49 protein-coding genes and 2 pseudogenes (1 of these 51 running past the window's edge) are annotated in these 57,671 nt (G+C 46.7%); 30 read left to right on the plus strand and 21 right to left on the minus strand.

The features are described 5' to 3' along the window. Positions 1-977 (plus strand): T9SS type A sorting domain-containing protein (locus BMW93_RS24820; RefSeq protein WP_090382735.1); only part of this gene is annotated, 977 nt, incomplete at its 5' end. Positions 978-1,167: 190 nt separating this feature from the next. Here BMW93_RS24820 and BMW93_RS24825 read toward each other — a convergent pair. Beyond that, positions 1,168-1,836, minus strand: a complete 669-nt coding sequence (locus BMW93_RS24825) for a response regulator transcription factor (protein WP_090382737.1) — start codon at positions 1,834-1,836, stop codon at positions 1,168-1,170. 222 nt (positions 1,837-2,058) lie between these two features. On the opposite strand from BMW93_RS24825, the gene BMW93_RS24830 reads away from it, so the two are divergent. Further along, on the plus strand, positions 2,059-2,745 hold the full coding sequence (locus BMW93_RS24830) for a response regulator transcription factor (protein WP_090382739.1): 687 nt from the start codon (positions 2,059-2,061) through the stop codon (positions 2,743-2,745). 104 nt (positions 2,746-2,849) lie between these two features. Here the strand turns inward: BMW93_RS24830 and BMW93_RS24835 are convergent, their stop codons facing one another. Continuing rightward, the gene (locus BMW93_RS24835) at positions 2,850-4,346 is read right to left on the minus strand and encodes a capsule assembly Wzi family protein (RefSeq protein ID WP_090382742.1); all 1,497 of its coding nucleotides are present in this window, start codon (positions 4,344-4,346) and stop codon (positions 2,850-2,852) included. Positions 4,347-5,137: 791 nt separating this feature from the next. Between BMW93_RS24835 and BMW93_RS36325 the strand changes: the two genes are divergently transcribed. The 4 genes and pseudogenes from BMW93_RS36325 (at position 5,138) to BMW93_RS24850 (ending at position 9,957) form a co-directional block, all read left to right on the plus strand. Next, on the plus strand, positions 5,138-5,455 hold the full coding sequence (locus BMW93_RS36325) for a WxcM-like domain-containing protein (RefSeq protein ID WP_177194190.1): 318 nt from the start codon (positions 5,138-5,140) through the stop codon (positions 5,453-5,455). Positions 5,456-5,468: 13 nt separating this feature from the next. After that, positions 5,469-6,662, plus strand: a complete 1,194-nt coding sequence (locus BMW93_RS24845; protein ID WP_090382746.1) for a hypothetical protein — start codon at positions 5,469-5,471, stop codon at positions 6,660-6,662. A 187-nt stretch (positions 6,663-6,849) separates the two neighbouring features. Further along, positions 6,850-6,975, plus strand: a pseudogene (locus BMW93_RS36330) (two-component regulator propeller domain-containing protein); the annotation flags it as partial. Positions 6,976-7,116: 141 nt separating this feature from the next. Continuing rightward, complete coding sequence (locus BMW93_RS24850) at positions 7,117-9,957, plus strand: ATP-binding protein (RefSeq protein ID WP_229240785.1); 2,841 nt, start codon at positions 7,117-7,119, stop codon at positions 9,955-9,957. Between the two features lie 11 nt (positions 9,958-9,968). Here the strand turns inward: BMW93_RS24850 and BMW93_RS24855 are convergent, their stop codons facing one another. The 10 genes and pseudogenes from BMW93_RS24855 to BMW93_RS24905 form a co-directional block, all read right to left on the minus strand. Beyond that, positions 9,969-11,393, minus strand: a complete 1,425-nt coding sequence (locus tag BMW93_RS24855) for a sialate O-acetylesterase (RefSeq protein ID WP_090382752.1) — start codon at positions 11,391-11,393, stop codon at positions 9,969-9,971. Between the two features lie 147 nt (positions 11,394-11,540). Next, positions 11,541-11,720 (minus strand): hypothetical protein, encoded by a 180-nt coding sequence (locus BMW93_RS35275; RefSeq protein ID WP_143061720.1) that lies wholly within the window; start codon positions 11,718-11,720, stop codon positions 11,541-11,543. 52 nt (positions 11,721-11,772) lie between these two features. Beyond that, positions 11,773-11,979 carry a hypothetical protein gene (locus BMW93_RS24860; RefSeq protein WP_090382754.1) on the minus strand — a complete coding sequence of 69 codons (207 nt, stop codon included), beginning with the start codon at positions 11,977-11,979 and terminating at the stop codon, positions 11,773-11,775. A gap of 64 nt (positions 11,980-12,043) precedes the next feature. Next, positions 12,044-12,301 (minus strand): annotated as a pseudogene (locus BMW93_RS24865) (helix-turn-helix domain-containing protein); the annotation flags it as partial. A 118-nt stretch (positions 12,302-12,419) separates the two neighbouring features. Beyond that, a complete protein-coding gene (locus tag BMW93_RS24870; RefSeq protein ID WP_090382757.1) occupies positions 12,420-12,929 on the minus strand; it encodes an SgcJ/EcaC family oxidoreductase in 510 nt (169 codons plus the stop codon). A 229-nt stretch (positions 12,930-13,158) separates the two neighbouring features. After that, complete coding sequence (locus BMW93_RS24875; protein WP_090382759.1) at positions 13,159-13,839, minus strand: VOC family protein; 681 nt, start codon at positions 13,837-13,839, stop codon at positions 13,159-13,161. 951 nt (positions 13,840-14,790) lie between these two features. After that, on the minus strand, positions 14,791-15,789 hold the full coding sequence (locus tag BMW93_RS24885) for a transposase (RefSeq protein ID WP_090382764.1): 999 nt from the start codon (positions 15,787-15,789) through the stop codon (positions 14,791-14,793). Between the two features lie 235 nt (positions 15,790-16,024). After that, positions 16,025-18,016, minus strand: coding sequence for a conjugal transfer protein MobC (gene mobC, locus BMW93_RS24895; RefSeq protein ID WP_090382768.1), 1,992 nt, complete (start codon positions 18,014-18,016; stop codon positions 16,025-16,027). Between the two features lie 25 nt (positions 18,017-18,041). Beyond that, positions 18,042-19,307, minus strand: coding sequence for a relaxase/mobilization nuclease domain-containing protein (locus tag BMW93_RS24900; RefSeq protein WP_090382771.1), 1,266 nt, complete (start codon positions 19,305-19,307; stop codon positions 18,042-18,044). Continuing rightward, entirely contained in the window at positions 19,295-19,684 is a 390-nt protein-coding gene (locus BMW93_RS24905; protein WP_090382773.1) for a hypothetical protein, read from the minus strand. The genes BMW93_RS24900 and BMW93_RS24905 overlap by 13 nt, the downstream gene beginning before the upstream one ends. Before the next feature lie 384 nt (positions 19,685-20,068). Here BMW93_RS24905 and BMW93_RS24910 point away from each other — a divergent pair, with 384 nt between their 5' ends. Next, positions 20,069-20,353: a hypothetical protein gene (locus BMW93_RS24910; RefSeq protein WP_143061721.1), complete on the plus strand. Its 285-nt coding sequence runs from the start codon at positions 20,069-20,071 to the stop codon at positions 20,351-20,353. A gap of 79 nt (positions 20,354-20,432) precedes the next feature. Here BMW93_RS24910 and BMW93_RS24915 read toward each other — a convergent pair whose 3' ends face one another. Then, positions 20,433-20,903: a RadC family protein gene (locus BMW93_RS24915; protein WP_090383285.1), complete on the minus strand. Its 471-nt coding sequence runs from the start codon at positions 20,901-20,903 to the stop codon at positions 20,433-20,435. Between the two features lie 291 nt (positions 20,904-21,194). Next, entirely contained in the window at positions 21,195-22,262 is a 1,068-nt protein-coding gene (locus tag BMW93_RS24920; protein ID WP_090382779.1) for a DUF932 domain-containing protein, read from the minus strand. Between the two features lie 392 nt (positions 22,263-22,654). Between BMW93_RS24920 and BMW93_RS24930 the strand changes: the two genes are divergently transcribed. From BMW93_RS24930 to BMW93_RS24965, 8 genes are all read left to right on the plus strand, one after another. Further along, positions 22,655-25,723, plus strand: coding sequence for a lantibiotic dehydratase (locus BMW93_RS24930; protein WP_090382784.1), 3,069 nt, complete (start codon positions 22,655-22,657; stop codon positions 25,721-25,723). A gap of 76 nt (positions 25,724-25,799) precedes the next feature. After that, a complete protein-coding gene (locus BMW93_RS24935) occupies positions 25,800-26,600 on the plus strand; it encodes a LytTR family DNA-binding domain-containing protein (protein WP_090382787.1) in 801 nt (266 codons plus the stop codon). Beyond that, positions 26,545-27,723, plus strand: coding sequence for a sensor histidine kinase (locus BMW93_RS24940; RefSeq protein ID WP_090382791.1), 1,179 nt, complete (start codon positions 26,545-26,547; stop codon positions 27,721-27,723). Before BMW93_RS24935 ends, BMW93_RS24940 begins: the two co-directional genes overlap by 56 nt. Before the next feature lie 109 nt (positions 27,724-27,832). After that, complete coding sequence (locus BMW93_RS35565) at positions 27,833-27,970, plus strand: hypothetical protein (RefSeq protein ID WP_177194191.1); 138 nt, start codon at positions 27,833-27,835, stop codon at positions 27,968-27,970. Positions 27,971-28,028: 58 nt separating this feature from the next. Continuing rightward, the gene (locus tag BMW93_RS24945) at positions 28,029-29,225 is read left to right on the plus strand and encodes a hypothetical protein (RefSeq protein WP_090382795.1); all 1,197 of its coding nucleotides are present in this window, start codon (positions 28,029-28,031) and stop codon (positions 29,223-29,225) included. 2 nt (positions 29,226-29,227) lie between these two features. Next, positions 29,228-29,794, plus strand: a complete 567-nt coding sequence (locus tag BMW93_RS24950; protein ID WP_090382797.1) for a Crp/Fnr family transcriptional regulator — start codon at positions 29,228-29,230, stop codon at positions 29,792-29,794. Between the two features lie 203 nt (positions 29,795-29,997). Continuing rightward, on the plus strand, positions 29,998-30,546 hold the full coding sequence (locus BMW93_RS24955) for a DUF6934 family protein (protein WP_090382800.1): 549 nt from the start codon (positions 29,998-30,000) through the stop codon (positions 30,544-30,546). A gap of 778 nt (positions 30,547-31,324) precedes the next feature. After that, positions 31,325-31,591 (plus strand): DUF6520 family protein, encoded by a 267-nt coding sequence (locus tag BMW93_RS24965; RefSeq protein WP_090382804.1) that lies wholly within the window; start codon positions 31,325-31,327, stop codon positions 31,589-31,591. A 370-nt stretch (positions 31,592-31,961) separates the two neighbouring features. On the opposite strand, the gene BMW93_RS24970 is transcribed toward BMW93_RS24965, so the two are convergent. Genes BMW93_RS24970 through BMW93_RS24980 form a run of 3 tightly spaced genes read right to left on the minus strand, consistent with a single transcriptional unit; the run spans position 31,962 to position 38,101 of the window. Continuing rightward, positions 31,962-33,404: a TlpA disulfide reductase family protein gene (locus BMW93_RS24970; RefSeq protein ID WP_177194192.1), complete on the minus strand. Its 1,443-nt coding sequence runs from the start codon at positions 33,402-33,404 to the stop codon at positions 31,962-31,964. Positions 33,405-33,421: 17 nt separating this feature from the next. Next, the gene (locus tag BMW93_RS24975; RefSeq protein ID WP_090382809.1) at positions 33,422-34,810 is read right to left on the minus strand and encodes a RagB/SusD family nutrient uptake outer membrane protein; all 1,389 of its coding nucleotides are present in this window, start codon (positions 34,808-34,810) and stop codon (positions 33,422-33,424) included. Between the two features lie 12 nt (positions 34,811-34,822). Next, positions 34,823-38,101 (minus strand): SusC/RagA family TonB-linked outer membrane protein, encoded by a 3,279-nt coding sequence (locus BMW93_RS24980; RefSeq protein WP_090382811.1) that lies wholly within the window; start codon positions 38,099-38,101, stop codon positions 34,823-34,825. 489 nt (positions 38,102-38,590) lie between these two features. Here BMW93_RS24980 and BMW93_RS36335 point away from each other — a divergent pair, with 489 nt between their 5' ends. Together BMW93_RS36335 and BMW93_RS24990 are read left to right on the plus strand one after the other, a co-directional pair. Beyond that, positions 38,591-38,824, plus strand: coding sequence for a helix-turn-helix transcriptional regulator (locus BMW93_RS36335; RefSeq protein WP_090382813.1), 234 nt, complete (start codon positions 38,591-38,593; stop codon positions 38,822-38,824). 111 nt (positions 38,825-38,935) lie between these two features. Continuing rightward, positions 38,936-39,871 (plus strand): hypothetical protein, encoded by a 936-nt coding sequence (locus BMW93_RS24990; RefSeq protein WP_090382816.1) that lies wholly within the window; start codon positions 38,936-38,938, stop codon positions 39,869-39,871. 78 nt (positions 39,872-39,949) lie between these two features. Here BMW93_RS24990 and BMW93_RS24995 read toward each other — a convergent pair whose 3' ends face one another. After that, entirely contained in the window at positions 39,950-40,738 is a 789-nt protein-coding gene (locus BMW93_RS24995; RefSeq protein WP_090382818.1) for a DUF6602 domain-containing protein, read from the minus strand. 338 nt (positions 40,739-41,076) lie between these two features. Between BMW93_RS24995 and BMW93_RS25000 the strand changes: the two genes are divergently transcribed. The 13 genes from BMW93_RS25000 to BMW93_RS25060 all read left to right on the plus strand — a co-directional run bounded on the left by BMW93_RS25000 (position 41,077) and on the right by BMW93_RS25060 (position 51,897). After that, complete coding sequence (locus BMW93_RS25000) at positions 41,077-41,586, plus strand: hypothetical protein (RefSeq protein WP_090382820.1); 510 nt, start codon at positions 41,077-41,079, stop codon at positions 41,584-41,586. A gap of 95 nt (positions 41,587-41,681) precedes the next feature. Then, entirely contained in the window at positions 41,682-42,005 is a 324-nt protein-coding gene (locus BMW93_RS25005; protein ID WP_090382823.1) for a DUF4134 domain-containing protein, read from the plus strand. A gap of 47 nt (positions 42,006-42,052) precedes the next feature. Further along, positions 42,053-42,394: a DUF4133 domain-containing protein gene (locus BMW93_RS25010; protein WP_090382824.1), complete on the plus strand. Its 342-nt coding sequence runs from the start codon at positions 42,053-42,055 to the stop codon at positions 42,392-42,394. After that, positions 42,375-44,837 carry a TraG family conjugative transposon ATPase gene (locus BMW93_RS25015; protein WP_090382826.1) on the plus strand — a complete coding sequence of 821 codons (2,463 nt, stop codon included), beginning with the start codon at positions 42,375-42,377 and terminating at the stop codon, positions 44,835-44,837. Before BMW93_RS25010 ends, BMW93_RS25015 begins: the two co-directional genes overlap by 20 nt. Before the next feature lie 12 nt (positions 44,838-44,849). Continuing rightward, positions 44,850-45,527, plus strand: a complete 678-nt coding sequence (locus tag BMW93_RS25020; RefSeq protein ID WP_090382828.1) for a conjugal transfer protein TraI — start codon at positions 44,850-44,852, stop codon at positions 45,525-45,527. A 6-nt stretch (positions 45,528-45,533) separates the two neighbouring features. Continuing rightward, positions 45,534-46,181, plus strand: coding sequence for a hypothetical protein (locus BMW93_RS25025; RefSeq protein WP_090382830.1), 648 nt, complete (start codon positions 45,534-45,536; stop codon positions 46,179-46,181). Positions 46,182-46,189: 8 nt separating this feature from the next. Then, positions 46,190-46,819, plus strand: a complete 630-nt coding sequence (locus tag BMW93_RS25030; protein WP_090382833.1) for a hypothetical protein — start codon at positions 46,190-46,192, stop codon at positions 46,817-46,819. Positions 46,820-46,824: 5 nt separating this feature from the next. Further along, complete coding sequence (gene traJ / locus BMW93_RS25035) at positions 46,825-47,931, plus strand: conjugative transposon protein TraJ (RefSeq protein ID WP_229240787.1); 1,107 nt, start codon at positions 46,825-46,827, stop codon at positions 47,929-47,931. 5 nt (positions 47,932-47,936) lie between these two features. Further along, on the plus strand, positions 47,937-48,554 hold the full coding sequence (gene traK, locus BMW93_RS25040; protein WP_090382838.1) for a conjugative transposon protein TraK: 618 nt from the start codon (positions 47,937-47,939) through the stop codon (positions 48,552-48,554). Positions 48,555-48,560: 6 nt separating this feature from the next. Continuing rightward, positions 48,561-48,974 carry a hypothetical protein gene (locus tag BMW93_RS25045; protein WP_090382840.1) on the plus strand — a complete coding sequence of 138 codons (414 nt, stop codon included), beginning with the start codon at positions 48,561-48,563 and terminating at the stop codon, positions 48,972-48,974. Beyond that, a complete protein-coding gene (traM, locus tag BMW93_RS25050) occupies positions 48,949-50,286 on the plus strand; it encodes a conjugative transposon protein TraM (protein WP_090382843.1) in 1,338 nt (445 codons plus the stop codon). Before BMW93_RS25045 ends, traM begins: the two co-directional genes overlap by 26 nt. A gap of 43 nt (positions 50,287-50,329) precedes the next feature. After that, positions 50,330-51,103: a conjugative transposon protein TraN gene (traN, locus tag BMW93_RS25055; RefSeq protein ID WP_177194193.1), complete on the plus strand. Its 774-nt coding sequence runs from the start codon at positions 50,330-50,332 to the stop codon at positions 51,101-51,103. A 29-nt stretch (positions 51,104-51,132) separates the two neighbouring features. Next, positions 51,133-51,897 carry a hypothetical protein gene (locus tag BMW93_RS25060; RefSeq protein ID WP_090382848.1) on the plus strand — a complete coding sequence of 255 codons (765 nt, stop codon included), beginning with the start codon at positions 51,133-51,135 and terminating at the stop codon, positions 51,895-51,897. Positions 51,898-52,321: 424 nt separating this feature from the next. Here the strand turns inward: BMW93_RS25060 and BMW93_RS25070 are convergent, their stop codons facing one another. From BMW93_RS25070 to BMW93_RS25080, 3 genes are all read right to left on the minus strand, one after another. Beyond that, positions 52,322-54,166: a UvrD-helicase domain-containing protein gene (locus tag BMW93_RS25070; protein WP_090382853.1), complete on the minus strand. Its 1,845-nt coding sequence runs from the start codon at positions 54,164-54,166 to the stop codon at positions 52,322-52,324. Continuing rightward, complete coding sequence (locus tag BMW93_RS25075; RefSeq protein WP_090382855.1) at positions 54,153-56,153, minus strand: ATP-dependent endonuclease; 2,001 nt, start codon at positions 56,151-56,153, stop codon at positions 54,153-54,155. Before BMW93_RS25075 ends, BMW93_RS25070 begins: the two co-directional genes overlap by 14 nt. A gap of 435 nt (positions 56,154-56,588) precedes the next feature. Further along, positions 56,589-57,671, minus strand: partial view of a DNA polymerase III subunit beta gene (locus BMW93_RS25080; RefSeq protein ID WP_090382858.1) — the 3' portion only. 114 nt of this gene lie beyond the right edge of the window; only the last 1,083 of its 1,197 coding nucleotides appear in the window; its start codon lies off the right edge, out of view — the gene reads right to left on this strand; the stop codon is at positions 56,589-56,591.

A 57,671-nucleotide genomic window follows, 5' to 3' on the forward strand; every position in this document is an offset into this window, starting at 1 on the left:
CTCCGGGCATCGGCCACAGTCAGCAAATCGACATCAACGCCGGATATGGCAACTATGACCCGGGAACCTTTCCGGGTTATGGAAACGTGCCGAGCGCGCGCGGGATTTTTTACTCCTCTGCTGGAAAAACCTCAGGTGTAATACCCCCATATACCGCACAGCTTACCATCGCTCTGGCCCCGGAGGTCCCATGGACAGGAGAAGCATTCATCATACCCCCAGGATGGGAAATGGACCCCACTTCCACACCCACCAACCTGACTTTCTACAATTCCACTGACTGGACCACAGAAGACCCCTATTTTGAGATCCCGGTCAGGGCCATCGCCGCAAGGTCTGATCCTGCCGCATCGGTAGGAACACAGGTGTTCAACATCGGAGGCGACTGGACAGATGACGGACTATTCAATACAACAGTCTCTTCTGTCGGTGTCACTGATATCAATCTGCCCGTGACGCTGATCTCGTTTTCAGCTGTCAAAGAGGGAAAGACAGCACTGTTATCATGGGCCACCAGTGAAGAAACCAACAGCGACCGATTCGAGATCGAACGCAGCGCCAATGGCAAGCAGTGGAATAAAATCGGCTCGGTGGAGTCCAATAAGGAAAGCACAACCATCAGAAAGTACTCGTTCACCGACGAGAGCCCTCTGACAGGAAGAAGCCTGTACCGCTTGAAGATGGTCGATCAGGACAACACTTTCGCATATAGTGTAATCCGCGCGATCTCTATCGAAGGAAAAGGCATTTCCCCTTATCCCAATCCAGCTACTGATTACGTCAAACTCGACGGCATTGCACCAACTTCCGTCAAAAAAGTCGAAATCCTTAGCCACAATGGGACCTCTGTTTATCAATCCGCCGCTGTTTCTACCGAGGGTATCGATGTCAAAAAGCTGGCACCAGGTGCTTATCTTTTGAAAATCACCGACCTGAACGGGGCACTAAACACACAAAAGTTGGTTATTGCAAGATAAGTTTTAGTTGATAATCAATGCCTTTTCTAGTATTCTAAAACCGACAGCCCGGCAGATTCCTGCCGGGCTGTTTTGTATTGATGGCTCGAATAACCAATAGTTCGCGAAGCTTAGATAAGAAAGTCGCCCGTGAAAATCTTCGCGGGCGTGCCTGAATTCACATCACTAAGTAAACTATCCTCTTAACTATTCAATCGACGCTAACCTTTTTGGCCAGATCCAATACGTTGTTCACGCGCATCTTGCGAAAAATATTTGCTTTATAAGTGCTCACCGTGTTGCCCTGAATCTGCAATATCCCGGCAATTTCCTTGGTCAATTTACCTTGCAGTATCAACTGCATCACTTCTCTTTCACGGTCCGAGAGCCGGGGTTCGCGCGCAAGGTAAATAGGCCGCCCATCAAGCAGTTGCTTGTGTACGTTATTGCTCACGTAGTGCCTGCCGTTTAATACGGCGGACATCGCCCCGACCACCTCGTCACGCCTGGCCGACTTTTGAACAAAGCCCTTAGCCCCCTCGAGCAGATATCGTTCCGCGTGAACATGTTCCTGTGCCGAGGTGAAAATGATGACGCTAGCCAATATAGAGATGCGGCTAACAAACTCTATCATTCTCATTCCGGTATGATTTTCGATCTCGATATCCAGTGCTACCAGGTCAAAAATCTCCGCCCTGAGCAGCTCCAACGCTGAGCCTATATTTTCGGCCTCAACAATCTCGCAATCCCCGTCGAGCTCTCTGAAAACAGTTTGCAAGCTCAGTCTGAACAGATACTGCCCATCGATGATTAGAATTCTTTTCATATCTGGAATTTCCTCTCTTGTAGTGTAAAAAATAATAACTTTCGCCGCTTTCAACAGCCGAACGATTAACAGTATACGCTAATATCGGGCGCTCCTCTTCAAGTAAGATTTCTCATCGATTTATAACAAAAATAGCAGGTAGTCAGTATATTAATGCCGCTCAAATGCCAAGCAACGAGGGGAATGAATTCTATCGCAATCTCGAATTATTGCCAGCAGCATTTCTCATCAAGTTTTTTAATATTGTAGCTACTTCGCCACAAAAGTACACTTATCATGCATGAAGACGAACAGACAAAAATTCTGTTGATCGATGACCACGAAATCGTTTTGTGGGCCCTCACAGCTATTATTAAAGAAAGCATTCCCGAGGCTTCGCTATTTTCGGCTTCATCATTTGACCAGGGCCTTAGCATAGTTGCTAAAAGCTCGATAGACTTAGTCGTATTGGACATCGACGTTCCGGGGGGAAACAGCCCCAAGATGATCGAAAGTTTACGAAATGCCTATCCTCCTATTAGAATACTGGTGCACAGCGCAATGAAAGAGGAAGACTTTTCCGTCAAATATCTGAGTGCGGGTGCTGACGGCTTTCTTTCCAAGTCGGCCCCTTTCACCGCCATCGCAAGAGCAATGCGGATGGTTTTGAATGGAGAAAAATACATGAGCTCGCAAACGCAAAGCTACCTGGCACACAATTACCTTAAGTCCATCAGCAACCCCAACAAACACAAGGAGGCGGCTGTTATTACCCCGCGGGAGTCTGAAATCATAAGGTTACTTCTGCAAGGCAAATGGACCAAAGAAATAGCCGGGCAGCTAGGTATCAAATGGAGCACAGTCAGCACACATAAACTTAGCATATTCGAGAAGTTTGGCGTAACCAACGTGATCCAGCTCTACAAGAAAATCGAAAAAGAAAATCCTGAATTACTCAACCTCGACGCTCCCAAAACAAAATAAACTACTCATAGGGCATAAATTTTACAGCCTGGCGCAAGTTTGTGCCGGGCTGTTTTCATATATTAACGCATACTTTGCCTGACTGGCTCCAAGGACGGCAAAAGTCAATGGATTTTCAGCTGCTTTCTAACGGTCAGCATCGCGCCAAACGTCTGAGGAAACAACTGACCGGAATCCATGCCAAAACTGGCTCCGATGTCTGTTGGTCCGGCAATGCTGACACACGTCTGCAAGTTCAAGGCCGCTGAAAGTTGCCTCACAGAAGACTTGAAGGGTGCATTATAAGTCCCCCAATTACTCGAATACGAACATTTTCCCACCCATTCCACCCTTCGAAAGAGCTTTCCCCTGATTCCCAGGTGATAGACCGATACCCGGTTATTGCTCGTAAAGAAATCCGCATACTGAGGCTGCGCCCAAATGGTTTCCGTGGTTGGTGTAATGAATGGCGTTCCGATCGTCCTTCCATAGTACGACCATCCGTCCCGGACTTGCGCATTGTTGAAATAGTCATCCCTGCCTAGCGAACCGCGGTGAATAACTTGCTCCTCGTAGTCGTAATCGGGTCCTCCCTGGCTCTTCGTAAACAGGAGTTCGAAAACGAACTCGCTAATCTCAAAGTTAGCTCCATAAGAGTTCTTTCGCCTGAAACGAAATCCATTTAAACCATCTTTGATATTTCTAAGCGCGTACAACGTGCCATCTTCATAGATATTCTGGCGGTACACAAACAATGAGTAGGCGTAACCCTCTAACTCTAAACCCAGATCAATGGTCCCCAAATGATTTCCAACCCGATTTCCATCATCGAACGAATTGGGTGTGCTATTGGCATCCCCACGCTTTCCTGAAATAATTCTGAAATAGTTCTTTATCCCAGTGGGCATTTTGCCGTCTATGGTCTCATGAGAACTTCTGCCTCCCCACTGTACCTGGTGATTGAAGCCCGCCAGCAGCTTAACCCTGGAATGACCCCTGCCGATCCGGAAGTAGGCCATTTTTTGATGGAGTTTGAGCCGGCTTGTAATTGGCCGGCCGCTTTCAAAAAATCCCTCGGAGTAAAAGCCATGAAAATACAGCCATCTGCCGGTTAGGGGCACTGCCACAAACCTGCTGGTGCCAAACTGGATCTTTGGAATCGGCATCGTGTTTGTTGACCATACGTACGAACCTGTCCCCAATGTCGAATCTGCCAAACCTATCCATTGCCTTCTCCTGCCTGTTACAAGTTCCCAGTTCCGGGATCGAATTCCCGCATAAACTTGCGGGATTAGAACCCTGGATTGCGATCCTGCATTGGCTACGACTTCCGCCCCCGCTGCCCACCGAAAGTTAGCACTATGAGGATTCCTGTGGAAAAAATCCAGGCCGAGCCTCGCACCTAGTCCGGTGCCGACCGCTGAAACAGTTCCAAACTGATTTGCCTGTATCCAGAATGGCGTGCGACTGCCTGAGCTGGCCAATGCTGTTAACTGGTAGCTAACCGTAGCCGAATCCGCATCCTTGAAGCGCTGTTGCTGCAAGTTATGGCCCAGACAGGAAATCGATAGAAGCAAAACAAATGCGGAAGGGATTAGTGTTAGCGAGGATAGGTTTCTCATAAAGAATCATCGGGTCAATATGCCCATTTGAAGATACATTAACCAATTTGGTTAGTTAATTAAGTTGTCAAGACAAGAACGGTACAAAAACGCCAGGCAGCACTCCCTTCATGGAGCGAAATCGGCCGCAAACAAATAGGTTTGATCCCCTGTCGAAAACAAAAAAAAGTCTGTGGTCTGGTCAGAAAAATTACTGCTGGAATCGTATTATCTGCTTATCCAAAATCAGGTATGATTTGGATCAAAAATACAATTCATTCAGGAAATTGCTTATAAACTAATTTCAATTCGAAGTAGAATATTCTCGCTTTCTACATGCCACTGTTGTCTACTTCTCACAGTATCAACATTTTCCAAATGCACGTCAGATCAAATAATAAAATTGATATATTTAAATCAGGAAGAAATGAAAGTATGCAATCTAGATTTGGATGCAAAGATGCCATTTTTTCGAATAAAATATAGAGTTTATCAGACAGCCATTCGTTGCAAAGAGCAATTTTCTTCACAAACATTAGACAAGAACTAAAAACATATACTACAAAATAAAGTAAGGACAGAAAAATAAAATTCTATTCGTCAAATAAAGTCCGGCAAATTAAGTCAAGGTATAATCTCTATCGAAATAGAAGTTCGCTTGAAAATATCGATAATTGTAGGGTTAAATCTACACTGTTACGTAACTAATCTATATTTTCTTTATGCGGATAATTTTATGTTTGTAAATCCACAATAGCTGACACCATAATGCGGACTATAAAATAAAACAGTGGCGCGCAACGCATCATGATTTGGCCAAACTTATAGCGCTTGACACCTTCCACTCTGATGCCGGTGTGTTGACAGTATTCGAAAAGTTGATACCAGGCAACATTATACGGGTCTGTTGTCTCTCTGAAAACACTATTCGTACACAAAAAAAATGTCAAAGTTCAAAGGCGCTCATTTGCCTGATGGGCAACTGTCGCGTAGTAACAGAAACCGGGGATTACAGCCAGGACTTTACGCTCGCCAGGCCGTCGGATTGCCTAATACTTAGCCCTTGTGATGACCATCAAATACATTCCACTTCTGATGATTGCCTAATGCTTTTAATAGCTTATCAATAACCAACAACGACTCATGAAAATCAACAAGTTGCAACAAATCACCATCTACCTGATAAGCTTTATTTCCATTCAAGTGCATGGTCAGGTGGTTGGTCTTGATTCGCTGTTCAAACATAAACCCTGCCAGGAAACTATCGATTTATTGAATGAAACACTTCACACCAACATCATAGCTTCCAGGCCTGCCAGTTTCACGAAGTCTGATTTTGCGCTATCGGTAAATAATAAACGCAGGAGTTGTTCAATTATGGTCAGGCCCAGCAAACGATTCAGTTTAAATGGTGTACAAACACACAAAATTGATTTCGATTTCACTACCAGTATCCGACAATCCGGCGGCAGTTCCTTTCAGGTACTTCCTTACAAGAACAACTCGTTCCGTATCGTATTTGAATACACTCAACCGGACCTTTCCCATATCGAATTAACTTACAGAACCTCTGTTAAGCACAACAAAAACGCCATTCTGTGCACTAGTTCGGATTTTGCTTATTATAAGAATTCCGTTCTTGAAAAAATTAAGGTTACAGCAGCAAAATCCCCCGAAAACAGCTCACAGCCCGACGCCAAAATCGTGCATCAGATCAAAGTTTTGGATAGCCTGGCAAAATCCGGCCAGCAAAACAAGGCGATCAAAAAATACAAGATTTTAGCAACCAAATACGAACCCGACCTTAGTGGATACATCGATATTCACAGCAGGCTGAGCGAGCTATACAGACAGCGCCACAATTACCGGAAAGAGCAAAATGAAAACACATTCTTAATTACAAGTAGTCCTGACCACGAAAAAGGGCTTTATCAGACCAGGAATTGTGAACTGTTTCTGTATCGGGGACGCTACAATGATCTTCGCAGAGCTTACAACATTTGCATCAGCTCGCAGTGTACCTCCCCGGAGCAAAAATTTCTTGCTACATTATACTACTTTACAGCATTGGTTATCACCAATAAAAACGCCACCGAAAAGCTTGCCGATCTCAATGAAGCATCGCAATACTGTGGGTTTGCACAACCTTGTTCGGCACTTGAACAACTGGCCGCCTGGGTCACCAAAAAGGAAATTCAGGCCGAAAAACGTGAACGTATACTGGCTGCGATCAACCTTACTTCCGATGATAAGACTGCCGTTTCATCAGCAAAGTCAGAGAAGGGTGATGCTTCCGGCAATTATGCGCCTACTGCTGCCGTCGGTTTCGATCAATAAAAATCCGACTCAGGACACACCCAATGCCGGTTTTACCGCTGCCGGTCCGGTATATTCAATTTCAAAAGGTTTCATCTGCTAAATTTGCCGGCTGATACCAAAACAGCACCCTATGATTAAACATTACTTTTTAAGGTTGACAAAACCCGGTTACTGGCTACCCATTTTCATTTCACTTGCGGCAGTGATGCAGGTTGGTCCCGCTCACTCACAGGTTGGCCCCAGAGTAGACCATTATACCTCAGAAAACGGCCTGCCTCAAAACAGCATCAAAAGCATCGCTGCCGACAAGGAAGGTTATGTATGGCTTGCCACCGAGGCCGGACTTGTCCGTTTCGATGGACGAAACTTTCTCTCATTGAGTGGAAAGCTGGAAACGAGCGTAGACGGGATTATCGGTATCCAGCCCGTATACAAAAACGACGGCATTTTGGCCAATGGTCGCGCGTCGAAAATGTATGCCGAGACGAATGCCGGCGACCTGATTCAGATCAAGGATGGGAACGCTGAAAAGGACGAGAACGCATACAACTATAAAAAAGCTTTGACCGCGGCCCAGCTTCAATCGATGAAAGGGGTCAACTGGATCAGGGGAATACCGAATATATCTGGTTTTCCCGATGATGAGCGTCCTCACGGATTACCTGCTGCCAGCAGAGACGGGAACCATTATGTTTTCAACAAAAACAGCGTGACCTACTATCGGGGCTGGAAAAAAAACTACACAATTCCCGTTAACAACCTGACCGTTTCAAAAGCATTTGTTACGGACGGGCACCTGTGCTGGGTAAGAGATCGTAATACCATTTCCCAGGTTGTCAATGGTAAAGTTCACGATCTTCGCATAATTGGCGATATTATCAATGATCCGTCCTACAAAGACCTGACGGCAGAAATCAAACTGCGGTGGAACCCCAGCTCGGAGCAAGCTTTTTTTCACCTGGATAATGCTACTTACTTGCTCGAACGGTATGGCAATGGCACGGTTTACGCCAGGCTTCTGGCGAAAGATTTTGATTTTAACGCCAACGGTATAACGGTAGCATACTATGATGCAATAAATGGAAAACTACTCGCAGGAAGTCTGGCAAAGGGCCTTTTTGTTATCCATGTACCGCAGTTTGAGGTTATAAAAACCGGGGGCACTGAGATCTCGAATGTTTTATACGCACAGATTGCGTTTGGGGAAAACAAGGTATTGACACCAACAGGAAATATACTCGGGAAAGACGCTCGCACCGGCGAGGTGACAGATCAAAACAATTCTTTGCTGGCTGAGCTAAACCCAGCAGACAAATGGGTGATATTCAGGAACAAAGACGAGAAGTTATGGATCAGAAGCTGGAAAAAACTGCTTCTGTTCTCAAAAGGCGCAGAAACGCTTGAAAAGACGTGGGAATTTGAAAATCATATTTCTTCCGTCTGCCAGGACAAAGGTGGAAAAATTTGGGTAGGAGTCTCCAAAGATGTTTTCATGCTCGACCCTGAACAGCTCGAAACTGCCCCCAAAAAACTTAATTTCAAACTTGCTGCGAATATCGCTTGCATGGAAACGGGCAGGGACGGCTCGCTGCTAATCGGCACGGAGGCCGGCCTGTATAAGGTGGGCACTACTTCCGGACGCGGCACGATACTACCAGGCACAGACAGTACCCAGATCAAAAGTATCCGCCCGTCTGGCCCGAATCGCTTCTGGCTTACAGCCAGGGGCAAGGGGCTAATGCTTTTGGTCAACGAAAGTAAACTTGTCACCTTCCCGCTAGACAAAAACAAGTTCCTGGCATCGGCGCACTGCGCTGTCGACGATGAAGCGGGTTCTTTGTGGATACCTACCAATAGAGGGCTTTTTCAAGTATCCGAGAAAGAATTGCTCGACTACGCCACCGTAAAAACATCGTCCTCACCGCAAACCACCCCAAAGCCGCCATTTTTCATTCATCATACAATCGATGAGGGCTTTGCAAACAACGAGTTCAACGGAAGTTGCCAACCATGCGGTCTGAAACTCGGCAACGGGTACGTTTCACTCCCTTCGATGGAGGGCTTTGTATGGTTTAAGCCGGAACGAATACGCAAATACAACGAGCAATCCGCTATTAAGCTCGACCAGATACTGGTAAACCAAATCCCACTTAAACAGACCGATGGGAGATATTCATTACCCATCAACCCGCACAATGTCGAGTTTCATTTTTCAACACCATTTTTCGGAAACGTCAGCAATCTGGATGTTTCTTATGCGCTTATCGAAAAAGGAAACAATCAGACAAGCCCAAGCTGGAATGAAATCGGTAATGGGATGGTGATCCATTATTCGAGCATCCATGCAGGTGAATACGAACTCGTCGTTCGCAAGCGCAGTAGCCTGTCCTCGGATGGCTATATTTACAAACGGGCCCATTTTTTCGTGCCTCAGGTATGGTATTTGAAGAGTTGGGTCCTCATGCTATTCGCAGCTGCAATCGCAGGTCTTTTAGTTATTATCGGACTGATGTTCAACCGTTTCAAGCTAAGGGCAATCCAAGCCGAAAACATCCGCCTGGAAACTCTGGTGGCTAGCCGAACAAACTCGCTCCAAGAAACGATGACCGAGCTGGAAGCCTCGAAAACAGAACTTACCGGCCAGGTCCATCTGATGTCGCGTCTTCTGGCATCAATCACACATGACATCCAAACGCCACTGAATTATGCCACCTATGTCTCGGCAGACATTGTTGACCTTTGCAGAGATGGCAGGTATGATCAGGTTCCAAAGGCGGCAACGATCGTATCTTCCATATCGGAGCGAACCGCTACTTTGCTGCGCGACTTGCTTAATTATGTTAAAATGCAGATGTATGGCAAACAAATTCAAATTAAGCCCTTAAATATTCATGCGCTGATTCAGGAAAAGATTGCACTGTTTGAAAAAGTAGCACTCGCTAAGAACAATACCATTATCAATGACGTTGCCGAGGGCATTTTTGTCGATTCCGACGAGCAACTTTTAGCGATCATCGTTCATAACCTGCTTGACAATGCGTCCAAGTATACCTACCAGGGCATCATTAGTTTCAGTTTTAACGACTACCCGGATGGAAAGGAGCTAATTATTTCCAACACGGGAACCGGTCTTCCGCAAGAAAAAGTAGATTTCATCAATGATCGGGAAGTCGTAATCAGTACGGACCCGATAGGTTCAAAAGGACGGGTAGATGAGCTAGGACTATTGATTGTTAAGGAGGTTGCGGCCATGATCCAGGTGCAGGTGAGCGTTTCCCAAACTGATATGGTGAGCTTTCGCCTCAGGTTCTAGGTTTAGCAATTTCACTCTTTTATGGCATACAGCCTGATATGCGTGACCGAGTTCTGTCCGTCATCCTTAATGGGTAAACGTCCCTGATAACTTTGGATTGCCCCGACAGAAAGCCACCAACTTGCATTGCGGTATCGGATGTCTCCGTGAAACAGTGTGGTCGTCGGGACGCCGGATCTGGTCGAATAATATACCAATGAGGCAAATCCCTGCGAGTTAATAGTAGTGTCTATACCCAGGGTATTACCAATAATCTTCTTATCTGCCCTTTCCTCTACAAAAGCATCGCTCATTGCAAATGGGCTGTACCGCTGTTTCCATTCAAAATATGTGTTAGTCAAGCTTCCTCCGGCCACCACCACCAATTTGAAATGGTAGTAGCCATCACTGTTTTTAAACTTCCATATCTCGCCCAGTCTTGAATGAACATTATGAGACGGATTATCGTCGTTTTGACCTATCGCGTCCAGCGTATTATTGAACAGGCCGCCAGCCACGTTGTGGTTAAGCAACAGGCTCTGACCACTTGGTGGCACCGTGTAACCGGAAGGGCTGGAATTATTCCGGGCTGACAAAAAACCATCGTAATAGCGCTTCCCCAGCTCATACTGAGCCGCAGCCGAAAAATGTATCAGGTCCCCATAGTTAGAGCTCAGGTTGTTTGCCGGTACTGTATATGTATAGGGCACCTGGTTGGGAATACCATCAATGACGGATTGGTAACCAGCCCTGGCGGGATCTTCCGCCACCCAGGCAGGCATCATTTGTCCTAACACGAATGGCAAAGCAGGATTACCTACGTGCTCGCGCATGGATTGTATGAAGTTGCACAAGATCTGGTGGTAATAGTGTGTACCCGCGGCGGCATCCGCTTCCCCCTGATGCCATAAGAAACCATCAATCTGGTACCCGGCATTTTTCGCCCATTTGATCCGTGTGACCACATCCCTGAAATAGTTAGTGTCTGTTCGCCAAGAATTGTAAGGATACTGCGAGTCACTCCAACCAGATCCGCCAGCCCCCGCAGGGATCAAGAGCAATTGAATATCCGCGCCAGGATTCTGGGTTTTTAACAGGTCATAATAATAATAACAGAACATGGACGCAAAGGAGGCCCGATCGGTATACCTTGTGATGTGATGAACACCATAAAATGTAAGTGGTATTTCATTGAAATTTTCATCATTCCGCCCCAGCTGAGACATTCTCCTTTGGGCAAAGTCGGGGGGAAGTATTACATCCCCGGCCCCAGAGGTAGTGTTACTTTGCCCGGCAACTATAATCGCCCGCTTAATCAAGGGAGCCGCTTTTTTTTTCGCAGCGGGGGCTGTCCTGCCGGTTTCTTTTGCCTGAGGATATATATTTGCCTGCACTGGCTTATACGCGTAAAAACAGATTCCCAGCAGCAATAGCAGTACTGAACGAAGTTTTTTCATATGACCTGAGGATACGGGTTTAATAGCAATGCCCAAATCCGCGAAGATCCGGGCAAACGCCTATGGTTATACGATGTATCAAATGTAGACAGGGAACAACTAATAAGTAATAGCCTGTGTTCGAGCAGCTACTAGAATAAATTCCGGTCAGGGCAGTTTGGGATTATGCGGAGCGAACATTCCATGGGTATTTTCCAGTTCTACCCAGGCACGCAGTGTCCATAAATTAAACTCTGTGTTGATTTCCCATTCATCAAGCTTACCGGTAAAACCTTCCGGCACAGCCGGAGGCTTTTTGATGTCGGCGATTGGAGTAGTATATTCCACTAGTGGCTGCTTGATTCGAGCTGGTAAACGCCGTTTGTGACGACGGCGATGCTTAGAGTGCGGTCCCTTTGATGTCTAGGAGCTGACCGCCATAATTAATAGTCATGTCGCCATTGACCAAACCCATTTTGTAAAAGTCGCGCCGCCCAGCTTTGACCGGGACTTCTGTTGATTCCGGAAGGGCGTGAACTTTAAAACCTTTGAGTCGAAGGTCCACCTCATTCAGTCCGGGTATTCCAGTCGTTTCTTCATTTAGCATGGGGCAAAGTTAATAAAATCAATCCTTTCCCATTCTTAAATTGATTTGCCATAAACGAATGTTTTTACGTGAACGAAGCCCTAAACTCCATCGGAGACTGATTGGTTTTGTTTTTAAATAGCTTGCTGAAACTTTGCGAATCTTCGAAACCGAGCTCATAGGCAATTTCGGATATGCTTAGCTGCGTGGTCGTCAGCCGCTCTTTGGCTTTCTCGATTAATTTTTCGTGAATGTACTGCTGGGCATTCTGCTGACAAATTAGCAACAAAATATTCCTATAACTTGGGGCAGATACACTTTCAAAGGTTCCATTGGGTAATCCAACCCAAATATCATTGTAGGTAGCAGTGGCGAGGCACTTGTCTGTTAACAACTGAAGTTGATTCCTGTATCGTCACTCCCTACAAGCACAATCAGCATGCAGGGAGTGGCTATGCTATTCATTCAGGAATTGGAGTTCCTGGTTTTACATCGACGTTATGGTAGGAAACAACTTTCCAACCGCCTGTCTCCTTTGCCAATACCTGTAATAATCGGGTATTGAGTTGCCCCTTGGCGTCTAGCTGAAGTCTGGCAGGTAAACCTTCTTTGGCAAAGCCCGATACCTGACATAAGGTTTCTAAAAGTGCTACATCGGCGCGGATAAATTTGAGGGATACGATTTTTTGTTTGAGGACCGTATTCTTAAAAAAGCTTTTGAAGATCACATCGTGCTGGTCTAAAAAGGCTTTATACCCTCTGAAGAACATACCTCCGATATTAGTAAAGGTACCATCAGCGGAAAATGATTGGGAGTAAGCAGGGGCATCGCCCTTGTTCCACGCCTGATCTTCTTGCTGAAGGATGCTTTGTATGGACACTGAATCCGTCACGTTTTGGGCATGAAGCCTTGACGAAGCAAGGATCAGGGTAAAAACCAAGGCACTCTTGATCACTGAATTTATTTTCATGATTACTGGCTTTATATAAAAACAACTTGTAAGCTAGCAAATGGAATACCCCTTACCTATCCTTCTTTAGTTATCGGTTGATAAACAGGAAATTATGACCGGCGCATTAAAAAAATGCCAAGTCGTTGCACAGACTCATGGGTGCCTTTACCGATCCGTGTAGCAATGGACAGCAATGTGAGTACTTCTAACTAGGAAACCGTTGTTTATGACGCAGCTCTGTGGCTGGCTACCAGGTAATACGCAATGGAATCAATGGATTAAAGTCCTTCAATTCACCTTGTTTACCATCATCAAATTCTAAAGTTGCTGAATAAGTCTCGCCAACTGATACTTGAATCGCACCTTCCTGAAGAACCTTTCTGAATGCCACAGAAAAGTCGTTGATTGGAGGGGGGAGTGCTAAGCTTACTTTCGTTAGTTGATGGAATCCCGTTGCATGAGTCAATGACTGCTTCTTTTCTAAGGGGTAGTCTTTGGGTGCCAGACCAAAAAATGGCATCTCAAAGAGCATAGGTTCAGCGGGAAAATCCTCATTTGAAGCAATGTTGGCAAATTGGCCTTCAGGTAAATAAATGGAATGATATCGCCAGCCATCCTCAAAAATTAGGTTAATAGCCTGTTCAGGTTGCTGGTTGGTTCGGAAACAAAGGCCAAATGGACAAAAATAGGTTAGGCTGTATTGCGATCGCTCCCATAATTTGGTTCGTTCGATCACTGGCTTTTTAATTTCATCAATATTAATCACCCAGGCTAATTCTATGTACGCATTCTGGAAAAAAAAGCGCCGACAAGCAGTACCTTGTCCGGGGTGGACATTGGCTGTGCCTTCACTCAAGCCAAAGGATTGTAATGTGCTAGCGACCTGCTCCGCATGATGAGTAAAAATAAAAATATGATCTAACTCCATTGTCGGCTAGGGCCACGAATTACACTTTTCATTCTTTGGGAAGTAATGTACGACAATATAGATATACAATCCGTCCATAAACGATTGTTGACTTAATCTAAATATACCCTCGAACCTGAGACGCTTAGACTTTGTGCATCATGGTCTGGATCAGTCGCATTTATCGGGGGGTAGTAGCATTTAGATCTGTTGTGCTCAGAATGTCCTAGCAGAGTGCTTACTTATTGATCTTTTCAGCCGCTGGTTGGAGTAAGTAAGATTAGTTAACATTATTTCGGTAACTCTGAAAATATTAGGTATGACGTATCCACATTATTCTCCAACGGATTAAAATCCGCTTCATTCTATGATATGAACAGTTGGTAAATATGTACTTGAGAGATATTTAGCAGCTATGGATATTACTATTCCCTGGTGGTTGACTCTGTTTCCAGTTCTGATAATCATCCAATACCTGGTCATATCTCAATTTAGTATTTTCACCATCATGTGCGTTGAACTGACATTCGAACAACCGGCCTGACGCTTCATCATAAAGATAGTACCCGCAGGTCTGGTCCCGGGTGTAGATTTTTACGGGTTTAGCCCCTATCCATCCCATATGCGGAATGAAATCATCAAGGTCGAAAACACATACTTCTAAGAAACCATAAGAATACATATCCAACTTTTTTTCAGCTATTTAGCCAGATTCACTAAACACCTGCGGTTTAAGTGAACAAGCGGTGCCCCCGGGTTATTTAGTGGCCTGCCGCTTGAGTGAAGGCAGTATGTGAGTGAAAGAAAAAAGGGGCCCAGCTCCTCAGCTATTAAGATGGGTTATAGGTATTTCCTCTGCCCCGTTCTGATAAACTGAATCAACACTGGCCTGTTCGCAGTAAACTAGCGTAAATGCGTAGGTAATAAACCTGGACATCGCCAAAGCAATTTGCGCCCAGTCGGCCCCATATTTTAGATATCGACAAATAGACTATCGGCTTTGATACACGAAAAAATCCTATGTACTAATTTGTTGCGAATCGCATTAACCACAGTCATGGGTCTTTTCCCTTCCTGGATCTTCCGTCTGTAATATTTCGCAAGGAAATCGGAACGGCCCTTTTTGGCGTAACCGATAGCGGCCATATGGATCAGGCTCTTGAGGTCACGATTTGCCAGCCTTGACACCCGTGCCCGTGCGTTTAGGCTAGTACCGGACTTTAATTGAAAGGGGGCAACACCGCAATAGCTGGCAAATTTCTTTGGACAGGATATCCACTCGAACTCATTAGTTGCTATCAAGATTTGAACCGCGGTAACCGTGCCAATCCTTGGAACGGAAGTAATTATCTTGACAAGTCGCGCCAACTTCACATCGGATTCAATCAGGCTAAGTATCCTCTTCTCAATTGCTTGCAGATCATTTTTGATCGCGACCAAGGTATTCGAATATAAACTGCTGCCAGTGAGACTGGTTTCTCCCTGTAAGTAGTAGTCTTCGGTCTTTTTGCTTTGTGAAAGCAGTTTTCGCGTTTTCAACAACCGTTTGCGTACTGTTGAAAGTTCTTTTAAGTCGACGATACACTTGCGCGGCACAGTTCGAAAGCGCAACGAGTTAAAGTTCGCGCAAGCATAGCGGGCAATCCTGAGCGCGTCGATCGCATCGTTTTTACCACGTTGAATACCGATTGATTTCTTGATACGAAGCGGGGATTCGAAACAAATCTTATATTTTCCAGCGGCAAGTACCTTGGACAAAAACGAGCCGAACAATCCCATGTCCTCAGCGCAAAAGCAGATGTTTTGTGGCGTCGCCTTGTGGTTTGTAGCAAGCACTCCAAGAATATCGGCAATGGAAGATTCTGTGTTTGCAGTCTTGTATGCAGCGATTTGATCGCCTTTCACATTTACAATGCAGATATCCAGTGTCACTTTGGAAATATCGATTCCAATAAAATATTCCGGCCCCATATGTCACCTTTTTTTCAGACAATAAAGCACATAATATCAAGACAATACCTTATTCAAACCGCCTTTTTAGTTCAAAAGCGCCAAGCCCCGTAATGTTCCTATGTGCTGTCTGATCCGTAAACATGGACCCGGCGAATGTTTCACCATGCACGTGAATGCCACACCCTATTGTTTTTTGCCACTGCTTGTTGGCCCACAGCTCAATCACAAGGTGGTATAGTACAAGTAACATTTTTTATTTTTTCTTATTTACCAGCAAATGTTTCAGTGCTGGATCCTGTTTGATATTCGCTATCTCGGCTTCAATGATTTCACGCACATCATCCTTAATCTGCTCAAACACTTTCTTGATGATCTGCCCGTTTACCCGCCTGACAATCGGGATTGGTTTATAGGCCGCTGACTCTGTCGCCAAAGACTGATGATTGTTCAAGACTCGGTTGTGAAAGGCTTTTAAGTCTATCAGCTGATCAGGATTGTCGGCGACCAGTCCCACAAATTCACCCGAGCTCATCGAAGAAATTTTCGAGGCCGGGATCGCAAGGTCCAGCTGGATCGACTTGCTGATCGAAGTATCCGAGCGGTTGAGCGAAAGTGCAGTCCGATCCTGTTGGATTTTTCCGAATCGCTCTGAAAGATGCTTTGCTGTGTCGCCAGAAACCTGGCCACTGATCACATTTCCCGTGATGTTGACGATGACCTCGGCCAGCTCCTTTCCGTAGTCTTTCCGGAGCTGGGAGGCGTCTTGGACGCCAAGGGTGGTAGCGACTTTATTGGACCGTGCTGTGGCGATCAACCCATCAATATTGTTAAGGAAAATGGTCGGAAACTCATCGAAAATCAAACTGCTTTTGAGCTTACCCTTCATATTAACCTGCTTTATGAGGCGTGTCGCATAGAGTGAGATCACAGCACCGTACACCTGGATTTTCTGTGGGTTATTGCCGATGCACAAAATCTTGGGCGTATCCGGATTATTGATATCCAACGTCAAATCATTGCCGGAAAGCACATAATAGAGTTGCGGCGATGAGAGTCTGGCCAATGCGATCTTGGCCGAGGCGATCTGGCCTTCCAGCTGCTCCATGGCATTGTTCAGGTATGCACTGATAAAGGGGTTAACCAGCACCTCGATTTCTTTTTCCATGCGCAGGATCGTGAAGAGCTCATCGTAGTTCGCCTGCATCAGCTCAATCACATGGGGCAGCGTACAGAACTCTCCATCCTGGTAACGACGCAAAAACCAAATGACTGCGGTAAGAAAGTTGATCGATGATTCTACAAAAAAATCACCTTGCTTTTTAATCCATTCACGGTTCAAACCAAGCAGGATCGTGCGTGCGGATTCGGCAGCGTCGGTGATATCGAGCATGGTTGAGGGTTCGAGCGGATTGCACCTGGCGCTACGGTCCAGGTCATCAAAATTAATGATATAGAACCGCGGCAAAACTTTGTAGGCATGCTGATTAGCCTGGAAACTATTGTAGGCTATCAGCGATAAGTCATCAAATTTGAAATCGTAAATAAACATCGAAAACCCTTTCCGGATGTGCTGGGTAATGATGTGGCGGATCACGAAGTAGCTCTTACCAGAACCAGGTGAGCCCAAAACCAGGACCCCGCGAAATGGATTGATAAAATTGATCCAGCTTTTCCGGCGCTTGCCTTTCAGGATGTATTCGGCAGGAAGATTGATCGAAAACTCGTTTTCCAAAAGGCGCTCCTCTTGGGGAAACGTCTCATTTTCCCGGTTAAAAATGTCACTGCCGAGTTTCACTTTAAGCACCCTTGAAAGTAGCGTCCCGCCCGAAAGTACGAGTGAAAAACCTATTAGCGTCAGGCCCATGTAAAGACCACCTAGAAGTTTCATCGGCCCAGACAGCCCGAGAATAAACACTGGTAGCCAATACAAGGCAAGGCCGACCAGGACCAGGTATATACCTGACTTGGATTTGAGTTTATCCTGCATTCTGCCCTTCGTTCCGATGAGGGAAACCGCGAGCAAGCCCAAGGCAATCGCCTTGGATTTATACGGCGCGGTCAATAGACCTGTCCTTGAAATATTCTCCAGGATCCGGTCGGTGAACCCGTTAACAAGGCCTGCGATCTGGAATAAACCGTAGCAATAATAGTGAAAATGGATTAGCAAAATTGCCAATGAAAGAAGGCGCGTCATATCCGATATACGCGCCAGCGCTTGCTGGTTTTCTGCTGTTTGGATGCTCATAAGCTTATTATTTTGATTGAAAGTATCACCGTCCCCTCCTGCGAGGTGGCTTCCTTAGTTGCCACGGCACGCTCTGCTCACCGCTTTCAGGAAGAAATAGTGAAGCCAAAAACTCGTCTGTCTCGTGCTTGGCCACCGGTGCGCCTCCGCCGAAAGTGGGGAGCTTGAATTGACCGTCGGACGTTGAAGGATTGCCCGCTATGGATTGGTATTGGGTCTTCTGCTGTGTAACAACGTCCGGAGGTGCAAGCGCCTCTTGAATCGCCTTAGCGCTATAAGCCTTTCCAAGGTCGCTTCCATTGAACACCGCTTTGGTCCTGTGGTCCACGTAGGTGAGCCCGTAGATCAAGCCCGTCTTGCTGGCGCGCAAAACAAGCGCTACACCTTCTGATTTAAGCGTCTGCTGAAGGGCAGTCAGATCACCGAAAGTCGTGCAGGAGACCGCCTTGTCGATCGTATTCTTCAAGCGTACTGCGTACTTTTCACGGGCAAACTTGCTGGCGAGAAAACGAGGCTGCAATGATTTCAAAGTAGGTTTAAAATGGAAATCACTGGCTTTGATCGGCACGCCAACGCTTTGCCCTTTTGTGTCCAAAACACGGAACAACAAACCTGCACCTCGATTAACGCGGGATCCTTCGGCACCCGGATCGGCATAAACATTATACTGCGCCAGGACTGCGTTTAGCTCGGCGAGGGAAGTATAATGATATTCATTTATCACACTTTGCAGCACGTTTGAGATAGCTTGCTTCGTTTCTGCGCGCCCGTATTGCAGAGGCGAAAGGCCGACGGCTTTAAGCTCAAAAACCTTTCGTTTGCGGTCTTCGGCACGAACCAATGAAAACTCGCCTTCAATGTCTTTACGGGCAGCCTCCGAGCGGGTTTTGCCAATGTTGTGCAGGTTAATAGCTGTTCCATCGGGCCGTATGTTCGTCGTCAGAATGTGTACGTGCTGATGTCCTGCATCGTGATGCTCGTAGAGCAGATAGGGTTGCGATGCAAAGCCAATCTTATCCAGGTAGGTGCCGGCAATCTGCCTGAGTGATGCCTTGTCAAGCTTGTCTTCTGCGGCAAAATTTAGTGAGATATGCAGCGTATTGACCTTGGTCCGGCTATTGAGGTTCATCAATTTTTGTAGCCTGGAGAACTTGTCGCGGTAGCTCAAATCTTCCACGTCCTTCACATAATAACCAGCATCGATACACTCAGCAACACCGCGTTTGACCTTATTTTCGTTGTAGTTGAGCGCCTCTTTGAGAGACGAACCACTGTGGATTACCGCGACCATTGTGCTGCCAATTCGGCGATCACAAGCCCGGCATGTTCCACCTGAGACAGCAATTTTCTGCGGTCCAATTCATAGGTAACCAGCCAGTGTTCGAAGTCCTTGATCCGCGAGACAGCATGCAGTTTTTTAACGGCCTGATTGTAGTTAGCCCCCAGGCGCGAGAGCTCGGTACGGAGTCCGGCGAGCTGCTCGATGAGCCCGTCCTGCGAGGCGTTTCGGGTAGCGACCAGGACAGGTTTACCAAGCAATTTCTTTCTTGCAAAATCACTCAGGTACCTTTCTGCACTTGCCTTGAAAAGCTTATTGACCTCAGCAGATTCTCGACTCGATAGCCTTACATGAAGCCATTGTTCTCGTATTTCTTTCCCCTCTTCCATATCCACGATTATTTATTTCAAAAATCTCACACTCCAAAAGACCACGAGTTCCGAGTGGCCGCCCGACGCGTGTCGCCCTGCGCCAGCAGCCAGATCCAAATGAAGCACCGCGGCGGGCCGCGTGATACATTTGTACATCTGGCCAACCACGGAAAGACAGGTGGTTGAGCCGCCCCAAAAGGGGGCGCCATAACCGATCATCTAAATTCGGTTGCTAAACATTCGACAAGGCGGCCAGCGGGACTAGCCGGGCAACAGCCCCGGGCGTGATACGAAAATAGGACAAGCTGACTGGACAAAAATGACCCTTTCGATTTTCGAATGGGTGAAACTGGTTCAGACGCGGTTCATTTGCTCTCGATGTTCAACAAAACCAGATATGCGATGGAAAACAAGGTTGAGGTTAATCTACTATTTGAAACATTGCTTTCAAGCCCGGGAATGAACGAACCGGTTAAGCTTGACATGAAGCTTACACGAAAAGCTACGCTGGCGCTAGCCGCTGGGTTGCAGGCTGGACTAACAGGGGCGAAAGAAGGGCCTTCTTCACTCCTATTTTTTGCGGGTGAGGCCGTGGCAGCAGACCTAGGGGATTTTATCGAACGACTCCTTTCGAAAGCTGGGCTTATCGAGGTGCATGAAAAGTTGCAACAGCTTTCAAAGGCTTGACAGGCTCGGTAGGCAAAGCAGACTTATGCATGAAAAAAGCTGACGGAGTAATTCTGTCAGCTTTTATTTTTTGTGGCTGTCACAGGTCGCCACCTTGAGCAAAGGAGTAGAAGGATCTGTTTGATATGATTAGATGATCCAGCACATTGATTTGAAAAAGCGCTGCCGCCTCACATATCCTGCGGGTAGCGCTGCGGTCTGCGTCGGACGGACACAGCTGTCCTGATGGGTGGTTATGAGCGAGGATTAGTCCCGACGCGTTTGCTTTCAAGGCTGCGGCAAAGATAAGGCGTATGTCTACTGATGTCGCACTTATGCCGCCTTGTGAAACCTGGTATTCTCCCAAAACAAAATTGCCTTGGTTGAGCAGCAGGATTTTGAACTCTTCAATGAAGCCTAGTCTCCCCTGATTCCAGTTCTTAAGCAGCAGCTCATAAGCGTCGGCAGCCTGAGTGATTTTCGGACGCTCGGTTAGGTTGAACCCTGTCTTGTAAATCAGGTCAATCTCTGCTACATGAAAAGTCTCTGTAAATCTTGCTCGCGTTTCCATAATCATCTGGTTTAAGTGAATTATGGTGCAGCACCTGCTTCACGCCGCTTCCAGAGCCAGCCCGGCTAACTTGGCTCCTAAATGAGCGGCCAATCTTTTAATCCCCGCCTTATGAATCCCTGAAGAAAAAATCCCCTAAATCAAAAATGCCCGTCGCGGCGGCTAATCACAGTCAAAAACACGATCCCCCATCCGCCGCGACACCGCTGATCGCCGCCCGCAGGGCGGCCGCGATTTTTTGCAGTAAACCTCAAAGCGCCCGGAGGCTTATTACCTCCGAGCACCAATCGTCTAATTGACTCCGAATGTTTCCGGGCCATGCGTGGCGAACCTGTCACAAAGCTCGAAAGCTGCTTTGCCCCGCTGGCTGGCACTACCTCCGAAAAGGATCGATTTGGCTTTGTGCTCTGCTGTGTTGTAATACCTAACGTTTTGAAAGTAGCCCGTTACTGCGTTGTACGCTCCGAAAACGGTACCAGCCGTTGTTTCCAGATTTTGCTCGGGGCTTGCCATCGCGTAGCTGTAAACCCGGTCAACCAGATTATTGAATTGTGTAGAGAGCAGGTCAAGCCGGCTATCATGAATTTTGCCCAGGGTTTCTTTTCCGGGCGCCATCGCCATTTGGATCAAGCGGCGCAGCTGCCGGTCTGTGATTCGGACTTTCGCCCACTTATTAAAGACCGTTTCGGTCTGTACTGAAATCTTTGCGGCCATCCCCATAAGCTTATGGGCAGATGCGAGCCGCTCCTTAGCACTTGCCGTGTGGCGGATGCGTACAGCGGAGGACAAACTTTCGACGGCTGCATTCAGTGTATTCTGGCATACGACCCGGATTGGTGTAAAAGCCACGGTGATACTTCCAGAACCGTCGTGCGAATTGGTCAGAAAAAGGTACTGCTCGATTTCATCGTCTTTGCCGACAATAATCTTGTCGTCAATTTTAGCGGTGATAAATATACGTTCCCCGTTTCCAAGGCCCCCAGCTGTTTCGTAGCGTATGCCTTTTCCATCCGCGATGCTGTCAAAAAATGTGAACGCGTCGCGGTTCTGTACGACCCGGTAGTCCGAGCCGACCACCCCGAGTACCTGACCTGTATCCGTCCGCTGGGTCGCGTAATAGCCCGGAACGGTAGCCTGTCCGGGCTGGTAGATCGTTACGCCGTCACCGTCGCCAGTTGTAATCCCGGTAGTAAAGAGTGGCGATTTTACGACGTCATAGTCAAGGCCTGCGTAAGCGATTGCCTCGCTGCTTAACCCGCAGTTGTCTACGGTCAGGCCTAGGCCGTGCCATGCTTTCTCTTTGACGGAGAAAAAGGAATGCTTGCCTGTGTTTTCGTTGAAATGAATGTTGTGCGCCATGAGCTTAAACGGTTTAAATTGTGAGATTGAACCCGTTCTTTTCACCCTGCTTTCCCGAAATCTGACTGCCGAAAACCGACAATGTTTTGACCCAAAGAAAAACAAGAAAAAAAGAAAGCTCTGCACAACCGGCGGCACTCCGGCCAAAAGGAAGCGGAATAAGGAAGTGCGCTAGCACGGTTATGCCGAACACTTTTGGTTCCTTAACATCAGCAGCAGAAATAGCTGCCGGTAGCTTAGCTGCACTTTTGGGCTTGTTTCGGGTCAAACATATCATTCCTCCCCCAAACACGAGGTTTCGTACCCTACGGGCAATCCTTCGGCCCTAAAATTTTCTTTTGGCTCTCTTATCGCAGATTTTACCTGTGGGTAACCAGTTAAAACTTAGCGCTATGAACAAATTAGAACCACATGATTTTGTCCTATTCAGACGACCGCTGTTTCCTTACCGGATGCTTAGACGGATCAATATGCGCCTGGCACAAAATCCCGGCTCACTCAAATTACTGCTTTGTCAAGCCTACAAACGCCACGTGATAAGGGAAGCGCTGTATTTGGCCTCACCTGAGCTCTACGGTTCGCTGTTGAAATTGGAAGAAACCGCATCGAACGAACCAGGTGAGCAAAAGGTGATGCTCAGCCTTTACAAATACCTTGCTCGGGCGACCAGCCGCTGCACCCCATTTGGCCTGTTTGCCGGATATTTCGTAGCTACCCTGTCAGATTACTCGCATATCCGTTTCACTGGCCGCATTAAAAAGCATACTACGCTTAGTGGAGAAGTACTGCAGCAAATAGCGGGGCAACTACGTGGCACGAACCTCGAAGATACGCTGGATGTGAACAGTAGCCTTTACATGAACGGCTCGTTCCTGCGCTTTGCACAGCGGGTAGTAAGTCAAAATGGTGGCTTCGAATTTGCATTGAAAGAAGTCTGTGCAGACCAGTTCCTGATTGCCGCCAAAAGCGTAGCCCAGCATGGAACGACAGCTTCTACTGTCGTAGATGCGCTTGGCCGGGAAGGCCTGTCACACCGGGAGGCCAAGGACTTTGTTTCTCAGCTAAGAGCCGAGCAAATTCTGGTAGATGTAACCGAGCCAATGGTCAGCCAAACTACTTTTCAAAATGTGCTGGAAAGCCATGCTCACACCAACCGTTTGCTGACAAAAGTTTTCAGGGATGTAACCGCTCTAAGCAAGATGAAGCAAGGTGGCCCAGCACGTTTTGCTCCGTTGGAAGCCAGTTTGAAAAATGCCGGTCTGACCTGGCGCAATCCGGTACAAATCGATATGGAAATTGAAACGTCTTATTCGACTGTTAGCAGGAGAACTGTGGCAGGCATAGTCTCCGATCTTGAAAAACTGATCGGAACCACTGAAAACCGTATCCCGGTTGCACTCAAATCGTTTGCTACAAGGTTTTACCAAAGATATGGCGATAAGCAAGTACCCCTTTTGCAGGTGCTCGATCCAGCATTGGGTATCGGCTACGGGAACATTGAATCATCGTATTTCGGTCATGTCCCCGTAGCATCGGGTGGCGAAGGCAAACAAACACAACATTATAGTGCCATTGAGCGGGTGAAGTTGATAGACAGGGCCTACCACGAGGCCAGACATTCGAATCGAAAATTCTACTTGTTGAATGACGAAGACCTGGCGCTTGTTAGGCCGGAGAAACCGCCGAGAATTGCAGAAGGGATTTCCGTGTTGGGCAGTGTGTTTACTTCCGATGAGCACACGTTTGACGAGGGCAAATACCTTTTTGAGCTGCGGGGTATTTCCGGACCAGGATCACTGAATTTAATATCGCGATTCGCTGACGCAGACACCTTGCTGGCCGAACGCTTAATCACTGCGAATGCCCGTGAAACTACGCAGCACCCAAACGCGATAGTTGTTCAGGTGGACTTTGTGCCGCCTGGAAGAGATGCCAATGTTGCGCGCCGCCCGGACCTGGGAAATTCACATCTAACGCTTTTGAGCGGCAAAAGCGACGCGGGTAAAACCATCGCGGCGAGCGATCTGCTGGTAAGTGTTCGGGCTGGTCAAGTAATTCTAACTTCTGCCTCAATGCAAAAACGCATCATTCCGAGAGTAACAACGGCCTACAACCCGCGCCTGGGACCGCCAGTCTACCAATTTCTGGCCGACATCGCAGCAGGCGAGACTGCGTTGTCACCCCTATGGGATTGGGGACACCTGAGTGAGCTCCCATTTCTTCCCCGGATCCAATATAAGGGCATCGTTTTACAAAAAGCATGTTGGAACCTTGACAGCTCGGCAATACCGGCAAGTGAGCTCAGCGATCAAGAACTTGTGAATTGGTGGAGAAAGCTTGAAAAAGATCTGGGTCTGCCGCGCTACGTTCAGATCGGCGCTGGGGACCAGCTGCTTTCAATCGACGGACATTCGGCCCCGGCAGTCAGGATATGTCTGAATAAGTTGCGTAAAGACAAAAAGCTGCGGATATATGAAGCTTTACATGCTCTGAAATACAGCTTTTTACAGACAGACCGCAAGTACTACTTTAATGAAATTGTGATACCAATCTTAAACCATTGTAAGACAAATTCAAATGAGCCCCTTGTAGGTCCCCAAAAACTGGAAAGTACGCGATGGGTATCTTCTAAGGATGGCTGGACATACCTAAAAATTTACGCGAGTGAAGAAACCTGCGAAAGGCTTCTTACCGGAAAGCTCTTTGATTTTTGTATGAAACTGCAAAAATCAAACCGGATCAACGGTTGGTTTTTCCTTCGGTTCAAAGACCCCGATCCCCACATACGATTGCGACTTTTTACCGGCCCAGGTAAAAAACGAAGTACGGGTTTCGGCTCATCGATGGCCAAAGATCTCAAAGATGAAATCGAAAGCGGTTTGGTGTTCCGCTTCCAATCAGAGTTATACGAAAGGGAACTGGAAAGATATAGCAGCATCGCCTATGAGCATATTGAATCTATCTTTTGCAGTGATAGCCTGGCAATTGCAAGTTCCCTGGCATTGCTACACGAAACTGGCCGGCAGCAGCAGCGTTGGCTGGCGGCCTTGATGGCCTGCGACGGCCTGTTGAACGCATTTGGGAAATATCATCCGCAGATAAAAATACAGACGCTCCAAGCTGCTGGCAGTGTACTGGAAAAGAGCGAATTGATCTCGCTGAATCAGCAATTCAGACAACAAAAGCAGCAAATCGCCTGTGCAATGAGCGCAGATGACTACTTCTTATCTGATGTCCGTCAACTTCTGGAGGAAAGAAATTCCAAAATCATGGATATACTGGCTGGCAATCCGCTCAATGATCCCGGCAAGCAACAGGCCCTGCTGATCGATTTGATGCATTTATGTTGCAACAGGTTATTTATCAGCGATCAACGAAGGCAAGAACATGCTATTTATCATTTTCTTAAGAAGTTTTACGACTATCAATTGAATAGCAAAAATTCCCTGTCGAAAACTTGATAAGTAACCGATAGATTATTAAATTAACTTAATCTGACACAATCAGCCCACCGCACGGGGCATTTGACCAATCGTTATGAGTTCACAAACAGCTCCTACCACGCGGTGCATTATTATTGATGATGAGCCATCGTCGCGGCAAATTCTGAAAACCCACATTTCGGAAATGCCCAATTTGACCTTAATCAAGACCTGTGAAGATGCGATACAGGGGTTACAGATTATCGAGAAACTAAGACCTGACCTGGTCTTTCTGGACATCAATATGCCCGAGGTTTCGGGATTAGAGTTGTTGCAGATGATGCCTTGGGTTGGCAGTTCGGTGATCATGACCAGCGCATATCAGACTTATGCAATCGATGGCTATGATTACGATATCCTGGGCTTTCTTTCCAAGCCGGTCAGTTATAAAAGTTTTATCAAGACGGTATGCAAGGCATTGGATAGAAAAAAGAGAAAGTCAAACTTCCTTCCGGATAGGTCAGTCGTGCTCCCCAATCAAAGCATTCCAGCCAGCGAGTACCCATTACAAACCCCATACTTTGACGCGAACTGTCTTTGGGTCAAATTTGACCGTCAGCTCTTTGCGATACCCTATCAAAATATTTGCTTTATCGAAGGCCAACACAACTACGTCGCCATCTTTTGCACAGGTGACCATGTAGTCAGAACCCGGACCACTATCAGTGAAATCAGTCGAGGCTTGCCTGAACACTTTGTTAAAACACACCGGTCATATATCGTTAACCGGTACCAAATCAAAAGCATCGAGGGAAGTACCATTCAGATGCGCAACAATTACAAGGTAAGTATTGCAAAAGATGACCGAACTGAAATCATTCTCCGGCTCACAACCGGACAAAAACGTAGTGGATGAAGCGATAAAAGAGCCTTTTTGGGGCCTTTTTAATCTGAAAGGCAAACGGCGCGTCGAGTACCATTTTGCTTTTTGGGCATGTTTTGTAGCCTATCACCTGATGTATTTCCTTCCTGCATTTTCAAGCCAGCAGCTTGACGATAACCTGCAGGTTTCCTACACCGTGTACTACCTAAGGTTTGTTCCGGTGTTTTATTTCTCGCTACTGTTATTTACGAAACTGCAACGCCGGTTCAAGGGGATACCTCTGCTGGTTATGATGCTGCTAATCCTTCTGGGTACGATGCACATCGTCACACTATCGATGTATGTTGTCCTGGATAACATCTATACGTTGAGACAGCTCAGCCCGGCATTCGAGACCGTTGGCGGGTTTTATTTGAAACCACCGGCAACCAGGCAAGGCTGGGAATGGTTTATATTTTTCTACGACGTCCAGGAGCTCCAACTACTAATCCTGCCGGTTGGGTTAAAGATGGTACAATTTGGTCTGAGGCAGCAGATGGCCCAGGCGGAATTTGAACGGGAAACGCTGCGTACTGAACTGACCATCCTGAAATCTGAACTTGAACCCCATTTTGTTTATAATGTCATTAATTCAGCCTACGCGAAAGTCCTCCCTGCCTCCCGCGCAGCAGCAGGGTACCTGGACAAACTTTCTCAAATGCTCAAATATACGCTGTACGAGACGGGTGGAGATTGGGTACCCCTCCGTGCTGAGATCCGGAGCCTTAAACGTTACATGCAACTGGAACGCATCAGGCACGGCAGACGGCTTACTGTAACTTGGCATCAGCAAGGCAAAGCCTCTGTGAAGCATAAAGTACCAACGCTTTTGATGGTCACCTTGGGTGAAAATGCGGTTAAACACGGCATTCGCTCCCATGCGGGCAAATCAACAGTCCGGGTCGACATTCAGGTGAGTTCTGATAGTTTGCAGTTCACTATCGAAAATGACAAAGCCCCCGCTAGCGGCGGCGCTAAAAAAACGTCTTCGCATGGGCTTGGATTAAAAAATATTCAAAGGCGTTTGGCACTCCTTTATCCCAAACGGCACCACGTGGAAATCAAAGAATCTGAAAATAGCTACTCGGTGACCTTGTGGATTCCGCTCGCTGATTAACCCTCTAACCCGATTTTCAGCCCTTCCAAGACTGGTTTCATCCCCGAAGATTGCCCAAAGGCAGCCTAAAATTTTGCTTTGCTGGTGAATCAACCAACCAGCAAACGCAATGAAAAAAACAAGAAAGCCAAAACTGATCGTCAACACGCTACCAAAGCTCAGAACATCCAAGCAGCGGCGCGGGCCTGACGATGACGATCCCATCACGACCAGCGGGACGATCTGCACCCTGGTCGCGCAGAATTAATCAGCACCCAACCGGCCGGGCAGCAATTTATTGTCCGGCCATTTCAAATACGATTGAAATGCTGGAAAAGAATTACACGCTCGAATGGCTTGACTTTATCATCAATGTGACGCTGAATGAAGCCAAGACCGACGTCAGTACCCTGTCTTCAAAACAGTTGGAAACGATTGTGGAGAAAGCGCAGGAGGAAAAGGACCGTCACATTTCATTTCTTAAACATCAAAGCTTCAATCTGGATTCGCGTCGTAAAATCCAGCTTTTGATCCGGCAATACCATGCGAGCCTGGTGATGCTGCTCGACCAGGCTTATGAAAACACTTCGCGTACCCAAGATGGGAATAGCATGCTGCGGCAGGCTCTGGAAAGCATTTCGGCAAGCCTGGACGAATTGCTCGGTTTTGTTGAGAACCGGTTTCACGAGTATCTGAGCCTGGACGAGCGGGCACCGGCAGCCTACCTTTCCCAGGTCAAACGTGAGATGCTAGACAGGCTGGAACTGCTCAGGCAAGAGCTGTTCGTCCGGGTTGACAACCGGACGCTTACCGATATCGTCTTGCAAAGTCTGAACTACTTTATTTATGATTCTGAAAAAAGGCCGGTCTCGTTCCGCGAGGTGTTCTACAAAAAAGAACTGCTTGCTGGTCTTGAGAAAATCAGCCAGGAACAGGATGAAACAACGCTGCACGGAGCTGTTGTAGAGCTACTGGTCTATCTGAATTTCAACAGCCGCAGCTTCATGAACTACTATACGCAAAAGCTGGCTCAAAAAATCAATGCTTTTGGTGCTGTACATGAAAAGATGACGGAGTTACTGTTATCTTACAAGCAATTCAACCAGATGCACAGAAAACCGACGGTTAAACTTAATCCGCACCACGCTGACTTAAAAAAGGTGTTGGGCAACTGGTTTGCTCAGGAGATCACCTACCTGGAAAAGAAGCACCAATGGGATGTCTTGCCCCTGCAAAACCAGCAGCAGCCCCCAAAAGCGAAAAGCGACCCCTTCAAAATCATGTGTTTTCTCTCTGTCGATCAGGTCGCATTGACACTACGCGCGATGGATGCAACCCGGGTGGTGAAAGCCAAGTCTCTCAATGCGGTCATTCAGACCATAGCCCCCTACCTTTCTACCCCACGCAAGGAAGAACTTTCGCAGGAAAGTATGCGCAATAAGTCTTACGCGTTTGAGCAGGCAGACAAGGCAATTGTGATACGGATGCTGGAGGGAATGGTCAGCTGGATAAAAGAATATTGAAAATGGAAAGCCCTGCAACTCGGACCCTGTTTGACACGCTTAGTCAACTTTCCAGGATCTCGAACGAAATGCTGCTCGAACTAAGCGAACATATACAGATCGAAGAGTTCAAGAAAGATTCAGAAATCGGGCCCAAAAATATCGGTAAGAATGTGATTTATTTTGTCGCTACCGGCATGGTGAAGGCAAACTACTTCAATCGATTCGGCAAGGAGGTTGTCACTGGATTTTGGTGGGAAAAGATGTTTATTATCGCAAAGGATCATGAGGCGACTGCCGAATCGGAACACCTGATGTTTATTGAAGATACCATACTGATATCCCTTTCACCTACCTCGATCGATGTGTTGATTGGCAAATTTGGCGAGGTGACACGGTTATCAAACAAATTAAACGCGATCGAGCGGCGAAGATTAAAGCAGCGTGCCGAAATTCTGTTACTGCCTGCCACGGAAGCTTACTCAGCGTTTCAGCAGGCATTTCCCTCGAACCGAATAAAATTACAAGACATTGCCCATTTCCTGGGAATTAGACCCTTCACGCTCAGCCGGATCAGAGCCTCCCGCTGAACGACAAGAAAAGCAACGACCTCATCGCGCTCTGCAACAAATTGAAACCAGCAAATACAACTAGATTCATGGCGCTCGCCCCGAGTAAGATGCGATGATGACCGTCCGCTAAATACCCCTTTAAGAGTGGCCCGGGCACGAATATTCAAAGGGCTTCCGAGAGGGATTTAATATCTTGAAGACGCACAAAGTACAAATCGAGCATGATAGGGATAAACCTGGAAGACACGTATGAGCCTGTGGCTGCTTCCCTGGAACGTGAAGTAGCAGTCATGGAGTTTTATTCGCCCCAAAGGGACGGAGTGGACGAGCTGATAAAGGTTGAAATAATTCCACATCCAGATGAATTATTGCCTTCTGTTTATAACCTGGCGATGGGGCCATTGGGGGCAGACGGCAATATCGATGACCTCGCAAGGCTGCACCATCAAAATAGCAATAAATTCTTCTCAACAATTATCCTTTTCAGCATCGCGTTTCTTGATGAGTTCCCGGACTTAATTATAGGTCTTGATGGCTCAAATGAGGTCAGAGCCTACCTCTATCACAGTATGATATTAACAAATAGAAACCATCTCGCCGATTATCTTGTTTTTGTTGGCGTGGATTGGTACGTGAAGCTTTTAAGAAACGGGGACATAGAGCGTATGCCTGGCGGTCAGCCTTATTTCAAACCAAGGCCGGAACCATTCGACTTCAACCGCTCACGAGGTGACTTGTACCGGTACTATCTATTGCAACCTCTTCCTTGATTTGATCCACGGAAACTTTCTATTATATTTAGACATGAAACCGAGCATCCAAAAAAAAATAGCCCAATTCAAGAGACTTTCTGAAACCGGTAAATTTCAGGCGGTCACTCCATCCAGGACAAAGGCAAAGGACTCGCTGTCCATAGCGATACGTTCCAAAAAGGATGCCGATATTTTTATCGCCGAAGTTAGATCCGCCCACAAATCCTAGACCGACGTTTGAGGGTATATTCAACGGCGAATCATACAAATAATCTCAAACCACTGTCCCCGGTAATTCGGTCCAGTTTAGCCAGTTGCTCGGTTCGGCCATTTTCTTCGATCTCAATTCTCTTCTTTTGCAGACAGGGTATCGTTTTTGTTTCTAAAAAAACTTTCGCCCAGCAATGATTAAACGGCGAGCACATTGCTCACCCCCTATTAGCCTATACTCTCTAGCCTGTATCTGAAAACTTGCAGTCTATCCGGCAACACAATACGCTGCTCACGGAATAGACTATGCTCGTAAAAAGCGTAGCTACCCTAGCGACAGAACGCCTGTACCTTCCTAAAACCTCCCACAAAACGAAGGTTAATCAAAACGTCCGCCTGCGTTGATGGCTTCTCTATTGCCTCCTCCAATCGCTTTTTGCCTTTTGTGCAGTAATGTCAGATCCGATCAAACCTAATTTTAGCCAAGTAACTCACTGACAACGATATTCTATTTGGCCAAATGAATCAGGAGAAAGCCGAAACCTGCAAGAAGTAGGCACAACGTTCACATTTAATCATCAGAACAATGAAAATGAAGCGCATTTTTTTGTCGGTTGTGGCAGCTGTCGCAATCTTCGGGGCATCCTTTGCCATCAATCACCCCAAACCTGTGTTGGTCGAATTCACTGTGACGGCCGAGGACGCGCAATACTACACTGTTTCCAGCTCACCAGACCCCGACTGTACCACGGAAGGGGAACAAGTTTGCCGGATCAGCACGTCAGCCTCTCCGGATTCGCAAAACAGAATCCTTAAGACGCAGGCTACTGCAACAGGGTGGAAACCTGAATAAAAGAAAGATCAGGAGGGAGAATTCCCTCCTGATTCCTGATTTAGCTATATATATATAAACCTTGACTATGAAAACTTTGTACATTCTATTTGTTGCGGCATTGGGACTACACCTTTTGGATGTAACACCCTCATGCATGCGGGCAATGGCAAATGAATACTATGTTGAGTCTGAGACTATGGATTACTACATCGTCACATCGATTCCTGCACCGAGCTGTAGTCCGACGGGGCCTATCCCCTGCCGGATTTCAACAGCATCAACACCTGATTCGCAGGGCCGGATTCAAAAAACGGCGGCGATCATTATCGCCTGGCAGCCATACTAGTTCTGGGATGGGCGGGGCTACCGAGGTAGCCCCGCTCCATGCCTAACGGGTGCTCAATTCTATTAATTTTTGCTTTAAAGTTACAGGATCGCGTAACTCCTTCGAATTGAAATTTGCGATATTCCCTTCTGGATCAATAACTATCAGGGTAGGAAACGAATCTATTCCGTAATGACTCAACAGTTCATGTTTGCTGCCAGCCCCCCCGGTATAAAGATTTGTTGCAAGGTCTGATGTGTACCTTCCTCCTTTAACACTCTTTATCCAGGACTCCTTTCCTGCATCAATAGAAATAGCAACAAATGCAATATTTTGGCCTTGCATTTCCTGCTCGACCTTCGAGAGAACCTTATTGTAAAAATTTACACACCCACCACAGCCGGTATACCAAAAATCAATCAGCACAGCCCTCCCTTTGAAGCTGGATAGGTTAACCAATTTTCCATTGGTATCAGGCAGCTCAAAATTGAGCATCTTGTTCCCAACACCTCTTCCGCTAACCGAATTGATAACCTGCTGACAATCGGTATCTGCAACGCTAGTCAAAATAGAGGGAATGATCTTACCCATATTTTGGGCCTGACCGTATACGAGCAAATAGGTCGTCAACCGGTCCGAGAGCAGGCTGGACCGCTGATTCAACCGAAGAGTTAGCAGCGAATCCGAGTTAGTCCTGCCATTTTTGGCGATCATCCCGAGCATCTGTCTTTCAAACCAGTAATGGACATAAGACTGGCTTTGCGTCAGGACTTTTTCGTCAATTCCCCTATCAAAGAATTTGTCAAGTTTTGCTAACGTCGCATATCGCTGCTCTCGATTCATCTGCCCGATTTGTTGTTTGATTTCAGCCAGCTTTTCCACTGGATGACGGAAGATGATTTCGGCCTTCAGTAGTTGGTACTCGGCCTGACTCAAAGATTCTCTGAAAGAATCGAGCACTTCCAAGCCAGCATTGATTCTTCTCACATCAGGCTCAGCAAGATTCTGCCGATCATCAATTGTTAGCTCAGTCCAATAAAAGGCTGAATCAGACAGCGCTTTTGCCCTGTGCCGGACGGATTCTTTACCAATGAACTGATAGCTGAAATCAAAATTTGCCTGGTTCATTTGCGGAGCGCTCGTTGTTCTCTTTCTGATATGAATCAAAAGAGATTCATCCCCTTGCCAGTAGTAGTTAGACAGGATGGTATTGAACTTAAAATGGCTGCCTTTCAAATTGGGATAGTCATTAACATCTAAGCGCTTTAAAATAGAAAACCTTACTGGCGAGTGTAAATCCACACAAAAGTGGTAGGTCCCATCACCAGAGCGAACGGCTGATACCATACTGGGCTTAATCACGCGGGGAAAGAATGTATCGTAGTACTGTAAAAAAAGCGTGTCGCCCATGCTTGCCCTTTCGTAGGTAACGGTGATATCCATTTTCATTGCGAGCAGCTGTATATGCAACCCTGTCAGCAGGGTCGCAAGAATTATTTTTTTCATATCAATCATCTGATTTATTAACGTGGATTTTGTTCAACCGCGCTGAGCACGATTTCCTGGTCGGGCAGGGGGAACACCCATTTGGGATCACCGGTAGCCAACTCAAAGCGCTTGCCCTCAAAAAAATGAACGATCGGTGAGACAGGGGGCATGCGCCGCAAATCTTCCCATCGGAGTTGACCTGTAAAGGCCAGTTCCTTGCGCCGTTCGGACAAAATCAAATCCAGCGTATGCTGGTCACTCAGGTGGCTATACGGTTTAAAACTCCCTTTCTTAAACCTGGCCAAAAGCAGGGTATTAAGCTTTGCCAGGCCCCGCTCAGCATTACCAGTCCTTGCCAGGGATTCAGCAAAAATAAGGGTTAGCTCATTGGTAGCGATCCCACCAAAATTGTAATAAGTACCGCTATACGAGCCTGTAAACTGTGGAAGGCCTTTTGCATCAATCTTAAAGAACAAAGATTTTCGCAGATCAGTCGAAGCGTAGGATGCATACAGCACGCTGTCAACGTTGGCAACGCCATACACCGGCCATATCGAGGCCCAGCTTTGGGCGTTTGCATAAAATACAATTTCTGGGTTCTGGTGTGGAACTGAATAGGCAGGAAACACAAATGGCTCTTTGGGTTTGATAGCGCTGCTGTTGAAATCAAGCATACCAGGGTTTTCACCTAAGGCCTCTGATGAATACCTGGCCGCATTCTCATAATCCTTCATTGCCAGATAAACCTTGGCCAGCAAACCGCGCGCGGCGGCTTTTCCGGGCCGTGTCAGGTGGGCGGGAGTCTGCGGCAATAATTCAATCGCCTGCTTTAAATCGCCGAGCATAAACTCGTAAGTCTGTGCGACCGACGACCGCTTGACGACAAGGTTCGGGTCAGATGAGTTCCGAAGCTGCAAGCCCTGGTCGCTGGCGGCGGTAGCTTGTTGGTATGATTTACAAAATAGTTGTGAGAGCCCATAGTAAGCAAATGCTCTGTGGAATAGCGCTTGCCCCCGGATATTATTCCAACGCTGCTGATCTATACCAGCGCTCTTTAAATTGTCCAGGCCTTCCAGGACGACATTAACGGCAGAAATCCTGATATACGGCGTAGCAAACTCGACTGCCGAAGAAGTCTGAAAAATGTCTTTGACCCACAGGTAGGCATTTCGTTCGATCTGGCCGGCGGCCGAAAGGTTCTTTTCGGTCAGGTATAAGTTATCCGTACCTAGCAATCCAAGCATGGGATAACCGGTGTTAAAAGAATTAGAATTATCCAAAACGGCTTGCAAGTCTGCCAAGGTTTTCGGTGACACATCAGACAGGTTCCGTTTTACGTCCAGCCATTCATTTTGCTTTTGGCACGAGGCCAGGCCCAAACAAGCCGCGATGAGCACTATTAGGTACTGCATAAATTTTTCCATTGCGATGACACATTAAAAGCTGGTTCTAAAACCTAGCGATATGGATGAAGGTGGTAAAAGCTGATGCCGCGAGGTAAGACTGACATAGTCCGGGTCAAGCCCCTGTTGGTTGGCACGCCAAACGACTCCCAAATTGGTCGCATACAAGTACAATTGCGCCGCCTTCAGACGCTTTAAAATCGATCCCAGATCAAATGCAACCCTTATATCCTGCAAGCGTACGTGGTCCCCTTTCTCGACCAGCACGGAAGAATACTGGTAAAATGTATTACGCTGGGCATTCGACGGGTAGATCAAAGCAGGAACGCTTGTGGCACTTTCATCACCGGGGGTCTGCCACCGGTCATTGTAATCTTGGTGCGCCTTTCCAGCCAAGACATCCGCATAATTCAGACCAATCGAAGTTCTGCGAAAAACGTAACCTAATTTGTAAGTAAGATTAACGGATAAGGACCAGGGGCCAAGGGTGAAGTCATTTCGGATTGACCCGAACCAGGTGGGTACTCCTGAGCCTTTGTAATCGAGGCTGTCAGGTTGAAAATTGGAAATGATCTTCGCATATTCTTTACTTTTCTCGCCATTCAGATTACCCAAAGGGTCTCCATTCGGATCGATTCCATTCCACTTGTATCCATAAATAGCATACAACGGCTTTCCCTTCACTCCTATCCTACCCTCGCCTTGCCCCTGAATACTTGTTGCTGTCAGGCTTACATCAAAGCGGTCCACCCGATCAGCAATATGACTTATTAGCCAGGTCGTCTGCCAACGTAGTTTGCCACGCAGGTTATCAGTACGCAGCGTGAAGTCAAACCCTCTCGTCGTGGTTGCGGCCGAATTTCCATACATCGCCCGAAATCCCGCCGAGGGAGGCAAGCTCAAATTTTGAACAAGATCAGCGCCCTTTTTTAGATAAAACTCAAGACTCCCGCTGAAGCGATCTGACCTACTAGCAAAATCAACAGCAAGATTCATCGTGCGAACAGTCTCCCATTGCAGGTTCGGGTTGGGAGCAAGCAGCGCGTTGATGGTTGGCAATCCCGTCAAACCGCTGTTTACATAAGTCCCGGTAACATAAACTGACCCCTGATAGACATTTCCCGACGATCCGTACGATCCACGGATTTTGAGATAAGGCATCCAAGACGCGGCGTAAAACCTTTCTTCCGACAACTCCCACGCCGCCCCGATCGACCACAGCGGGGTCACTTTATCATTCGTCCTGGCACCAAAAATGTTGGCGCCGTCGCGCCTTGCACTTGCAGAAAGAACATATCTTGTCTTGTACGAGTAGGACCCGTTCAAATAGTAGGAAATAAATCTGTTCATAAAGCCCTGCATGGCTCCCTCCGGCACCGGGATCAAGGCCATTCCGGACGGCTGGGTCGGCAAAGCCTTGGAAAAGTCAAGGTTATTCGCGCTGACTCCCGTCAATGGGTCGTATCCATACGAAGTCCTGTCAAAACCGGTCGTTTTCAGCTGACGCACCTCAGCACCTGCCAATAAATTAATCCCGTGAAAACCTACTGATTTGTCAAGGTTAAATTGTAAACGACCATTGTGCGAAACATAAACTGCCTCATTTAACCTTAACACGCCCCCCAACGGAACTTGGTAGGACAGGCTGCTGTCCGGGTTAATGATTGTAAACCGGTTTACCAAATCCCTGCTATAATAGGACTCAGCAGTATTCAAGAGCTGAGCGCTTATATTTTGCCGCTCAAAAGCGTATTGGGCCTGAACCCGAAGCCATTTTGTCAGTGAATAGCTCAACGAAGACTTTATGAGAAGGTCAGTGGTCTTGCTTTTTTTGCTGCCGATTGCTGCCTCTTGCAAAGGACGGTACTCCCAATCCTGAAATCCTGCGTCCAGGGCACGGGTTTTAAACCCAGAATCAAAATCTTTGACGATCTCTAGTGGGTTTCCGAGCGCATCGGCGAGCTGGGTATACGGATAAAGGTCTGAGTACTTCCCGCCTGGCATTATCGATCCATACTGATTTTGGTGGTTCTGCTCCCGAACTGTAACATCACTGTAATGTAGTCCGAAGTTTAAATCCAGGCCGGTAACAGGCGTAACAGAATTTTCGGTAGTTAGCGTAATCCGGTTATCCCCATTACCGATCACGGCATGCCGGTTATAATCGTAGCCTGCGGAAACCCTGTAAGTTGATCTGGCGGCGCCCCCGCTGAGCGAGAGCGCATATTGCTGGCGGGCCTGCTTTTGATATACCCACCGCTGAAAATCACGCCTCACATCTGAATTGGATAATGTTGCGAGCTGTTGCTGCGCCGATTCCGGCGTAATCTCGCCTGACCTCTCGGCAGCTAGTATTGATACCGCGGGAGATATGACAGGGCGATTAGCCATACCTGCAATGTCGGTATCAAAATAGCCCCGGCTATAAAGCTGCCGCTCGACGTCGATATAGCTGGCCGCATCCAGATAATTGGCATCCGCAAATAGGTCCGGTTTTCCGACAAATCCCAGGTTTGCCGTCAGTTCGGCTTTTATCGGTTGGCTGCGGTTTCCTTTCTTTGTTACTATCACAATTACGCCATTGCCGGCACGCGCGCCCCAAATCGAGGCTGCGGCAGCGTCCCTGAGAATGGTCATCGATTCAACATCGTTGGGATTGATACTGGCCAGGCTCCCCTCGAACGGAAAGTTGTCGACAACAATCAAGGGATCACGACTGACCATCGTTGACGCAGCCAGCGTACTTTCCCCCCGGATGCGGATTCCCAGATTTCGGGACAACGGGTTAGACCCGGTCGGGTTCACGGGTTGCCCCTGAAATGCAAGTCCGGATACATTTCCCACCAACCGGTCGAGCAGGTTGGTGGACACCGACCGGTTAATCAGCGCATTGTCAACTTGTATAAAGGAGCCTGTCGCCCGTTCCTTGGGAATAGTCTGATAGCCGGTAACAGCCAGTTCGTTTAGCATGGATGCGTCCGGATACATTGTCAGAACCAATCGTGCAGTTTGTGGCAGTAAGAGCAGCGTATCGATCGAACGGTATCCAATATATGACACAACTAATCGGGCAGAATCCGCGGTTACCTGCAAATCAAATTTCCCTTGCTCGTTTGTGGTGGCGCCCAGGCCAGATGCTTTGATCTGCACATTTGCGCCGGGCAGAGCTGCTCCGGTAGCGCGGACCTGTCCTTCAATCCTGAAAGTTTGCTGCGCAATGGACTCAGCTCGAAAAAAAATGATAAAAAACGGTGTCAGAAGGAAGACGATGCGTAGGCATAGTCCTCCCCTAGGGCAATAAAGTAGATTCATTGCTTAATGAATTAAGGAGTGATACAAAAAGTGAGAAATACAGGCCAAAAAAGCCAGCAAACTCTTACTCAGGATTTCTGATAATCAGCCGATAAATGAAGGAGCAGTGCATAAGCAGAAATTGGGATTAATCCTTGCTGTCACGGAACTGAACAAACTACTATGTCACTCGGTGAGTTTGAATCCTACCCTATTTCCGAAAAAGGGCGTGGAATCAAACCTAAAAGTAATCGGGGCCCTAGGAAGCCTTTGCACAGATAAGTTTGCCCACGCCCGGGTCGTGAGCTAATCTACTTATCATCCCGTGCATATCAAAATTTCCTAGGTTTCGATTACGAGATTAAAAGCGATATCTTCTAATATTCTGAAGTGTCGCATACGTTCGAGCTCCAGTAAACTGGGCTCGCACGTATGCGACAAATATAACAATTTAATAAAACATAGCCATAGCTATGTATAAAATTTATTCCGCATGTATTCTTTCGCTAAATGGCGGAACTTACTGAATTAGAACAATACGTAATCGATCGAGTGAAAGCTCGAAGGGCAGAACTCGGAATTTCTCAGAAGGAGTTATCACATCTTTTAAACGCATCAGAGGGATGGGTAGGACTTGTTGAAAGTACCAGAACGGATGACAAATACAGCCTTCGACGATTAAATGATCTAGCGAAAGTCTTAAATTGTTCTCCGAAGGATTTTTTACCAGAGAATCCGCTGTAGCTATTTCCTTCTCCAGTCAAACAATTCCTATTTTCTGTCTTCATGCACCTCGTTTATATATCGATGAACATCGCGTTTTCTTAAACCGATTGTATAATCCTCAACTTTATCATGGATGAGTCTAAGAATCTCTGCGCATACATCGACCTTCTGGGGTTTGCAAATCACGTACAAAATGACAGAGAAGCCGCATTACGCCTTTTAGCGGACTATCAAAACATCCTGCATGTGTCGCACTTTGAAACGAATCTAGGGGGGAACGGCATAAGCAGTTTTAATTATTTCATCCCTTTTAGTGACTCGATATTTTTCTATTCAAGTAGCCCTTCGCTGTTTATTCAGCAACTAGCTAATTTTGTATATTCATCTTTTGGCCTCTCTTCTGATGAATACGCCAACCCTTTGGACTCTACCAAGCCCGAGCAAGTTACCATGATTGATTTTTCAGTTAGGGAAGGAAAAGTCATTACAACGACCCATCTTGAAAATTGGCAGCCCCTATTACTTGGCGGAGGGATTGGCTATGTCACCTTAAATAATGTTGCTTCAATCTATGAGGGGAGATTAACGACAACACCGATACTTGTGGGACGGGCTGTTGTCGATGCAGTGCGGCTAGAAGGCTCAGGTTTAAAAGGGCCACGCATACTCTTGAACGATGAGTTATTTCGAGATCTTGATGACAACACAAAATTAATTGTAAACAAGGTTCCCGAAAAGGCTGGCTATTTCGAAGTGAATTGGACAGCTGTGAGATATTTAGATTATCTAGTCGATAGAAGTTTTCAAGACCTCGACGAACGTCTTATAGGAATAATGTTGCTAAATGATTTCAATATGAATATGCTTGTGAGGGCGGCAAACCTTTGGAGGGCTTACAAAAATAAGGAAATATCCACTCACTATTTTTCATTCGTGAAGTTGATTGTAAGAGGTGCCTTACATTTTTTCCGGGAGAGCCCACACCAAAAATATGTACGCGCAGAGATCAAATGTTATGTTGACCAGCTCAAACTCGAATACACTTTTGAAGACATCGAATTGTAACCAAGGCGTACCGAGGGTGCTTCTAAGGGTAAATTTCGACTACCCATAAATCCCCCACTACCCGAGAAGCAGGTGTCGCTACATGTAAAAAAGTTCGATAGCAAATCCAGTATTGAACTTTCTACCGTCCTTCCGCAGAGTTGGTAGCGTCGACACACTGCCTTCCCGAGATGCAATGCGAGCGAAAACCATTTCGTATATGCTTTGGTAAAATATCTCCAGAGAACTGATGGCTTCGTCGGTGCTATCTACATAATTATATGATTTATATCCCATCATATCCCGGTCAAAACATACGTAAGACTTTTTCAAGCAATATGATGAATCTATACCCACTATCACATCTGGAAGTAAATGAAATGTATCATGATCGAATTCCTGATAATCTCCCGGATGTTCGAAACTTCTAAAGTATGTAATTAATTTACTGACCTCTGGAGCGTCGTAAATGAAAAGATACTTCGTAACCTGAGGATCGACCTGTTCCGATACCGAGTAAAAGTATTTGATAACATCATGAAATGCCTTTTCACCACTGACTGTCGTCTTCACTTCTACAATTGCCAAGACGGCTTCGGAGGGTATAACGACTATGTCGTTGATTCTATAAAATGGAGCGTACAAATGACTATCGTAGACGATAATATCTATTTGCCTTGAAAGTTCTCCGCCGCTGCCAACAACAAAACCCTGTTCCACTGAGATGCCTTTGGGTAAAAAGGTCGATAAGAACTTCCGTAAAATTTCTTCTGTCAAAAGCCCGATTGTTGGGTTATGTCTTTTTATGAATACTCTCACTTGTGAGAGCTGGTTCAGTAATTCAGCCGCCTTCAGCTGATAATATGCAGTATAATTTACTTCAGACATTGGAAGAATTGTTAGCTCTTGGATAAATTAAATGTAGCTCTAAGTTTCGAGTTCCCAAAAGGCTTTCATTAGTTATCCCTGAGTTAGTTGCATTCATGGCTATTGACATAAGTGTACTAAGTAACAACAGACGTTTCGACTCACAAGTCGTTGCTGTTGAGTTCGACTCTCCGTGGATAACCGAATGAGGCCTCCCAACTAAAGGTTGCAAAAGGGTTGCAACAAAAGTTGTACTTTTTTGCAACCCCAAACGGCCAGTTACTTTGTAGCACAACATCGGCAGAAAGGCACTAGCAAGCTCCCGATGGCAAGCATTATCATCACAAATAACTGACGTCATGATCATCGAGCATCCCTGGAAAACCTATGCAATTGTTGCGGTACTGTCTGCGCTGGTCTATTACTCATTTCTGGGCTGGCGATTCTTCTTGCCTGACATCAAAGCGTGGATGAAAAAGCGGAAGCAACCGACTTCCCGGCAAAGCATAGCAAGTGCTACTTTGATCCCAGCTGAATCCGAGCGCTTGGACGAAGAGCGTATACCGTTTTTAGAATCAAGCCAGTCGGTAGGCGACGAGCCACCAATCTGGCAAAACGAGGAAATGTTCGAAAAAGCTCAAGGCCTCATGGCTCACCTGGCTTCTGAAATCAAGGAAGCGCACCAAAAGAGTTACAGCAAGCAGGACCTGCTTCTAATGCTGCAAATGATCTTAAAAGACTACATAGTGCTCCAAGGCACTGCATTTCAGACGGCGGTTAACAATTATATCGAGACTGAATGTGCAAGATACGGCTCCATACACTTTAGCGAGGGTGAGACAATTGAGGTTTGGAGAAAGGTGGTGTGATGGAAGCCCGCCCCAACGCATGGCCCTTCCGTAGCAGCGGAAGGTGCCTGCAAAGGGGCTACATGAGAATGTTCAACTAAAACGGATAGAGGAGTATGAAAACGAGGAGAAAGAATCCAAGGGTATGGTATGCCCTTACGTTGACAATTGCCGGATTGATCGGATCAGTCAAGGCATGGGCGCAGGACGGTGCAGCGGGAATTCAGGAGGCCGATTCGCAGGTTAGATCTTATTTCGAGCCAGGTACTAACCTGATGTATGCAATCGGCGCAGTGCTTGGGCTGGTAGGCGCAGTGAAAGTTTTTCAAAAATGGAATGCGGGCGATCAGGATACAGGAAAGGTGGCCGCGGCTTGGTTTGGCAGCTGTATCTTTTTAGTCGTAGTGGCTACTGTTCTTCAGTCATTTTTCGGCCTGTAAACATCGGACGTATAAAGAATACGGTTACTGCTTAATTATTAATTGTTATGCCTAAAACAAGCTACCCGATCAACAAAGGAATCAATCGCAGCATCGTCTTTCGAGGCTTGAAGGGACAGTACATCTGGTATATGGGTGGGGCGATGTTCGGAGTCATGATTCTTTATGCAATCATGTATGTCTGCGGGGTAAATACCTATATCAGCCTTTTACTTACAGTAGTCCTGGCAGCGGCAGGGATGACGGGAGTTTATCATTTAAGCCAGACATACGGAGAGCACGGCCTAATCAAAGCTATGGCCGCAAGGCAACTGCCCAAACTGGTCAAGTCGACTTCGAGAGCAAAATTCATCAAACCAGGTATCAATAATGGAAAGAATGCTAGATGATATCCTCCCTGTGCTGGATATAGAGCACGATCTGATCCTTTCGAAGGAAGGGGACGTCACGATGGCATTTCAAGTTGAGCTGCCCGAAATCTTCACCCTGTCGGAAGTGCAGTACGAAGCTTTCCACCAGGCCTGGGTAAAGGCAATAAAAGTGCTGCCATCGAGAACCGCACTTCAAAAACAGGATTGGTTGTTGGTAAAGCGCTTTGATCCTACCGGTTTGGGTAACAGCAGTTTTTTAAGTCAAAGCAGTGACCGTTTCTTTACGCACCGACCTTACCTGGAACATCAGTGTTACCTGATGCTGACAAAGTCGCCAGACGAAAGGAAGGTTTCAAGCTCGCTGGTTTCAAATCTTGTCAAGCCTACCATTGTTCCCCGGCAGACGCTCCAAAAGACCGCGCTCGACGAATTCCTGGACAGTTGTGGACAATTTAAGCGTATTATGGAAGACAGCGGCCTGGCCAAACTCAGACAACTAAAGGACGACGAGCTACTCAGCAAGTCTCGAAAAGCCGGTATTGTCGAACAATATGCTTTTCTCGTTACGGAAAAAGATCAGCGGATTTTGCGAGACTACATTTTCAAAAACGGTGTTCAGGTCGGTGACCGGCATTGCAGCCTTTTTGCCTTGGCGGATGCCGCTGACTTGCCATCCCAATGCGCGACCCAAACAACCTACGAGCGCTATTCGACGGACAGAACCAAGTTTAACATTGGCTTTGCAAGCCTGCTCGGCGAAATGCTGCATTGCAACCACATTTACAATCAATTCGTGTTTGTAGGCGACACGGATAAAACACTCAAAAGACTCGAAAGTAAGCGGCTGCGACTGCAATCCTTGTCGCTGTACGCGAGAGAAAATAGCCTGGCGCTCGATGCGACCAATGATTTTCTCAATGAAGCAATACGCGAACAGCGCCTGCCAGTAAAAGCCCATTTCAATGTGCTGGCCTGGACTGAAGACGTCTCAGCGGTCAAGGAACTTAAAAGCATGGTCTCATCGGCACTGGCCCAAATGGATACATCCGCAAAACTGGAGACCTCCGGCGCCCCCCAGATTTTCTGGGCGGGCATCCCGGGAAATGCTGGCGACTTCCCGATGAACGATACCTTCGATACGTTCGCAGAACAGGCCGTTTGCTTCTTTAATATGGAAGCCCCCTATCGATCATCAAACGGCAAGTTCGGTGTACGGCTTGGGGATCGTTTGACCGGAAAGCCGGTATTAGTCGATATTTCTGACGAGCCGATCAAAAAGGGGATCTGTACAAATCGTAACAAGTTTATTCTGGGTCCATCGGGTAGTGGGAAGAGCTTTTTCACAAACCATATGGTAAGAAGTTATTACGAATCAGGGGCACACATCGTGCTTGTTGATGTCGGGCATAGCTACAAAGGACTCTGCGAAATGGTATCCGGGTATTATTTTACATATCATGAGAAAAACCCGATCAAATTCAATCCCTTCTATGTTTCTGACGGAGATGTGCTCGACACAGAAAAAAAGGAAAGCATTAAAACACTGTTACTTGCGCTATGGAAGAAGGATGATGAGACTTTTAAGCGCTCCGAATACGTCGCACTTTCCAATGCTCTGACGCTCTATTATCAAAAGGTAGACTCCCAAAGCTTATTTCCATGCTTTGATACGTTCTACGAGTTTCTGACAATCGATTTCGCGGCTGTACTTAAATCGGACCAGGTGAAGGATCAAGATTTCGACATGGGAAATTTCCTTTACGTCCTAAGGCCTTACTACCGGGGCGGGGAGTTTGACTATTTGTTAAATGCCCATGAGAACATTGATCTTCTGCAAGAGCGGTTCATTGTTTTCGAACTGGACAATATCAAGGATCACCCAATCCTGTTTCCGATCGTAACGATCATTATTATGGAGGTCTTTATCTCCAAAATGAGAAAGCTATCGGGAATCCGAAAAGTTATCCTTATAGAAGAAGCCTGGAAGGCCATTGCCAAGGAGGGCATGGCAGAGTACATCAAATACCTTTTTAAAACTGTCCGAAAGTTCTTCGGTGAAGCGATTGTGGTGACCCAGGAGGTGGAGGACATCATTTCTTCTCCTATCGTCAAACAGGCTATTATCAATAACTCGGATTGTAAAATACTACTGGATCAGTCAAAATACCAGAACAAGTTCGACCAGATCCAGGAGCTGCTTGGACTTACAGAAAAGGAGAAGTCCTTGGTTCTATCGGTGAACAAAGCGAACGATCCGCTGCTGCGGTATAAGGAAGTATTCATCAGCCTGGGAGGCACGCTTTCGAAGGTTTACCGGACTGAAGTGAGCCCAGAGGAATATCTCACTTATACGACCGAGCAAACAGAGAAGCTAAAAGTATCAGAGTATGCGGCCCGCTTTGGGGGTATCGAGCAGGGAATCCAGGCGCTTGCTGATGAAATGCGATCCAGAAACAAATAAGCGAAGAAAGCTATGGTGAGAAAAATTGTAATTCTATTACTCCTGGTCGTCGCCACAGCAACCCCAGTCAAGCAGGCTGAGGCGGCCATTCCCTGGGCAGAGATTATTAAGCAGGCTATCAAACGAGTTGTCCGCGCAATGGACCTGCTGGTTCAAAGGAGACAAAACCGGCAAATAAGGCTTCAAAATGCCCAAAAGGCCCTTGAAAATGCAATGGCCAAATTAAAACTCGACGAAATTGAGGAGTGGGTAAAAAAGCAGCGTGATCTATATAGGGAATACTACCAGGAGCTCAAAAAGGTAAAAGCCGTAGTAGCATACTATTTCCGAATAAAAGCCATCGCTGACAAGCAAGCCGCTATTGTCAAACAGTATCAGACCGCTTGGGCGCTATTTCGCAACGACAAACATTTTAGCTCGCAAGAACTCGCTCATATGGAAAAAATCTATAAGGGCATGCTTGGAGAGGCAGTAAAATCGGTCGAGCTGCTCGAACTCGTTGTCAAGTCCTTCACGCTTGAAATGACAGACGTAAAACGCCTTGAAATTATCGAGCGAGCTGCAAGCGCCACCGAACAGACTTACGATGCGCTCATTTCATTCAATCAGGAAAACAAGCTTCTAAGTCTTTCAAGGGCGAGAAATGAGTTTGATGCTAAGGTTGTCAAGTCACTATACGGTTTAGATTGAAATATCATGAAAAAGAAATGCGTACTTCTTACTTTTTTTCTGCTTTTCGCGCTAGGTGAAAGTCGCGCACAGCTTTTCAAAGAATGGTTTCGGCAGAACAGAACGCAGCGCCAGTATCTAAAGGAACAGATTGTGCAGCTAAAGCTCTACCTGGAACTGACCAAGAAAGGCTACAAGATTGCGAAGGCGGGCCTTAATACAATCCATCAAATCAAAAATTGTGAGTTCAAGTTGCACAAAAACCGGTTCGATAGCCTGTTGGTTGTCAAATCGGGAATAACTTCCTTATCACGTCTGCAACACATTTCGGACCTGCACGGATCGGTTAATGAAATTTATGAGGAGCTGCCACGGGACATCGAAGCGTGTCAGGGGTTAAGCCCTGCTCAAAAGAGACAGTTCAATGACGTGTTGACCGAGTTCTACGACGATAGCCAGGTACTTGTTTACGGCTTTTTTGCAGTCGTCCGGGATGGACAGCTATCGATGACTGACGACGAAAGAATCAAAAGAATCGAACATTTCTATGTAGAGTTTGAAAAGAACTACATGTTCGCCCAAGACCTTCGCAGGCAGATTGGATTGGTCTGCGAGCTAGTCAAAAGAGAAATCCAAGACCTGGAGAACTGTCGAAAATTACACGGACCAAACTAACAAAACTTATGAGACGGATAGTGTTCATCTTGTTGCTGCTTTTGGCAGCACCCAGCTACTCGTATGCGCAGACGCAGGAGGTTACCCAATTAATCCTGAACCTTGAAAAGCTGCGAGAGCTTCGAAAAATATTGCAAGAGCTTAAAAAGGGTTACGAAATCCTTTTCGAAGGCTACACCAAGATCCGAGACATTGCCCGCGGTAACTTCAAATTGCACGAAGCATTTTTAGACGCACTGCTTCAGGCCAGCCCGGGCGTAAAAAGCTACGGACGTATAAAGGACATCGTTGAGATGCAACTGGCGCTTCTTCGCGAGAGTAGGCAAACCATGAACTTACTGGGCTCGTCGGGACAATTCAGCACTGACGAGCTTGAATATCTGGCCAAAGTCTATGACGAGCTAATTGCAGGTAGTATCAAAAATCTGGACGCACTTACTGACATTCTTACCGCAAAAAAACTAAGAGCATCCGACGACGAGCGCCTCTCTATGATTGATGCGCTCTACGAAGAAATGTCAAGCAAATTGGTTTTCCTCAGACATTTCAACAGCAACAACAGCCTTCTTGCCGCTCAGCGAAAGGATGAAGCAGCTTCCAACGAGACGGCGAAAGGCATTTACGGCATCACTCCCTGAAGGTCATGATGATTAAAGTATTGAAACCATTCGCCATGTCGTTGCTTACGATTTTATTGTCTGTCAGCACCGGATATGGTCAAGGATACGAGGCTCAAATTCGGGGGCTGAACGGGGTACTTGACGAGCTATATTCCGAAATGCTCCCGCTTTGCGAAAAACTTATCAGCGTTGGCCGCGGAATTGCAGCATTCGCCGCCATTTTCTACATCGGGCACCGTATCTGGCGTCACTTGGCGAATGCAGAGCCGGTCGATTTCTACCCTTTGTTACGCCCTTTTGTACTGGGTTTCGCAATCCTGATTTTCCCGTCAGTGATTAGTTTGATCAACGGGGTGCTCTCCCCTGCTGTTCGTGGGACATCAGGTATGGTAAAAGATTCGGATGCTGCAATCACCCTGCTGTTGAAAAAGAAGGAGGATGCCATTAAAAGTTCGCAATTCTGGGAAATGTATGTGGGTGATGACAGCAAGGGCAACCGCGAAAAGTGGCTGAAATACATGTATGGCGACAGCTATTCAGAGGGGTTCACGGACGGGATAGCCAACGACATTAAATTTTACATGGCAAAGCAGTCCTATAACTTCCGTAACTCGATCAAGGCTGCACTTAGTGAGGTGTTACGGGTTGTCTTTGAAGCTGCAGCGCTGTGTATCAATACTATTCGTACTTTTCATTTGATCGTGCTGGCCGTGATCGGGCCACTGGCTTTTGGAATTTCTGTTTTTGATGGATTTCAGCACACGTTGACAGCATGGGTTGCCCGGTATATCAACATCTATTTATGGCTGCCGGTTGCAAATATCTTCGGCGCTATTATTGGCAAGATCCAGGAAAAAATGATTGCCATGGATATCCGGCAAATTGAAGGCTCGGGAGATACGTTTTTCAACGCTCACGACATGGCTTACCTGATTTTTCTGATTATCGGCATCGTTGGATACTTCGCTGTCCCCTCTGTCGCCGGCTACATTATTCATGCTGGCGGGCCGAACGGGCTACTTCATAAGACAACCAGCATCTTCGGCAGCACCGTCAGCTCAGCTGGTCGTATCGCGACACCGTCTTACCCGGTCTTTGGCGGCCGGGCCTCCAATAGCTCAAAATCATAATCACCATGTTCACAAAAACGAAAGACATAGATCGAGCATTCAGACATATCAGAGCATTTTCGATAGTCATTATTATTTCGAGCGCCTTTGTCGCCGCGACCGCGATCTACCTCGGACTTAGTGCGGCCAGTGACTCTCGCCAGAAAATCTACATTCTGGCAAGCGGCAAGGTTTTGGAAGCTTACGCGTCTGAACGCAAAGACAATATCTCCGTCGAAGCAAAAGACCATGTCGCTACCTTTCACAGACTATTTTTCACATTGGCACCTGATGATAAAGTCATAACCGCCAACATTTCAAAGGCACTTTACCTGGCTGATGCCACTGCTAAAAAACAGTATGAGGATCTACGGGAATCAGGCTTTTTCACCGGCGTCATTTCAGGTAACGTTTCCCAAGATATCCAGATCGATAGTATCCACATTGAGCTGGGGGCTCACCCCTACTTCTTCCAATGCAAGGCCGTCCAGCGTATTGTCCGGCCAACCTCGGTAGTCTCGCGAAGTTTGGTTACAGAGGGATACCTGCGTTCGGTGTCGCGAAGCGATAACAATCCCCATGGATTCTTGATCGAGCGGTGGCAGACGACTGAAAACAAAGACATTCAAATTCAAAGCAGATAAGCATTTATGTTCTATCAATTCAAACCAGAAAGGGATGCATCAAGGAGCAGGGCACGACAAGGTCGAGGTATGCCAAGCTCCCCGGTTTTCCTTAAAAAGGCTACAGAGGAAATTCGAGCATTCGCTCAGCGCCATCCAGGCATAGCTAAATTGATTTCAGTGCTCACACTTGCTGTGATCGGTGCTGTTCTAGCGGGCATGTTGTTCTATCAGGGCATTTTCAATGCGCAGCCAACGGTTTTTCGGATCGACCTGAATAACACCATCTTGCGAGACAGGATCACAAGTTCTCAGGGCGTCGCACGGCAGCACGCTTTGGATCTCTACCTGGACAGCCTCGACAATGCAATTTCCGCAGACAGTATTAGAAATTTAGAACCAAAAAAATCCAACGATGATGCAGACGCTCAATTACACTGACGAGTATCTAAGGCGAAGAAAATTCTACCTTTTCCTTCCCGTTCTCGCACTTCCGTTCCTGACTTTTATCTACTGGGTGTTAATCGTACAAAATCTTAAATCGGAGCAAGTTACCATAGGCAGCTCGGGTTTACAGCTGAGCCTCCCGGGTGCCTCGCTTAAAGACGAACGCACGATGGATAAATGGCAATATTACCGGAAAGCGGACCAGGATTCGGCCCTCAGAATGCAGCAGATCAAACGCGACCCATACCGTAACGCCGACTATCTGACAGCTCCCTCAGACACGCTATTCTCGCAGCTAAGAGGCTTAGACGGCCCAAGCAAGCAAAAGAAGGGACGGTTCTCTACTTCCCATAGTCCACCAGGCCAATCGAATCACGAGGTGCAAGTGCAAGAAAAACTACGAAACCTGGAAAAAGCATTAACAGCCACACATCCAGCTAAAAATGATGGAGCCGGCAGAAGTTTTGCTCCTGTCGAAAACCCAGTCGCGCAAGATGAGATCACCAAACTAGAAGCGCTGTTAAAGTCAAGCGAATCATCAACCCATGTAGATGAGGTTGATCCTGAGCTTGCACAACTCAATGGCATGCTTGACAAGATTCTTGCAATTCAAAACCCAAATCAGAATGCCCAGCTGCCTGCCTCAGAGCAAGCAAATCCACCCGGCCCGGTACTCGCTGTCACCACATCGGGTAAAGGTAACCTGATCTCTTTGCTCTCGGAAGTACCGCCCCAGGATTCCATCGGCCCGACACCTGTCGTTTCTGATATTGGCTTTTTTGGACTGGAAGATGAAGATCAGAAACCTGAGAAGGATGGCATCATAGCTGTTATCGAAAAAACACAACAGCTTGTTTCCGGAGCGACGGTGCAGCTCAGATTAACGCGCCAGGTCCATGTCGATGGACATGCCATACCGCAGAACAGTTTTATTTATGGAGTTGCATCCTTATCGGGCGAACGTCTCAAAATCAAGATCAGTACGGTCAACTGGTCAGAGAAAATATTGCCAGTGAACCTGGGTGTGTACGATTTGGACGGCATTGAGGGCATTTACATCCCGGGCACAATTTCACGGTCTGTCACAAAACAGGCCATAGGCAGCCAGATTCAAGGAGCCGATTTCGACGTGGGCGGAGTCTCGCTCGGAGCACAAGCGGCCAACGCAGGCATGCAGATCAGCAGAACCTTGCTAGGCCGAAAAACCCGACTTACCCAAGTCACGCTCCAGGAGGGATACAAAGTTATCCTGCGGGACGACAGCAATTCACCCACTCAAAATCAATCCGGCCATGACAATCAATAGGAAGTACCATCGACCATTATATTCACTTATAATTGCGCTGCTATTGACTCAAATAGCAACTGCCCAGCCAATTCAAATTTTCGCCATTGACTCGCACCCTGTTGAAATAAGTGCTGAACGTACCGTTTCTCTCAGTTTTCCGTTCGCAATCACGTCGGTGGATAGAGGGAGTTCACAAATTCTTGCTCAGAAAGCCAAGGGCACGCAAAATGTGCTGTTATTGAAGGCTGCCCAAAAGGATATCAAGCCGACAAGTTTGATCGTAATTACTTCCGATGGAGCGATCCACAACTTCGAGGTCAGTTATCTGGACCAACCAAGGTCGTTAAATGTGTCGTCAAATACAGGGTCTGCCCACAGCATTCACAGCGAGGAGGGCATAGACGAAAGTCTAATTAGCGAGGCTGTTGAACATGCTAGGCAGCATCCGTCAAACCTTCAAAAACGGTCAAGCAACGGACAGGTTTCCGCAAGCCTGGAAGGAAATTTCATCAAGGAGCAAGCAATGCTTTTCAGACTCCTACTCACAAATGAGTCCGCAATCGACTACGATGTCGAAAGCATCAGGATGTTTGTCGTGGACCGAAAACAGGTAAAGCGGACTGCGTCACAACTGGATGAGGTTTTGCCTTTGAAAATTTCCGAGCACTTAGATCAAATCAAGGCGTCAGGGCAGAAATCGTTGGTGATCGCGCTGCCTAAAATGACACTACCAAAAGGCAAACGATTCTGCATAGAGATAACTGAAAAACGCGGTGCCAGGCGGCTACGAATCAGCTTAAACGCCAAACAGCTCAGGCGCGTGTCACTACTTTAATTCCAGCCAATCCAAAAACTAAAACGGTCATGAACGAGAAAAATCACGATTACCTGAAAGATCAATTGAAGTACACGGGCTTCGGAGAGGATGCTCAGTCCCAATTGCGGGACAACCTAATGAAAGCCCAAAACGAGTTCACCATCAAACAGTCAACTGCATATGGCAAGGATGAACTTTCCGTCTCGCTAAATTTTAAAAAATCAACGAATTCGGACTTGTACTTCTTCAACAACTACCGTGCTGAACTGCACAAGCCTGATGCAGAAGCGAGGATCAGCCAGACATTCTATATTAACAATGAGGGCAGAAACATCACTCAGAAAGAAGCTTACAATTTGCTGGACGGCCGGTCAGTAAACAAGGATTTGGTAAATAAGCACGGACAGATCCATAATGCGTGGATCAAGCTCGATTTCAAGGAGACGACGGCCGCTGGCAACTTCAAAATCCGCCAGTTCAGCCCTCAGTATGGCTTTGAGCTTGAAAAATCTCTGGAAAAGCTGCCAGTCAAGGAACTAGTCGATTCCAAGGAACGAGTAAAGCTGCTCGAATCGCTGGAACGCGGGAACAGGCAGTCTGTCACTTTCAAGGCTGAGGACGGCGATCAGAAGCGCTTTATTGAAGCTAATCCTCAATTCAAATCTATATCGGTCTACGACGACAAGCAACAGCGGATCCGTTCCTCGGAGGAAAAGAGTAATTCAAAACGACAACACGAGGGGACCAAAAACCAGTTATCCGAAAAGGAAGGCGAGAAAGATCAGAGCCAAAAACACCGCCAGAAAGCATAAAATACCTCATGCAGCTATCTAAACAAATAGAGTCCTTCCTTGATAAAGCACATTCAGATCCCAGAATAGGCACGACTCATATTGCGTTGTACCTATCAATCTTAAATATGTGGTACCAGAGCTCTGGAAGATTATATGTATACAATCGGCAGGTGATGCGGGTAGCGAAAATATCAAGCAGTTCGACCTACTCAAAATTACTCAGGGATCTGACCGAGGGCGGGTACGTGGCTTTCGAACCTTCTTATTATAAAAGGACTCCAAGCAACTTGAAGATTATCGATTTTGCAAGCTACTGACTAGTTGTACTTGTCAACTTAAATAGGAGCCAAGTACGATTAGCTGGTAGCAGGAATAGACCCGATCTAGCTGATCTATTATTTCGGCAGTTAACGATATGGTCTGCTGTTGCTGATTTTCTTGCCTATTTCTCGGATATCTCCACCAGGCCAGACGCTTCAAGTAAATCAACAATTTTCTTTATAGATGCTGACTTTTGCTTTCGGCTTGTCCCGTACTTATCAGGCCGCGAATGGGAAAAAGTAAATACAACCCTATTTTTTGCCCGAGAGAGCGCGACAAAAAATGTACAGTTATCTTCATCAGCTTGTTTTTGATAGTTCCAAAAGGCATCATCCTCCAGGCCAATGAATATCACGGTGTGATATTCCAGGCCCTTACTTTTATGGACGGTCATCACCGGAATCGTGTCGTGGCCAACGAGCCTGTCCAATGCCTTGATAATACCCTGCCCGGGCACTATTGAAGCCGTCAGTTCTTTGATAAATTCTGAAATTGTCAGGTAAAGGAATGCGTCGTTGGTATACACCGGATGGGCCGTTTTGATCCGGTCCCGGCCTGCGAACGCAATGAGCTCATCAACGATCGCGCCAAGGTCCGACCTCTTCAATTTCTGGTGGGATTCGCGGGTCTTTCTGGTGAACTTCTCAAAACTTGTTTCCAGCGAAAGCAGGTGTTGATCAGAGAGCTCTGTACGAACATTGGCAAGAAATGCCAGACAAATCTTTTTGGACTCAAACCGTTGTTTGTCGAAAATTACATAGAACCCATGGATGAGGTATTGAACCAAATCCTGAGCAATCAGATCCTGTAATTGGCTTTCGTCGCGCGCGTCCAGGCCATTTTCCTTAAAAAAGGTGATTAGTTTACCCACATATCTGTCGAGCCTGCCTTTTACTAAGATGCATATCTGTCTTTCCCGCAGGTCATCATTTTTCATCCACGCCTTCACCTGCCGTAACAAGGATTCCATCTCCGCTTTTTCGGATTGGTAACTCCAAAGAAAACACTCGCCATCCGTGGCGGGCTTACTCTTATCCGGTTTAGCAAAATCGGATTTATCTAGCAAATGTTCTGTCAAATAATTGAGTAGTGCGACCAGTCGTGGCGCGCAACGGAAATTCATCACCAACGACTTCTTTTCTGCGCTGAGCTCATCGAGAAAATCTTCAAAAACAGTCTCTTTGGCACCTGCCCATAACATGATCCGTTGTTTATCGTCCCCAACTGCGGTAACCTGAGCATCGCTTCCTAAAAAGCAACTTTTAAAGAATTCGTATTGAATCGAAGTTGCGTCCTGAAACTCGTCCAGGAAAACCTGGCTGTAAGTTTGTCGCAAAAACGATCTGACCGGCTCATTATGGGTAATAATATACTCGGCGAGCCGCATGATCATTTTAAAGGTAAGCCTGGATGGCCCCGCATCCAGCATTTGCCTCCAAGCCGCCTTACGGGCCTTGTCGTCTTGGGTGTTACCTCGCAAAGGGAAGGCAGAAACAGTATGAAAAGCGATTATCTGGTTGTCGGTAAATCTGCCTCGGTAATCGCTGTCAACGGCTTGGTAATAGGGTAATACCGAGCTATCGGCAAGCAAAACTTCATAGTCCTTTGATACCCTGATTTGCTCGGGAAGAAGGTTACGAAAACGGTCAAGCAATAGCTTGGCAAAAGTATCGAAGGTCATTGAATCGAACCGCAACGCCAGCTCGGGCTCGCACCTAAGGAGCACGCGCTCTTTGAGATTAAAGGCTGCGTCCTTTTTGAAGCTGATGGCCAGGACGCGACGCGGGTAGCGGCACTGGTTGGTTTCCAGTAAAAACGCTGCCTTTTGGGCAAGCAATTCAGTCTTACCAGCGCCAGGGCCAGCTACAACCAGAAAATTTCCTGGTTGTACGACAACCTCCATCGCCGCTTTTTCAAGCGCGAGACCATCTGCGGGCAACCAATTCTGTGCTTTAACCTTCCTCATCGGTAGCGATTTCCAAAAGCTCCTTTATCCTGTTAAAGACTTCTGTGAAGACGGGCGGGAGATTTTCTTTAATTTCCAGGTCTGTCATTAGGGACATTGCTTCGATATGGGTTGTGGGCTTTCCCCTCCCCAGGAAATGATAGTTATACCAGATCATCAATGCCTTTTGCTCATCGTTGTATTGGCCCCCTTCTGCTTTTTCAGACTTCAGGGTGGCTTTTACGGCAGCATCGACTTTTTCGTCGAACGCAATTTTACTCTTCTCAGGGTCAGGAATTTTAGCCCCCCCACCCTTAGGAATCGCCTTTTTATAAAACTGCTCGTAGCTGGTCAGCATCAAAAAATCAAGATCGAGCGGATACGAATAAAATACGTCATAGTCCTTGAGGTCATCTACCCAACTTTGCATGGATTCAATCGGCCCCGCAGACCAGGTGTGCATGGATTCGAGCATTTCGTCAGTCATAATGCTATTGTCACTTAACAGCAATAAATCGTCCGGGTCAAAACCATTCAAAATCAGTTGCCTGAGTGCATATTTAATTCTGCCCCAATCACCTCCTTCCCGCTCGAGATCAAAGTCCAACAAAGTCACATATGGAATATTGAGGGCTTCCAACAATTTCCAAATGTGATTCACGAAGCGGTGTCCAAGCGGCGCGAAAGTTATAATGTTGTCGTCAAAGTCAAGATCAAGAGCCTGCATCAGCCGATTAAAAATAACCTCTTCACTTTCGCCCTCACCAATGAGGACTACCTTGGCAAAGTACAGCTCCGGGTAGTTAATAACGGCTTGCCTGACAAATTTGTAGGCATCCGTTTTATCTTCTGGGAGCGTGATCTCACTAACCTTGGATTGATAGTTGGGCCTCATCCGGAAATGCCTGATTGATTCTGGCACAACCCGCTTAATGATGGCAGGTGTATGGGAAGAAAGAAGTACTTGAGAAGTACCCTTGACAGAAATCTTCTCCAGTATTTTGACGACCCGTCCTAACAGTTGCGGTGCGATATGATTTTCCGGCTCTTCGATAGCAAACAAGGTCAACAGCGGCCGATCCTTTCCAATTTCCTCCTCGTCCTGATTTGCTGCAAATTTTTCCTCTATATCCAGGAGCGAACACACAAGTGTCAGGTAAAACAAGGACCTGAGGCCATCTCCGAGCTCTTCAATCCTAAAATCACTTCTTGTGGCGCTCGGGCCGAAAGAGATTTCCAGCTTCTTTAGGATGGAATCGAAATCGGTCCCAGAAAAGACCACACTGGTTTGACGGTACCTTTCCTCGCGATGGAACTGTTGCCAGAAGTGATTGATGGAATTCTGGACAGTTTCAAATTCGGGCAATGCTTTAAACCCATTATTAATTTCCGCAACCTGATCCTTGAAAGTCTTCGTAAAATCCTCGCTCCATTTTATTTTACGAAGCACCCTGTATAACAGGCTCCCTGACGCGTACTTCAACTGTTCTGAAGGTCGCCGGATTGCGGGGACATATATAATTTGGATCAAACTGCGCAAATAATTGGGAAAGGTATGTTTGTCACCATCGCCAATCTCTTCACCTTCGGGAACCCTGACCGAGTAAAAGTTCACATCGATTTCGCCCTCGGGCTCAAGCATCGATTTTTTCCAGCTGGCTTCCAATCTAAGCCTGAGGTATAGTGTTTCGCCGGGGCTACCTGCCACCATCCCTGAAAAGAAGTGCGGTATGGCATCGGGATTATTGCCGAAATCAAAGCGGGCCTCCAAGGATAAAAATCGTTCATCTGTTTCCTCAGCCACCTCTTCTTTGAAATGATGAAAGTCCTTAGGCAGCAGCTCGCGCTCCAAGGAGGTGGAACCAAACATTTTCCTTAAAGCATCCATCGCCGAGGTCTTTCCAGAGCTATTTAACCCGATAAAAGCGGTTAGCTGCGGGCTCATTGTAATGCTGGTTTCTATTCCAAAGGACCTGAAGCCCTGAATCGTCAATTTTGACAGTCTCATAGTTACTATGAAAGAGGGTGTGTTGGGATTTTGAACATGAAGCTGACTTAGATTTCTAGTTGCCAAAAATCAGGAGAGACATTAAACAGTCACCCGTTTAAGCGAAGAGCTGGTTTTGTTGAAGTCTATTTCAGCGAAATCTTTTCTGCCCTTTTCCTGGACGTCAATATCCTTAGTCTCCAATATATTGGCCATATACTTTAGTTTTCGCTTCACATTTTCGATCAGTTCGGTCCACTTGATAACCCATACTTCGATTTTACCGCTTTCATTTCTGAAATAAAAGTATGGGTTGTCGTCATTCCTTTGATTTCCCTTGATCCGGAATTCAGCATCCTGATTAAATCTTATAACTCGTGGTCAATGCGGGTTATCTCATTATGGGCCCAACATTGTATTGAAGCTCTGGGTGTAAGACACGGCAACCCGGGTCTCCTAAACGAGGTCAGAGCCAGCGAATGGCATCACTAAAACAAGATTAGCATCCTCCTCAGGTGCATCTGCCTCTCTCACTACACCCGCCCGACTCAACGAAGACAATTCCAAGCGTATCTCGGAGGTGGTGAAAGATTCCACTGCATATTGAAGGCGGCTCAATGAAAAACTGATACTCAGCTCATTTCCGGAATAATTGGCCTGAATATATTCTCGCGCTTGTCTACTATTGTTTAAATCCTCAGCAAATATTTGGCACCCATTCTCAGACAATTGCAGGCGAACCCTTCTGTTACCGGTACTCGCAAATGGTTCAATTCGATTCAAAGCAAGCAGGAATGCGCTGCGGTTTACCACTAGCCGAGAGGGATTCTGTCGTGGAATCAGGTTCAAAAAAGTGGGATAATCCCCCTCAATCAGTTGACTTAGGATGGTAATTCCATTCGGTAGGCCGGTGAAGAGAATTGCAGATGAGCTAAAGGAAAGCGAGACAGAGTTTTCGCTGTTATCCTTATGAATACTCGATAGCGCTTTGGCAACCTTTGAAGAGAGTATCAATTGATACTTACCATTCTGCACAGGTCCGGGATCTTTACCTGAGAAGGCTATCTGACGAAGGCCCAGTGCTTGCGCGTCCGACGCACAAAGCCGTAGCTGTGACGAATCCAGTTCGAGCAAAACCCCTCCAAGTACCAGTCTGATGTCCTCAGTGGAGGTGAATGTTAAGACCTCCCTCAATGCGCGACAGAAGAAATCCGTTTTTACTTCGGCTTGCACAACGTGCGCCATTGCAAGTGGGATAGGCCAATCGTGGGGTTCCTGCCCCGGAAATGCGTATACCCCCGAATCAGCCTCAATGACCAGCTTGCGAGTTAGTGGGTCGATCAAGAGGGTCAAATTTTGATCCGCCAGCATCGATAAAAGCTTAAAAATCAAATCAAACTGAATGCATGTACTAATAACTCCACTGCTCTCGACAACTAGTGTGGTGATAGCCGTGTTAGCAGTATCGGAAGTTGTGATCGTAAGCGAGTCAACGGCAACATCAACCTTTATACACTGCAAGATTGGAAGATTACGATC

It is taken from the genome of Dyadobacter sp. SG02 (assembly GCF_900109045.1).
In the GTDB taxonomy this organism is placed as follows: Bacteria; Bacteroidota; Bacteroidia; order Cytophagales; family Spirosomataceae; genus Dyadobacter.

Bases quoted from the DNA above. Each gene is read 5' to 3' on its own strand.
- BMW93_RS24830 (WP_090382739.1), top strand. From the start codon at position 2,059: ATGCATGAAGACGAACAGACAAAAATTCTGTTGATCGATGACCACGAA.
- BMW93_RS24835 (WP_090382742.1), bottom strand. From the start codon at position 4,346: ATGAGAAACCTATCCTCGCTAACACTAATCCCTTCCGCATTTGTTTTG.
- BMW93_RS24845 (WP_090382746.1), top strand. From the start codon at position 5,469: ATGAAAATCAACAAGTTGCAACAAATCACCATCTACCTGATAAGCTTT.
- BMW93_RS24850 (WP_229240785.1), top strand. From the start codon at position 7,117: ATGTATGCCGAGACGAATGCCGGCGACCTGATTCAGATCAAGGATGGG.
- BMW93_RS24855 (WP_090382752.1), bottom strand. From the start codon at position 11,393: ATGAAAAAACTTCGTTCAGTACTGCTATTGCTGCTGGGAATCTGTTTT.
- BMW93_RS24860 (WP_090382754.1), bottom strand. From the start codon at position 11,979: ATGCTAAATGAAGAAACGACTGGAATACCCGGACTGAATGAGGTGGAC.
- BMW93_RS24870 (WP_090382757.1), bottom strand. From the start codon at position 12,929: ATGAAAATAAATTCAGTGATCAAGAGTGCCTTGGTTTTTACCCTGATC.
- BMW93_RS24875 (WP_090382759.1), bottom strand. From the start codon at position 13,839: ATGGAGTTAGATCATATTTTTATTTTTACTCATCATGCGGAGCAGGTC.
- BMW93_RS24885 (WP_090382764.1), bottom strand. From the start codon at position 15,789: ATGGGGCCGGAATATTTTATTGGAATCGATATTTCCAAAGTGACACTG.
- mobC (WP_090382768.1), bottom strand. From the start codon at position 18,016: ATGAGCATCCAAACAGCAGAAAACCAGCAAGCGCTGGCGCGTATATCG.
- BMW93_RS24900 (WP_090382771.1), bottom strand. From the start codon at position 19,307: ATGGTCGCGGTAATCCACAGTGGTTCGTCTCTCAAAGAGGCGCTCAAC.
- BMW93_RS24905 (WP_090382773.1), bottom strand. From the start codon at position 19,684: ATGGAAGAGGGGAAAGAAATACGAGAACAATGGCTTCATGTAAGGCTA.
- BMW93_RS24910 (WP_143061721.1), top strand. From the start codon at position 20,069: ATGGAAAACAAGGTTGAGGTTAATCTACTATTTGAAACATTGCTTTCA.
- BMW93_RS24915 (WP_090383285.1), bottom strand. From the start codon at position 20,903: ATGGAAACGCGAGCAAGATTTACAGAGACTTTTCATGTAGCAGAGATT.
- BMW93_RS24920 (WP_090382779.1), bottom strand. From the start codon at position 22,262: ATGGCGCACAACATTCATTTCAACGAAAACACAGGCAAGCATTCCTTT.
- BMW93_RS24930 (WP_090382784.1), top strand. From the start codon at position 22,655: ATGAACAAATTAGAACCACATGATTTTGTCCTATTCAGACGACCGCTG.
- BMW93_RS24935 (WP_090382787.1), top strand. From the start codon at position 25,800: ATGAGTTCACAAACAGCTCCTACCACGCGGTGCATTATTATTGATGAT.
- BMW93_RS24940 (WP_090382791.1), top strand. From the start codon at position 26,545: ATGACCGAACTGAAATCATTCTCCGGCTCACAACCGGACAAAAACGTA.
- BMW93_RS35565 (WP_177194191.1), top strand. From the start codon at position 27,833: ATGAAAAAAACAAGAAAGCCAAAACTGATCGTCAACACGCTACCAAAG.
- BMW93_RS24945 (WP_090382795.1), top strand. From the start codon at position 28,029: ATGCTGGAAAAGAATTACACGCTCGAATGGCTTGACTTTATCATCAAT.
- BMW93_RS24950 (WP_090382797.1), top strand. From the start codon at position 29,228: ATGGAAAGCCCTGCAACTCGGACCCTGTTTGACACGCTTAGTCAACTT.
- BMW93_RS24955 (WP_090382800.1), top strand. From the start codon at position 29,998: ATGATAGGGATAAACCTGGAAGACACGTATGAGCCTGTGGCTGCTTCC.
- BMW93_RS24965 (WP_090382804.1), top strand. From the start codon at position 31,325: ATGAAAATGAAGCGCATTTTTTTGTCGGTTGTGGCAGCTGTCGCAATC.
- BMW93_RS24970 (WP_177194192.1), bottom strand. From the start codon at position 33,404: ATGAAAAAAATAATTCTTGCGACCCTGCTGACAGGGTTGCATATACAG.
- BMW93_RS24975 (WP_090382809.1), bottom strand. From the start codon at position 34,810: ATGGAAAAATTTATGCAGTACCTAATAGTGCTCATCGCGGCTTGTTTG.
- BMW93_RS24980 (WP_090382811.1), bottom strand. From the start codon at position 38,101: ATGAATCTACTTTATTGCCCTAGGGGAGGACTATGCCTACGCATCGTC.
- BMW93_RS36335 (WP_090382813.1), top strand. From the start codon at position 38,591: ATGGCGGAACTTACTGAATTAGAACAATACGTAATCGATCGAGTGAAA.
- BMW93_RS24990 (WP_090382816.1), top strand. From the start codon at position 38,936: ATGGATGAGTCTAAGAATCTCTGCGCATACATCGACCTTCTGGGGTTT.
- BMW93_RS24995 (WP_090382818.1), bottom strand. From the start codon at position 40,738: ATGTCTGAAGTAAATTATACTGCATATTATCAGCTGAAGGCGGCTGAA.
- BMW93_RS25000 (WP_090382820.1), top strand. From the start codon at position 41,077: ATGATCATCGAGCATCCCTGGAAAACCTATGCAATTGTTGCGGTACTG.
- BMW93_RS25005 (WP_090382823.1), top strand. From the start codon at position 41,682: ATGAAAACGAGGAGAAAGAATCCAAGGGTATGGTATGCCCTTACGTTG.
- BMW93_RS25010 (WP_090382824.1), top strand. From the start codon at position 42,053: ATGCCTAAAACAAGCTACCCGATCAACAAAGGAATCAATCGCAGCATC.
- BMW93_RS25015 (WP_090382826.1), top strand. From the start codon at position 42,375: ATGGAAAGAATGCTAGATGATATCCTCCCTGTGCTGGATATAGAGCAC.
- BMW93_RS25020 (WP_090382828.1), top strand. From the start codon at position 44,850: ATGGTGAGAAAAATTGTAATTCTATTACTCCTGGTCGTCGCCACAGCA.
- BMW93_RS25025 (WP_090382830.1), top strand. From the start codon at position 45,534: ATGAAAAAGAAATGCGTACTTCTTACTTTTTTTCTGCTTTTCGCGCTA.
- BMW93_RS25030 (WP_090382833.1), top strand. From the start codon at position 46,190: ATGAGACGGATAGTGTTCATCTTGTTGCTGCTTTTGGCAGCACCCAGC.
- traJ (WP_229240787.1), top strand. From the start codon at position 46,825: ATGATGATTAAAGTATTGAAACCATTCGCCATGTCGTTGCTTACGATT.
- traK (WP_090382838.1), top strand. From the start codon at position 47,937: ATGTTCACAAAAACGAAAGACATAGATCGAGCATTCAGACATATCAGA.
- BMW93_RS25045 (WP_090382840.1), top strand. From the start codon at position 48,561: ATGTTCTATCAATTCAAACCAGAAAGGGATGCATCAAGGAGCAGGGCA.
- traM (WP_090382843.1), top strand. From the start codon at position 48,949: ATGATGCAGACGCTCAATTACACTGACGAGTATCTAAGGCGAAGAAAA.
- BMW93_RS25060 (WP_090382848.1), top strand. From the start codon at position 51,133: ATGAACGAGAAAAATCACGATTACCTGAAAGATCAATTGAAGTACACG.
- BMW93_RS25070 (WP_090382853.1), bottom strand. From the start codon at position 54,166: ATGAGGAAGGTTAAAGCACAGAATTGGTTGCCCGCAGATGGTCTCGCG.
- BMW93_RS25075 (WP_090382855.1), bottom strand. From the start codon at position 56,153: ATGAGACTGTCAAAATTGACGATTCAGGGCTTCAGGTCCTTTGGAATA.